At 45.3% G+C, this 57050-nt stretch carries 60 protein-coding genes and 1 other RNA gene (2 of these 61 cut by a window edge); 9 read left to right on the forward strand and 52 right to left on the reverse strand.

Going from position 1 to position 57050, the window contains the following annotated elements; translation table 11 throughout:
* From AB5062_RS08595 to AB5062_RS08760, 34 genes are all read right to left on the reverse strand, one after another.
* Positions 1–1180, reverse strand: partial view of a reverse transcriptase domain-containing protein gene (locus tag AB5062_RS08595; RefSeq protein WP_004325875.1) — the 5' portion only. Its footprint begins 116 nt before the window's first position; 1180 of the gene's 1296 nt are visible here — the first part of the coding sequence; it begins with the start codon at positions 1178–1180; its stop codon lies beyond the left edge, outside the window.
* Between the two features lie 432 nt (positions 1181–1612).
* Positions 1613–8401: a CotH kinase family protein gene (locus tag AB5062_RS08600; protein ID WP_368326871.1), complete on the reverse strand. Its 6789-nt coding sequence runs from the start codon at positions 8399–8401 to the stop codon at positions 1613–1615.
* A gap of 9 nt (positions 8402–8410) precedes the next feature.
* On the reverse strand, positions 8411–9577 hold the full coding sequence (locus tag AB5062_RS08605; RefSeq protein WP_004318207.1) for a hypothetical protein: 1167 nt from the start codon (positions 9575–9577) through the stop codon (positions 8411–8413).
* On the reverse strand, positions 9574–9783 hold the full coding sequence (locus tag AB5062_RS08610) for a hypothetical protein (RefSeq protein WP_004318206.1): 210 nt from the start codon (positions 9781–9783) through the stop codon (positions 9574–9576). The genes AB5062_RS08605 and AB5062_RS08610 overlap by 4 nt, the downstream gene beginning before the upstream one ends.
* Positions 9784–9826: 43 nt before the next feature.
* Complete coding sequence (locus tag AB5062_RS08615; protein ID WP_368326870.1) at positions 9827–11962, reverse strand: hypothetical protein; 2136 nt, start codon at positions 11960–11962, stop codon at positions 9827–9829.
* A gap of 9 nt (positions 11963–11971) precedes the next feature.
* Positions 11972–16273: a phage tail tape measure protein gene (locus tag AB5062_RS08620; RefSeq protein WP_368326869.1), complete on the reverse strand. Its 4302-nt coding sequence runs from the start codon at positions 16271–16273 to the stop codon at positions 11972–11974.
* 343 nt (positions 16274–16616) lie between these two features.
* Entirely contained in the window at positions 16617–16844 is a 228-nt protein-coding gene (locus AB5062_RS08625; RefSeq protein WP_004303369.1) for a helix-turn-helix transcriptional regulator, read from the reverse strand.
* 5 nt (positions 16845–16849) lie between these two features.
* A complete protein-coding gene (locus tag AB5062_RS08630; RefSeq protein WP_004318202.1) occupies positions 16850–17089 on the reverse strand; it encodes a DUF2442 domain-containing protein in 240 nt (79 codons plus the stop codon).
* A 6-nt stretch (positions 17090–17095) separates the two neighbouring features.
* Positions 17096–17401 carry a DUF4160 domain-containing protein gene (locus AB5062_RS08635; protein ID WP_004303371.1) on the reverse strand — a complete coding sequence of 102 codons (306 nt, stop codon included), beginning with the start codon at positions 17399–17401 and terminating at the stop codon, positions 17096–17098.
* Between the two features lie 33 nt (positions 17402–17434).
* Positions 17435–17845: a hypothetical protein gene (locus AB5062_RS08640; RefSeq protein ID WP_004325872.1), complete on the reverse strand. Its 411-nt coding sequence runs from the start codon at positions 17843–17845 to the stop codon at positions 17435–17437.
* Between the two features lie 4 nt (positions 17846–17849).
* Complete coding sequence (locus AB5062_RS08645; RefSeq protein ID WP_004318197.1) at positions 17850–18296, reverse strand: hypothetical protein; 447 nt, start codon at positions 18294–18296, stop codon at positions 17850–17852.
* Positions 18293–18727 carry a lysozyme gene (locus tag AB5062_RS08650; protein ID WP_004325871.1) on the reverse strand — a complete coding sequence of 145 codons (435 nt, stop codon included), beginning with the start codon at positions 18725–18727 and terminating at the stop codon, positions 18293–18295. The genes AB5062_RS08645 and AB5062_RS08650 overlap by 4 nt, the downstream gene beginning before the upstream one ends.
* Complete coding sequence (locus AB5062_RS08655; protein ID WP_368326868.1) at positions 18724–19536, reverse strand: hypothetical protein; 813 nt, start codon at positions 19534–19536, stop codon at positions 18724–18726. Before AB5062_RS08655 ends, AB5062_RS08650 begins: the two co-directional genes overlap by 4 nt.
* A gap of 9 nt (positions 19537–19545) precedes the next feature.
* Positions 19546–20496, reverse strand: coding sequence for a DUF6712 family protein (locus AB5062_RS08660; RefSeq protein WP_004325869.1), 951 nt, complete (start codon positions 20494–20496; stop codon positions 19546–19548).
* Positions 20480–21181 carry a hypothetical protein gene (locus tag AB5062_RS08665; RefSeq protein WP_004318193.1) on the reverse strand — a complete coding sequence of 234 codons (702 nt, stop codon included), beginning with the start codon at positions 21179–21181 and terminating at the stop codon, positions 20480–20482. Before AB5062_RS08665 ends, AB5062_RS08660 begins: the two co-directional genes overlap by 17 nt.
* The gene (locus AB5062_RS08670; RefSeq protein ID WP_004318192.1) at positions 21174–22538 is read right to left on the reverse strand and encodes a hypothetical protein; all 1365 of its coding nucleotides are present in this window, start codon (positions 22536–22538) and stop codon (positions 21174–21176) included. Before AB5062_RS08670 ends, AB5062_RS08665 begins: the two co-directional genes overlap by 8 nt.
* Before the next feature lie 4 nt (positions 22539–22542).
* A complete protein-coding gene (locus AB5062_RS08675) occupies positions 22543–22821 on the reverse strand; it encodes a hypothetical protein (RefSeq protein ID WP_004318191.1) in 279 nt (92 codons plus the stop codon).
* 76 nt (positions 22822–22897) lie between these two features.
* A complete protein-coding gene (locus tag AB5062_RS08680; RefSeq protein ID WP_032837731.1) occupies positions 22898–23323 on the reverse strand; it encodes a hypothetical protein in 426 nt (141 codons plus the stop codon).
* Positions 23324–23338: 15 nt separating this feature from the next.
* Positions 23339–23683 carry a hypothetical protein gene (locus AB5062_RS08685; protein ID WP_368326867.1) on the reverse strand — a complete coding sequence of 115 codons (345 nt, stop codon included), beginning with the start codon at positions 23681–23683 and terminating at the stop codon, positions 23339–23341.
* Positions 23684–23702: 19 nt separating this feature from the next.
* Complete coding sequence (locus tag AB5062_RS08690) at positions 23703–23930, reverse strand: hypothetical protein (protein WP_004318188.1); 228 nt, start codon at positions 23928–23930, stop codon at positions 23703–23705.
* Positions 23931–24086: 156 nt separating this feature from the next.
* Complete coding sequence (locus AB5062_RS08695) at positions 24087–24320, reverse strand: hypothetical protein (RefSeq protein WP_004318187.1); 234 nt, start codon at positions 24318–24320, stop codon at positions 24087–24089.
* Between the two features lie 13 nt (positions 24321–24333).
* The gene (locus AB5062_RS08700; protein WP_004325868.1) at positions 24334–24708 is read right to left on the reverse strand and encodes a hypothetical protein; all 375 of its coding nucleotides are present in this window, start codon (positions 24706–24708) and stop codon (positions 24334–24336) included.
* Positions 24705–25061: a hypothetical protein gene (locus tag AB5062_RS08705; RefSeq protein ID WP_368326866.1), complete on the reverse strand. Its 357-nt coding sequence runs from the start codon at positions 25059–25061 to the stop codon at positions 24705–24707. The genes AB5062_RS08700 and AB5062_RS08705 overlap by 4 nt, the downstream gene beginning before the upstream one ends.
* A complete protein-coding gene (locus tag AB5062_RS08710) occupies positions 25058–25408 on the reverse strand; it encodes a hypothetical protein (protein WP_004318184.1) in 351 nt (116 codons plus the stop codon). The genes AB5062_RS08705 and AB5062_RS08710 overlap by 4 nt, the downstream gene beginning before the upstream one ends.
* Entirely contained in the window at positions 25405–25656 is a 252-nt protein-coding gene (locus tag AB5062_RS08715) for a hypothetical protein (protein WP_004318183.1), read from the reverse strand. The genes AB5062_RS08710 and AB5062_RS08715 overlap by 4 nt, the downstream gene beginning before the upstream one ends.
* Before the next feature lie 376 nt (positions 25657–26032).
* Complete coding sequence (locus tag AB5062_RS08720; RefSeq protein ID WP_004303389.1) at positions 26033–26419, reverse strand: hypothetical protein; 387 nt, start codon at positions 26417–26419, stop codon at positions 26033–26035.
* Positions 26420–26875: 456 nt separating this feature from the next.
* Positions 26876–28597 (reverse strand): hypothetical protein, encoded by a 1722-nt coding sequence (locus AB5062_RS08725; RefSeq protein WP_151921654.1) that lies wholly within the window; start codon positions 28595–28597, stop codon positions 26876–26878.
* Positions 28557–29237 (reverse strand): hypothetical protein, encoded by a 681-nt coding sequence (locus AB5062_RS08730; protein WP_007478419.1) that lies wholly within the window; start codon positions 29235–29237, stop codon positions 28557–28559. Before AB5062_RS08730 ends, AB5062_RS08725 begins: the two co-directional genes overlap by 41 nt.
* Positions 29218–29562: a hypothetical protein gene (locus tag AB5062_RS08735; protein WP_004318180.1), complete on the reverse strand. Its 345-nt coding sequence runs from the start codon at positions 29560–29562 to the stop codon at positions 29218–29220. The genes AB5062_RS08730 and AB5062_RS08735 overlap by 20 nt, the downstream gene beginning before the upstream one ends.
* Entirely contained in the window at positions 29537–30211 is a 675-nt protein-coding gene (locus AB5062_RS08740; RefSeq protein WP_007478421.1) for a site-specific DNA-methyltransferase, read from the reverse strand. Before AB5062_RS08740 ends, AB5062_RS08735 begins: the two co-directional genes overlap by 26 nt.
* A 156-nt stretch (positions 30212–30367) precedes the next feature.
* On the reverse strand, positions 30368–31315 hold the full coding sequence (locus AB5062_RS08745) for a hypothetical protein (RefSeq protein WP_022042340.1): 948 nt from the start codon (positions 31313–31315) through the stop codon (positions 30368–30370).
* Between the two features lie 112 nt (positions 31316–31427).
* Positions 31428–31661, reverse strand: a complete 234-nt coding sequence (locus AB5062_RS08750) for a hypothetical protein (RefSeq protein ID WP_258910615.1) — start codon at positions 31659–31661, stop codon at positions 31428–31430.
* Between the two features lie 41 nt (positions 31662–31702).
* Positions 31703–31954, reverse strand: coding sequence for a hypothetical protein (locus AB5062_RS08755; protein WP_022042338.1), 252 nt, complete (start codon positions 31952–31954; stop codon positions 31703–31705).
* Between the two features lie 49 nt (positions 31955–32003).
* Positions 32004–32180 carry a hypothetical protein gene (locus AB5062_RS08760; protein ID WP_022042337.1) on the reverse strand — a complete coding sequence of 59 codons (177 nt, stop codon included), beginning with the start codon at positions 32178–32180 and terminating at the stop codon, positions 32004–32006.
* Positions 32181–32361: 181 nt separating this feature from the next.
* On the opposite strand from AB5062_RS08760, the gene AB5062_RS08765 reads away from it, so the two are divergent.
* On the forward strand, positions 32362–32613 hold the full coding sequence (locus AB5062_RS08765; RefSeq protein ID WP_022042336.1) for a helix-turn-helix domain-containing protein: 252 nt from the start codon (positions 32362–32364) through the stop codon (positions 32611–32613).
* 58 nt (positions 32614–32671) lie between these two features.
* Here AB5062_RS08765 and AB5062_RS08770 read toward each other — a convergent pair whose 3' ends face one another.
* The 12 genes from AB5062_RS08770 to AB5062_RS08825 all read right to left on the reverse strand — a co-directional run bounded on the left by AB5062_RS08770 (position 32672) and on the right by AB5062_RS08825 (position 43678).
* Entirely contained in the window at positions 32672–33478 is an 807-nt protein-coding gene (locus AB5062_RS08770; protein WP_258910616.1) for a hypothetical protein, read from the reverse strand.
* A gap of 59 nt (positions 33479–33537) precedes the next feature.
* Positions 33538–35745: a hypothetical protein gene (locus tag AB5062_RS08775; RefSeq protein ID WP_258910617.1), complete on the reverse strand. Its 2208-nt coding sequence runs from the start codon at positions 35743–35745 to the stop codon at positions 33538–33540.
* Positions 35746–35769: 24 nt separating this feature from the next.
* Positions 35770–36636 carry a S49 family peptidase gene (locus AB5062_RS08780; RefSeq protein ID WP_008775580.1) on the reverse strand — a complete coding sequence of 289 codons (867 nt, stop codon included), beginning with the start codon at positions 36634–36636 and terminating at the stop codon, positions 35770–35772.
* 61 nt (positions 36637–36697) lie between these two features.
* Positions 36698–37132 (reverse strand): hypothetical protein, encoded by a 435-nt coding sequence (locus tag AB5062_RS08785; protein ID WP_008775579.1) that lies wholly within the window; start codon positions 37130–37132, stop codon positions 36698–36700.
* A gap of 87 nt (positions 37133–37219) precedes the next feature.
* Positions 37220–37708, reverse strand: a complete 489-nt coding sequence (locus tag AB5062_RS08790; protein WP_004303399.1) for a hypothetical protein — start codon at positions 37706–37708, stop codon at positions 37220–37222.
* 594 nt (positions 37709–38302) lie between these two features.
* Entirely contained in the window at positions 38303–38617 is a 315-nt protein-coding gene (locus tag AB5062_RS08795; RefSeq protein WP_004303400.1) for a hypothetical protein, read from the reverse strand.
* Positions 38614–41517, reverse strand: a complete 2904-nt coding sequence (locus tag AB5062_RS08800) for a hypothetical protein (protein ID WP_004303401.1) — start codon at positions 41515–41517, stop codon at positions 38614–38616. The genes AB5062_RS08795 and AB5062_RS08800 overlap by 4 nt, the downstream gene beginning before the upstream one ends.
* A gap of 22 nt (positions 41518–41539) precedes the next feature.
* Positions 41540–41722, reverse strand: a complete 183-nt coding sequence (locus tag AB5062_RS08805; RefSeq protein ID WP_004303402.1) for a hypothetical protein — start codon at positions 41720–41722, stop codon at positions 41540–41542.
* A gap of 198 nt (positions 41723–41920) precedes the next feature.
* On the reverse strand, positions 41921–42187 hold the full coding sequence (locus AB5062_RS08810) for a hypothetical protein (protein ID WP_004303403.1): 267 nt from the start codon (positions 42185–42187) through the stop codon (positions 41921–41923).
* A gap of 293 nt (positions 42188–42480) precedes the next feature.
* Positions 42481–42759 (reverse strand): hypothetical protein, encoded by a 279-nt coding sequence (locus tag AB5062_RS08815; RefSeq protein ID WP_004303405.1) that lies wholly within the window; start codon positions 42757–42759, stop codon positions 42481–42483.
* 122 nt (positions 42760–42881) lie between these two features.
* The gene (locus tag AB5062_RS08820; protein WP_368326865.1) at positions 42882–43433 is read right to left on the reverse strand and encodes a hypothetical protein; all 552 of its coding nucleotides are present in this window, start codon (positions 43431–43433) and stop codon (positions 42882–42884) included.
* An 11-nt stretch (positions 43434–43444) separates the two neighbouring features.
* Positions 43445–43678, reverse strand: coding sequence for a hypothetical protein (locus AB5062_RS08825; protein ID WP_029425873.1), 234 nt, complete (start codon positions 43676–43678; stop codon positions 43445–43447).
* Between the two features lie 112 nt (positions 43679–43790).
* Here AB5062_RS08825 and AB5062_RS08830 point away from each other — a divergent pair, with 112 nt between their 5' ends.
* The 5 genes from AB5062_RS08830 (at position 43791) to AB5062_RS08850 (ending at position 46432) form a co-directional block, all read left to right on the forward strand.
* Positions 43791–44096, forward strand: a complete 306-nt coding sequence (locus AB5062_RS08830) for a helix-turn-helix domain-containing protein (protein ID WP_004325853.1) — start codon at positions 43791–43793, stop codon at positions 44094–44096.
* 277 nt (positions 44097–44373) lie between these two features.
* A complete protein-coding gene (locus AB5062_RS08835; protein ID WP_185157322.1) occupies positions 44374–44451 on the forward strand; it encodes a hypothetical protein in 78 nt (25 codons plus the stop codon).
* Positions 44417–44599: a hypothetical protein gene (locus tag AB5062_RS08840; protein ID WP_080705365.1), complete on the forward strand. Its 183-nt coding sequence runs from the start codon at positions 44417–44419 to the stop codon at positions 44597–44599. The genes AB5062_RS08835 and AB5062_RS08840 overlap by 35 nt, the downstream gene beginning before the upstream one ends.
* Positions 44593–44916: a hypothetical protein gene (locus AB5062_RS08845; protein WP_224205408.1), complete on the forward strand. Its 324-nt coding sequence runs from the start codon at positions 44593–44595 to the stop codon at positions 44914–44916. Before AB5062_RS08840 ends, AB5062_RS08845 begins: the two co-directional genes overlap by 7 nt.
* Positions 44917–45082: 166 nt before the next feature.
* Positions 45083–46432 carry a mechanosensitive ion channel family protein gene (locus tag AB5062_RS08850; RefSeq protein ID WP_032953229.1) on the forward strand — a complete coding sequence of 450 codons (1350 nt, stop codon included), beginning with the start codon at positions 45083–45085 and terminating at the stop codon, positions 46430–46432.
* A 532-nt stretch (positions 46433–46964) separates the two neighbouring features.
* Here AB5062_RS08850 and AB5062_RS08855 read toward each other — a convergent pair.
* Together AB5062_RS08855 and AB5062_RS08860 are read right to left on the reverse strand one after the other, a co-directional pair.
* Positions 46965–48617, reverse strand: coding sequence for an AMP-binding protein (locus tag AB5062_RS08855; protein WP_032934748.1), 1653 nt, complete (start codon positions 48615–48617; stop codon positions 46965–46967).
* A gap of 6 nt (positions 48618–48623) precedes the next feature.
* Entirely contained in the window at positions 48624–49199 is a 576-nt protein-coding gene (locus AB5062_RS08860; RefSeq protein WP_005843827.1) for a helix-turn-helix domain-containing protein, read from the reverse strand.
* 204 nt (positions 49200–49403) lie between these two features.
* Here AB5062_RS08860 and AB5062_RS08865 point away from each other — a divergent pair, with 204 nt between their 5' ends.
* On the forward strand, positions 49404–50006 hold the full coding sequence (locus AB5062_RS08865; protein WP_005843829.1) for a riboflavin synthase: 603 nt from the start codon (positions 49404–49406) through the stop codon (positions 50004–50006).
* Between the two features lie 132 nt (positions 50007–50138).
* Here AB5062_RS08865 and AB5062_RS08870 read toward each other — a convergent pair whose 3' ends face one another.
* From AB5062_RS08870 to AB5062_RS08885, 4 genes are all read right to left on the reverse strand, one after another.
* The gene (locus AB5062_RS08870) at positions 50139–51458 is read right to left on the reverse strand and encodes a YihY/virulence factor BrkB family protein (protein ID WP_032934749.1); all 1320 of its coding nucleotides are present in this window, start codon (positions 51456–51458) and stop codon (positions 50139–50141) included.
* A 35-nt stretch (positions 51459–51493) separates the two neighbouring features.
* Positions 51494–51863, reverse strand: an RNA gene (rnpB, locus tag AB5062_RS08875) — RNase P RNA component class A.
* Between the two features lie 272 nt (positions 51864–52135).
* A complete protein-coding gene (locus AB5062_RS08880; protein ID WP_005843833.1) occupies positions 52136–52423 on the reverse strand; it encodes a chaperone modulator CbpM in 288 nt (95 codons plus the stop codon).
* A gap of 15 nt (positions 52424–52438) precedes the next feature.
* Complete coding sequence (locus AB5062_RS08885; protein ID WP_005843835.1) at positions 52439–53410, reverse strand: DnaJ C-terminal domain-containing protein; 972 nt, start codon at positions 53408–53410, stop codon at positions 52439–52441.
* A 46-nt stretch (positions 53411–53456) separates the two neighbouring features.
* On the opposite strand from AB5062_RS08885, the gene AB5062_RS08890 reads away from it, so the two are divergent.
* Positions 53457–55460, forward strand: a complete 2004-nt coding sequence (locus AB5062_RS08890; protein WP_011965716.1) for a HAMP domain-containing sensor histidine kinase — start codon at positions 53457–53459, stop codon at positions 55458–55460.
* An 11-nt stretch (positions 55461–55471) separates the two neighbouring features.
* On the forward strand, positions 55472–57050 hold the 5' portion of the coding sequence (locus AB5062_RS08895) for a bifunctional UDP-sugar hydrolase/5'-nucleotidase (protein ID WP_005843228.1). 164 nt of this gene lie beyond the right edge of the window; 1579 of the gene's 1743 nt are visible here — the first part of the coding sequence; it begins with the start codon at positions 55472–55474; its stop codon lies off the right edge, out of view.

Here is a 57050-nt window from a genome sequence, read left to right on the forward strand (position 1 = left end):
GGCTGGTAAAATACTTTCTCTCCTTGCCGTCGAGTTCCAGCTTTATAACAGTCCGGTTTCCGTTTTTCGTCGGAACATCCTTTTCATAATCAAGTACGATCACATCCTTGTTCATCAGTTCGGGCGACTTGATCCTTGCCCCGGTAAATCGTTTCCGTCCGTCTTTAGGCTTGTACTTGTAGCCCAGATCTTTTAATTTTTTCATTTTCTTTCCTGTTAGTTTATAAAATAAGTTCTTGCAATCGGCATGTTTTGTAAGCCCGTAAAATGAGGCGGTCAGCTCCTGCCTGCGTTTCTTGCTTTTAACCTTGTGCATCTTGCGGGCGAACTTTTGTTTGTTACGCTTCCTTAACCGTACATGATCCGGGCGGGTTACATATCCCAGGAAGTCGATACCTTCGGTGATCGGGAAAACGGTATCATTGCTTTTAATCTCCAGGCGGGCTTTACGGGCCTGTTCATGAATGATATCCCTAACCTTCCAAAGGTATTTCTTACTACCGGAAAGCACCAGACCGTCGTCACAATACCGGTAATAGTGTGCTACTGCCTCCTGATCCTTTAACCGGTGATCCAGGTAAATGGATAGAAGCAAATTACAAAGCCCCTGTGATGATCTTAGCCCGATACTTACGCCTTTAGGCATCATGCGGATGCACTCTTCCAGGATTCCGATTAATATTTTATCCTTGAACATCTTTTTCACTGCATCCAGCAAAATGTCCTGGTCTACGCTTTCATAGAATTTCGTTATATCGAACTGGTACCCGAACAGGGTTCCTTCGGGATCATCCTTTATATCTTTAACGATATACTGTAAAAGGTCATGCGTTCCCCTGTTTTTAATGGATGCGGAAGTAGTCCGGATAAAACGTACTTTCAAATGCCGGTCCACCACATTCATAACAGCGTTAAGAACGATCCTGTCCTCCAGGGAAACCGATTGTACGGTCCTTACCTTCGGCCCGTCGTCTACGGTCATTTCCCGATATCCTCCGAGCTTGAACCGCCCACTCCTGATCCGCTGCCTGATCCTCTCTACTGCCTTCGGGACATCCGCCAGTATTCTACGCCCGGCAAAGCTGCGCTTTCGTCTTCTTTTGCGCAATACCGTTTTTATGGCGTCCTCTATATTGGAGTCCTCGACAATCTCTTCTATAATATTATCTTCTCTCCACATGATAATTAAATTAGCCTTCAATTCCCCGGGCCGGGCTTCTTCGAAAAAAATTCCTACCAAACCCCATTGCCCTGCGCTTTATTTTTCCCCTTTCCAGCCGTAAACGGCTGCTGTTGGCGAGGCTCATTCCTCTTGGCTCCACGCCGGGGACACGTCCCCACTGTTGTACGCCAATCTTTAAGGCTTATGCGCTTTTTCTTTATCCTAATTGTTTGCAAGCCGAACGCCGATGTTCGCATTCGTGTTCGATGAATCGTTATTCGCGTTCGCATACGAAACACCGCCTAACGCGTTCGCGTTGTTGTTCGACCGATACACCACACGAGTGTATATGAGGAAATCCGCCTTTGTACTTTCAGGAAGCACCGGCACCCGTCTTACTTCCGGACGCCTGCGCTACCCGCACAACGTTTTACGTTGCTATTTTTTATCTTAATCTGCCTGATTTATGGCTTTAAAGGCCGCGACGCTACCCGCCCAGCGTATGATGCCCCTGAAGGCAAGCCGAACGCCGATGAGCGCATACGTGACCGATGAATCGTAACTCGCGACCGCATACGAAACACCGCCCAACGCGCTCGCGTGGCTGTACGACCGATACACCACACGAGAAAGCCCGGTACCCACATAGAACCTGTCGAACCAATGAGAGGAAGTGGAACCGCCTTCCTTGGCCGCAATCAAATCCATATACCGGCCCCAAACCATGTGGGTAGGATAAATATCCGCATTATAAACAGTAATTCCCTGTACAACGCGTTCCGTTCCGTCCGGCATGGTAATAAACCACCTTCCGTCCGCCGCCGTCTTGTTTACTGTGACATACTGCAACCATTCCGCCTTGTTTCCCTGGAAATTCTCATATCCCAGCACATTGACGGACTGATAATTTACACCGTCCCGGTAAGCACCTTCCGCCTGTGGATTGGAACCGCCCTTTTCCTTATAATAAGAAACCGTATCACGCATCCCCAGCGCATTTGTAAGGCCTGTCACTTTCTGGTAATTGTTTGTTCCATATCCGCAAACTCCCTGCGAATCGGTATTACCGTATTTAAAGAAATGCAGATTACCCACATCCTTGTGCATCTCCCAGTCGAACAGCTGGAAACCTTTGCCCCTGTTCTGGGCGTATTTGACTGCCTGGCTCTGTGAAATAGTTCCTACACTTGAAACACCACTGACAGAACGCAGCACATCATCAATCAGATAGGCTTCATAAACACCGCCCAGGCATTCCGTATGCTCTACCCAGTCCGGCTCGATCGCTTCCACACTTTCCGATGTTGTGAGTAAAACGAAATCGAAGGCCGCCGAATTAAGGAAAGTAAAGGCCAGTTTCGTAGCCCCTACAGGAACGGCACAAAACAGATACATACCATTGATAAAACCGTTCGCATTTGAAACGCTGATCCGACTTACTATTTTCCCGGCATCATCTATAAATACAGCACCGTAAAGAGTAGAAGCAAAACCGGGAAAACGAACCTGCTTGTAATCCCGGACGTCCACCAGGGCGAACGATCCGGATTCGTATTCATTCTTCGCCTCTTCAATGGTTGTGTAATCCGTATTCTTACGAATCCCGATCCCTTCCGTCACATCCAGTTCCTCGCGGGTAAATCTTATACTGGTGTACCCTGCTGCTGCCGGCGCATCCTCATTACTTGAAATAAAACCGTAAAGGCACTGATTCAGCACGTCCGTTACTCCCTTGTACCAGTAATGAGGCTCATATATGTAAACTTCACCTTCCGATCCGGTTAATACTGCATCCGTGGCGTTCTCCACGCTGTCACTATCCGCGTATTTATTTCGGTTCTCATCATGAAGCGGGTAACAGGTCATTTCACCCTCCGCCGTCTTTTTAGCCAGAATACAACGTCTTTTCGACAACACTTCCAATATATGGGAAGACGGGGTAAATTCAGTATTATAGTCATATCCGGTAGAGTTATCCAGATTCGTAATCTTTTCCCCGTCTCCTACCGTCTGATCTATTTTTATACCGACAAACTGCGGCTGAATGATATTCAGTTCCGGGAAATGTGCACAGGTGGCGGCGTACTCTTCATCCGACATGGACTGGGTGAGCCGGTACGTACCTACCAGGCGGCACGTCTGCACGTTTCCCCCGTCTTCATCAACGCCGCCCATTGTCATAAGCCTGCGAAGCAAATTACCGTTCCCGTCCATATCTATACCGGTAATTCGTAGATAGCTGGTCGCACTGCATTGCTGTAATAACGTGTTCCAGTCGATCAGGCTACAGTTATCAATCACAAGGCGCGTGATATTTGCCGTACCTTCCAGCTGCAGCCCTGCATTGGTTAGTTTGTTCAGGTACCGGAGTTCGAGCGTCTGCAAAGTTCCGGGAAGGACGCAAACGGCCAGAGGCGCACCGCCGGCAAATGTCACACCGGTAAGGGATGTATCACCGGCCAGGAAGGTTTCAAGTTTGGTATTACTTGAAAGGTCCATACCGGTAAAGGAAGAAGATTTAAGTCCGGATATGTCGAGTTTTCGAAGATTACGGCAATTACCCACCAGAAGGGCGTTAAATGTCGTCTGTCCGGCCTCACAACTAACATTCAGTTCACGCAAGGCCGTGCAGTTGTTCAGGTTCAACGTGCCGACAATGGCGTGGGCTACATCCGTCAGATCAAGCCCGCGAATACGGCTTGCACCGTAGAAATATTGCGGATCGTTTACAATTAAATCCGTGTCCATTGTCAGTTCCACCACAGCCCCGGCCGTTTCTGCAAGTACCGCGCTTTGGTGCGGTGTTCCGGACGTGTACCCGTACCCGTAATAATACCGTTCGGAGGCCGTAATCCGAATTTTCCGGTTATCGCTGCCGAACTTGTATCCGAAATAAGCCGCGAAGCTGTCACGACGGTAAGTACCGGCCACATACTGACTATCCAAAAGGGCGAAACGGTTCTGAATGGTATAAGTACGGTGCGCATAACGGCTTCCCTGCAAGGCATACAGATAATTATAATAACTGGTTCCGCTGCCGGTTGTCACCCCTTCGGTAAGCGGAAGGATATATTTATATTCCGAATCCTTGTTATAAATCCGCTCGCACCAGTTGCCCATTTGTTCCTCGTTAAATACTTGCAGGACATATTCAAGGCTCATATTGCTACGCAAGGTTTCCGCCACTTCACGCAATTTGTCCGGACAAGACCGTACCAGTTCCCATAAAACGGAATCATGGCCGGCAAAAGCATAACTACCGATACTATCGTCAAAACTTTCGTGGGTAATGGTATATTCGTATTTCAGTACCGAATCATTACGCACACCGAACAGCGTGTCCATATCGTAAGGAAGGAAATACCAGATCAGAGAGTCCCAAGTCGCCAGCATCATGTTTTTTGCCCGGTTATCCACAGCCATAAAGTAATCGGTAATCAGATACCATGCAAACGGGCTGTCATTACCGAAATACTGGTTATATTCCGCCAGGAACTTGGCGGGATCATCCTTACATGAATCGATCCAGTTCCAAAGCCTTGTAACTGCCGCCTTGTCGTCCTCGTGTGCATCCGCCCAGGTAGTGTCCGCCTTGAAACGAAATTCCAGCGCATCATCAAAAGAAGACATGTCGGTAGTCCCGAACAGACAAAGGGCCTCGGAGTTGTTCAGGAACTCCAGACAGATACATTTGTTACGCTGCCCGTTCAGGGCCGCTTCGTCGTTGAATCCTTCAATTCCTTCAAAACCGTAAATGATCGCACTTTCCGACTTCTCATTATTGAAATTGTATTTTCCCAGATAAGTATTCGCACCGGTGCCGTCGTTGTCATAAAACAGGTCCATAGGGAAACCGTCCACGCCTATACGTACGTCATATTCCCCCTTATATGCAGCCTGCGGCGGTGTCAGCCACCCGCACCTCTTCCAAACGTCGTTCACAATACGCACCGCACCGGTATTATGTGTACCGGAAGAATCGGAAAAGTCCGCTTTCAAACAGAATATACTGATCGGCCGTGCTCCCGGTTTGAAACTGTATTCAAGGGACGGCACATCCACGCCGTTAACTTCCAGCGTGGTACCGTATTTTTCCAGGCGCAAGAAATAAAGACGGTAATTCTTACGCGGATAAGTGGTGGATGATGTACCCTGTATTCTTAGACCGACATTCCTTGCTACAAAATCGTACTCCTTACCCTGCGGGCTATAAAAATAGATATCGACCGGTACCTCGAATTTCTTGTTATTGGTGGCGTTGACAAGGTTCACATCGCCGACAATTCGCATAACCGCCTTTCCCTGGGCGCGTAACTTGTCTATGTCGATATCCGTACCGTTGTCCCCCGTAACATCATTCTTTTCAAATAACAGGACCATTTCGTCCGACGTAGTCCGGTCTACCATGTAATTGTTCAATTCTTCATCATCCGTAAGCGCACGGTTATAAATACGGAAATTCCTGATCTCCACATCCGCCGTATCACTGAACAAACGGATGTTCACCGGTTCCGCCTGCAGTAATCCTTCGGTAGCCCCATACTGCACCGCTCCGCAACGGATTCCGTTTACATAAAGTTCCAGCAACCGCTTACCGGCCTTGGCCCCGACAATAAAGGCCATTTTCAGGTTCATATCACTTGCAAACTTCGTACTTACTTCCGTACCGCCGGAAACACGCATAAGGGCCTGCTCCGTTGTCATCTGGAAACCGATATCGCCGGCCATACAGTCCAGTATCACCCCCTGCCGGTCCGTTACCGACGAACAAAGAATTTCCATTTCATAGGTAGCCCCGGTAGTGGTTGCATCCGTGGAGAACGGCCGGTACCCGATTTCAATCTTCGCGCCTCCCGTAAGTTTCAGGGCGTCACCCGTCCAGCCGTTGCTGCTCCAGTCGAAACCAGAAAATGTCGTATGTATGTCGCCATAATCCCAGGCTCCCGGATCGGATTCGCTGTTGCTCCGCCCGGCTGCCGAAAGTTTCAGTACAAGCCCGGCGGTAGTTTCCTGCAAGTCGATCCCGCTTTCCGTTACGTCGATATAAAACGGGTATTCCGTGGCCCCCGTCTTAAATTTCATAGTGATCTCGCCCTGCTCCGTAAAACGGTTGGTATATGTCTGCGTAGTACGGGCCACACTGACAGACTGCGTTTTCACCCCGTCCCGGTAAACGTCCATTTGAGCCGGCGTTGCGTCAGGATCATAAGCCACAAAGTCAAATTTTACCTGTTCGTACTGCCCCGCTTCCAAGCGCGGAACAAGATGGTCCTCCGTAAAAATACGGCCGTCCGGAAAACTCATCATCGTGCCGATGAACGGTGCCGATCCTCCGGATTTCAGAATATCAATATAGATACTTTCAGACTTTAACACGAGATCGGCGGAAGCCTCCATTTCGGCAACCATTTGAACGGTATTCCGGCCGGTCACAAGCGAAGAGGGGGACAAACTGAAACTGCCGTTTGTCGTTCCCGATCTTGTAATGGTGTGCGCGTTCTGTTGCCGGCCGTTCAGATAAAGCGTGACGACCTTTGTTCCGGAACCGCTCACGGCATAAGGGATATTAATCGTGTCGGCCAGGGTATAACCGCCTGCGGCTATGGCCCCGGCCAGATTGTAAGAGCTGGTAAGGGAAAGGCTGACAACCTTCACGGATGTAAACGCCTGTCGGGTCTGTTTCTTGCCGGTAGTCGGATCGGTTGTGGTTGCCACTACGTAAATATCGGTATTCCCAACAAGCAAGTAACTTGAAAGGTCCAGTTCGTAACTGCCTTTGGAAACATCGCTGACCGTCTGGGAATACATGGTAGTTGTTCCACGCCTGATCGTAACGGTGATATCCGCCTTTTGCCCGGTAGATTCCCCCTTTTCATCCCCCGTGGTGTATTGGTGATCGTATGTATAAGTAAGACGGGCGTTTCCGCCTTCCTTGATTATGGCGTTATCTACAGCCGCATTCAAGACAATTTTAGTAGCCACCGTTTCGCCGGAACCTCCACCGGAACCGGCCGGGATATCCACGGCGGTAATTTCCGCGCCGCTTTTGTTCTGGAAAGACAGACGGACGGATGTTTCATCCTCGCTTACCTCCGCATTTACGTTAAACAGCGTGGAAGCGTCCACCTCGTTAAAACGGGCGGTTACTACCTTGTTTTCTACCGGATTGGTGGAATCGGCGGACAAAGTCTCGTCCACTTCCAGGATATCCACGTTTACATTCACATTACCGGCCGCGTCCGGCGTCTGCTTCTCGCCGTTTACCGTTACGCTCTTTACCGTTCCTTTGCCGCCGAACTCTTCCCAGCTCGCCTCCTGGTCCCAGGCATCCAGGGCGGTTCCGGTAAACTGGTACGTCTCCCATTTGCCGAGCGATGTTTCAAAGGTGATGACACGCCCCCGGCCGCGCCACTTCTCCGGTACCGCGGCAATGGCGGAAGCCAGGGTATAGAAACCTTCCGTAAGCGGCACACTGCCGGTTACATTATAGGTATTCCCGCCGCCTGAACCGCCGCTGCCGAAATCCTCCCACTTTTCGACATTCTCAAAATCCGTGTCCGGATTGCCTTTAAATTGTTTCGTCACCCAGCCGTCGGCAGTGAGGAAAGAAAGGATCACGCCGTTTTTCCGGACATCGTCAATCTTCCCCGCCGTTTTCAATGCTGCAAACACCCCCGACAGATCACTATAAACGCTGCCGGCGTTCAAGAGGTTGTTTACATTGGTAAAGGTGGAAGACAGACGCCCGGCAGTTTCCTGCAACTCCTGTTTCATTTCGTCACGGTCTGCCTGCAACGTGCTTATGTCCTCGGAACAACTGCTAATATCCTGGGACAGACTTTTCAGCTTTCCCCAAAGGGAACCGTCTTCACTCTGTGAACCGTCTTCGCTGCCGATACGGGCGTTGATATCGGCCAGCAATGCGGCCAGCGAATCACTGTCTTTAAGCCCGTCCAGAAAAGCAAGAATTTCGTTAAAGTTGTCGATTGCCTGCGAAGCGTTGTTGCCGACAAGCCGGTCGATACGTAGAGAAACGGCGTCGATAGCCTTCTGCAAGGCTGCATCGGCGGCAATGCGGGCGGCTTCCTCCGCCTCGATTTCCTTACCCTGGGAAACCAGTTTCAGGTGTTCGTTCAAGAAGCCAAGAACCGCCGCCACCATTTGGTTGGTAACGCTTTCCGCGTCCTCCGCGGTTTCAATGACTATAATAAGATCATCGATATACTCCTGTGTTGCCATATAGATACATTAATTAAATTGTTTACTGAACTCTTTGGAATGAACCCGCGGTTTCCGGTAGCCGCTTTCCGTGATTTCTCCCGTCCAGTTGGACTCCTTCTCGGCAAACGTGAGCTTTAACGTCACGTTCTGCGGCGCGTCCGGACGGACACGGTAAGAAAACTCTTCCGCCGAAGGAATTACCTTGATCTCTTCCCGGCCGTAACCTGCCAGGTAGACATCATCGGAGGAAAGCAGGTCAAGAAGAAAGCGTATTTCCTGCGGGCGTTTGAATCCCGTCTTAACCGTTACGGCTTCCTGTATCTCCGTACGTATGCGATCCGAATAATAATCATCGGTAATTTCATCGTAACGCCGGAAAACAGCGTCTTCGTCTTCATCCATGCCGGGAGTTACGCTCGCCTCGCCTTCCAGGGAAAACACCTCGTAAACCCCGTAACTGTTCAGGAACCGGAGCCGGTAACGCTCGCGGACCGTCGGGCTTTGCTCGATCCCGATCCGGAGAGCGAACGTTTCACCGCTATACACGTCAAAAAGGTTGGCCAGTACCCCGTAATCGGTAAAGAATTTAAGTCTTACGGCCTCCAGGTTCAAGGCGTAGAAATTCCCTGCCGTGCCTGGTACTGCAAGGCTTTGTCCGGTAAGAAGTTCCGTTATTTTCAGCTCGTGCTCCGGATAGATGAAACAGAGCGGGTAAAGTTCCGTCTCGCGCATCGTTATACGCCAGTCATTGCTCCGGGTGGTAAAGAAGAAATTGCAGGATTCATTCAAGAACTTCAAAGAAAAGATGTTATTACCTTCTTCATGCAATTTCTTAAAAGCCCGTTTGGATATACCGCCACGCCAGGCAGTAACAACCAAAGTGGCCGTTTCTTCCTCCTCATTTTGAAGGGTGATCGTGACGACCGCCTTGTTATACCGTTTATCGGAAAGGCTTATCAACATCTCGGAACTGTCCGTTAACGGGGGAATATCAACAAAAAGCGTTTCCAGGACCTCCGCGATATTCACCTTGAAACTTCCATTACCGTTACCGGTAAATATGGAACGCATAAATTCAAAGTTCACGAAATACATTATATTGTAAGTCGCCATAGAAGTAGTTTCTACCGAAAGATAAACAGGGTTTCCGGTAAAGGCGTTTTCCGTCGGATCAATGTTTGCTGTCAAACTCATAATTCAAAGGTGTTAACGATGAATATTCCGTTAAACTCACTCTTATTTTCAAGTCCGGAAAGGAAACGATCACGCTGATCCGTGGGAGACGTCAGGAACTTGTAAAAGTCCGAGAGCCGCCCCGCATGGTTTTCCCTCCAAAGCTTATAAAGCTCCGTCACCTGTGAAGATGACGGGGCAAGGATGATATTATTCTGCTTTTCCATGCTGCAAAAGTTGGGTTTATCAAAGGAAGAATAAAGGACGGGATCAGCTAAGCACCCTCGATGCGACAAACCTTACCTGGTATTCGACTTCTTCCGTTTCGTAACAAAAATAGTTGGCCGCGCCGGAATGCTCGTTTACCTCGATTTCAACCTCTATCTTACATTTGTAAGTTTTTTCTATGATGTTATCCTGTGCGGTGGGCGGATTTTTTAATATATCCTCATCCGTTGACGGCGTAACATACCCGTCATATATCGTATTCGATACACGGCAACCGTACACAGCATACATCCAGTGATAACGGTAATAATCTTCCCAATATTCCACCCTTCCGGCCTGTACACTCTGCAAATTGGAAGAATATACGACCCACACGTAGGAAGCACCGCCCCACACGGGAATGCCCTGTTCATTATCCAGATTATAGGGACCGATCAGACGCAGGGAACGCAACGTAATGTTTACCGGTACCAGTTTACCCGCAGGAAGCGAATAGGAAAGGCCGTCCAGAAGCATGTACTGCCCCCGCAGGGCTACCGGGGTCAAGACATCCATTTTCATAAGCTGGTGAACCGGTAAAAGGGTGTTTGTGTCCACCTGGTTAAAAGAGTGCCTTAATACGGCGTCATACTTCTGCCAGAACTTGGCAAACAGACCGTCTTCAAACTGGAATAAAAGCGATATCGTATGTTTGCTGCCGTCTTTTAACGTAATTTCTCCGCCGTCCGGAGCGTATGGTAAAATAGAACCGAAGGAATAATCCGTACTTTCCGTAACGGCCTTTGTAAAAGCGAAAGCGAAGGAAAGCGGCGTCTCCTCCTTTTCCGAATCCTCTTCATCATCGGAAGAGGTTTTCAGGTAGGTATAACGGTGCACATACCCGGCCAGGTAATACGGGGAAAGAAGGCCGTTCGGGGCAAAATCCATAAACACGCATTCATCATCGCTCGCCAGCTCCTCGTCCTCTACGTTTTCCGTCTTCCGGTCCCAGTTAAAGAAACTGGATGATGATAACGTATGCTTCTTGTTGCCCGAATCCCATTTGTACCAGTTGCCGGTGGTCTTCTCGTAGTTCAGCCACACGGAGGCCTGGGAAGGATCGAAACGGCTTACACGGATAACCATTTTTTCGTTCCCCTTGATATAGTCCTCGTACCGTTCCACCGAAGGCGCGGCACCGGTAAAAGACGTTTTGGCCGATAACTTTATCTGACGGGCCGTTTCATAATTGATAAGGGGTTCCGCCGTCAGATTCCGGGACAGATCAACGGCAGGTTCATCTTCCATTATATCCCGGATCAGTCTTAAAGTGGCCGTTTTCGTATCGGAAGAGACATTATAAACCAGTCCGAAACGTACATACAGCGCGTTTAAAAAGTCCTCAATCGTACAATCCGGCATTAAATCGGCATAATTGAGGATACCCGTCACGCAACAGTCGGCGGCATTGTTCAGGATTACCAGGCTGGAAAGTTCCTTGTCCGTCTTAAAAGGATTTTCGGTTATAGTATAACCAAATTCTGAAAATATAAAGTCCAGGACACGGTGCACGTATAAGAAGGGGGCCACGCCGTACCCTTCCGGTAAACTCGTTTCGGTCGGGGTATCATTTATCAGTAGTGTTTCCGTCCTTGCCTGATAGCATAAGGCATATTCACCGTTTGAATCCAAAGTGATACGGTTTATGTATTGCGGGTAATACGTGCCGTCCTTGGAATCATTTTTGACTACTATTTGAAATATGGCAAAATCTTCATGGGAATCCGTGAAGAACCAGTTTATAGAGGACATAAGACCGCTAACGGTACCGCCGCTTATGCTGGGTAATGTGATCGAGTTCAGTTTCTTTGCTTTCCATGCGCTGTAGGCTTCCGAATTGTCAAAGCCGATGTTAAGGGTAATACCTTCTTTTTTACCGGCGGAAACAATATTTATCTTCCCGGTACGTTTATATGCTCCGTCCAATACCGTACATGCCTGATCTTCATTCATCGGCTTTATACCCATGTCGAGACGGTGAGCAAAACCGGTTATTTTAGCATTGTTGCCGGTACATGGAACCGTAACCGGTACGGTTTGCGATCCCCGGTCGTTCATGACAGGGGATTTTTCATCAATCTGTACGGTAAAGTCTCCCCCTAAATCCAGATAACCTTTGTTCGTCTTTATCTTTAGCATAATGATTACTTATTTTCCGCGTGTAAAGGTGTCGCGGGCGTTATCTATAGTTTCTTTGGCCTTCTCCAAATCCTGATAAACGATATAGGCCTTTATCAATTTGATAGCCTCACAGGAGGCGCGCAGCTCCTTTGCCGCTTCCAGGAACTCCCAGTAGGAAGAATCCCCTGCATAAGAGGTAACGTAACCGCCTTCCGCATATTCACCCGGATTCTGTGGCAACGGGTTCGCATTGGTACGCTGCCGCCTGATCGCTTCGATAGTGCTAACAGCGTCAATTACTTTAGGATTATTCATTTCCGGCTGTGGTACCACATATTCTCCCTTATGAACTACGCCGGCCACTTCATAGCGTCCGCCGGGACCGGTGTAACCGCCTTCCGAATATCCACCACCGGAAGAACCGGAAACAACACGTTCAGCCGTGGCAGTCTTGCTGCCGGTGGTGTTTTTCAAGGACATGTTTTTAATCCTGTCCCGTTCTGCTTTGGCCGATGCAAGCTGGGCCACACCGGTAGCCGCAAGCATTACTGCAGCAACGGTTCCGGCGATCGGTCCGAGGTCCGCGTACGCCTTCATAATCGAAACGGCCGTATCTGCTATGATCTGGGAACACTTGATAGCAAAGTTTACATCCGCGTACTTCTTTTGAATCTCCAGTTTCTTATTTTCCTTCTCTTCTTCCAGGGCGGCAGTATCTTCACCGTTGTTCTCGGCTTCCTGTATGAGAACATCGTATTTTGCTTCCACCTGGTCGATTTCGGCTTGTTGAATGGCTTCCACCATGGAAGAGGAAAGACCGGAATAATAATCAAAGTATTTTTTAGCGTTATTCATCTGCATTTGCAGCTTTTTACGCTGGTATGTCTTTTCATCTATTAATTCCTGATTGTGCAGATTCTTTAACAGGGCCAGTTCATTCTGGTATTCCTGTGCCCATGATACGCCGATCTGGGATTGAATCTGATATAAACTATTCTGATAATCAAATTCAAGCTGGCTAATTTCCTGCTGTTTCTGTTTCTCCAAACCAACGGTAGAAATCCCCGCCTGTCTCGCTATCTCAATTATGGCATTATAAGTCGTTTCTACATCCTGAACCTGCTTCCGGTGTGCCTCCTGCATACCGGTTATTCCTATCGGAACGGAAGTTATTTCACGTACTTTTTGAGCAATGGCCGCCTGGTCACGTAGTAGCTGCATTTCGGTTTCACGCACGGCGTCGGCGGCTTCCGTAACAGTATCTATACGTTTTTGTTTACTGGTGATCTCCAGGGCGTTTACATCATCCAGGTAAGTACGGTTTATCTCCAGGAGTTCTGCAGCGTGCTCCGCTTCAACTTTCAACATATAGGCGTCGGCGGCTTCCTGCGTGATACTTTGGTTTAATACCGCTTTTTCCATGGTGTCCTTCTGGACGTTGTAATAGGCGGTTTCAATCTTTAACCGTTCATCCCGTTTCTCCTGTACCAGTTTTATACGGGCGTCCTCCTGCTTACCGGTTTCCGTAAAAATGGCCGTCTGTGCTTCTGTTTCGAGCTTGTGGATTTCATCGAGTAACTTCTTCTTCTGGGCCGGCGTTTTTGCTTCCAGCTTCTGGAGTGCGTCGATACGTTCCCGGTAATAGCGAAGGTTTTCCGCTGTTCCTTCGAGAATGTATTGGGCTTCCGTCTTATTTTCCTTTTCCCGGTTCTTTTTGATTAGAAGCATACGTTTTTCGTGCTCGATCTCCAGAGGTTTTAATGTAGCGTCCGTTTCTGTATTTTTATACTCCCCGGCTTCCGCTTTCTTTTTGACCTTCCCCAGTTCGTTTAAACGTTTTATTTCGGTGTCGATACGTTCTATTTCCTTGTTTTTCTTGGCGATATTCGCTTCGCTGTCTTCCGCCCACTGTTCCTGAACCTTTTTCTTTTCGGCCTCCAGTTTCTTTATAAGGGATGTTTCAGTATTTATATTTTCTTTATTGGTTCCGGTTAATGAAGTGGCCGTCGCCTCTGTTTTTAAGATATCATTATTGATCTGGGCGATTGCTGATTCTATACCGGCCAAATCCTTCTGTGTTGTTTGTAGAGCTTTCAACTGGTTAGCCTCTTTTTCTGTACCAAATAAACGGCTTATTTTAGCGGTAAGACTGTTCCGGTTATATCCTGACAATGTATTTTGCTGGCGGGTGTCCCAATAAGCGTCGCTTTGCTCTGATTCCTGGCTTTCAAGATTCCTTTTTTTCTTGTACAATTCTTCCAGTTCCTCCTGGTAAGCTTTCAACTTGATTTGTTTTTCCAAGGAAACTAAATATTGATCTATGGCCTCCTTGTTGTTGTTTATGAGCCTGCCTTCTTCATTCAATTCCGCATTATAATCCGGTATCAGTTCTTTTAATTCCGCAAGCCTTTGTTTACGGGTGTAGTTGGAAAGGTTCTCATCATTGATAGCAGCTACAAGAGTTTTTATTTTTGCTTCCTGGCTGGAATATTCTTCATTCACTTTCTTTACGACTTCCTGGTGGGCCTTCATCGCCGCCGAAGCCTGTTCCGTCTTCTTTGCAAGCTGGTAGATAGCAACACCGGCTGCCACGAGTAACGCGAGCAGGGCCGTATATGGATTCTTCAAAAGTTCGATCCTCATTAACCGAAGGGCGGCGGTACATCTTTTAATATTCAGGTGCAGCAATGCCTGGGCCGCCGCATAAGCCAGAGTAGCCGCCCGGCTGATATAAAGCTGTACGGCGTGCGCTTTCTCTGCAACGACCGAAGCAAGGGTCGCCGTTTTAAAACGGGCGTGCCACATGGTAGCGATTTTCAGTCCTCCATAGTAAGAAACCAAATAAGCGGTAACGGTATAAGTGACAACACCCCATTTATTAAACATGTCGATCATACCGCCCACACCTTCCACCATAAGCGTAACAAGGTCTATTAAATCCCGAAGAATACCCTTTGATTCATAGAAACGTAAAACTACCCCTTCGATAGTTGAACTTAATGTATTGAGGGAACCTTGTACATTATCACCCATTTCTTCCGCCATGGCATTAAATCCCTCTTCGGCTCCTGTTACTGCATCACGGAGATTTAAAACGGTATCAGTACCATTTAAAAAGGTATTAAATGCGGCAACCGAACGTTTATCCGTTAAATCCAGTGCCTTATTAAGGTCTATTCCTTCACTGTTCAGCTTTTTCAGCCCCTTTACAAGGTCTTCTAAGTTATCTACAGGACCACCAAGGGCAAGTGCAAGTTTACCGCTACCGTCAGCCAAGTTAAGCAAAATATTACGTGTTGCCGTCGCTGCCGATGAAGCGTCGAAACCGCTGTTTGCCAAAGCCCCCAAAAGGGCGGTCGTTTCCTCGATCGTGAATCCGAAAGAATTAGCAACCGGCCCAACAATAGACATTGCCGTATTTAAGTACTCGAAGCTTAAAGCGGATGCGTTACATCCCATAGTCATAGTAGAAACAGCCCGTTCCGTATCTTCCGCATCAAGGTTGAAAATACGCAATGTTGCACCGGCAAGCGTAGCAGCCGAGGCAAGATCAGTGTCCACAGCCTTAGCGAATTTCAGCACGGAAGGCGTCATCGCTTTAATATCCTCTTTAAAAAATCCCAGCTTGGCAAGCTCTATCTGAAGTTCCGTTACCTGTGCGGCCGTATAAGAAGTAGTAGCACCCAGCCGGCGCGCTTCATCTGTTAAATCCTTGATACTCTTTTTCGTGGTTCCCAGAATAGCGGCCAAAGTACTGTTTTTCTTCTCGAACTCTATAATAGTACTGATCGCATCCCTTAGCCCGCCGACAATCTGTCCGGTTATCATTGCGCCGATAGTGACAAACACACCGGCCAGAACCGTTTTTATCTTATTCAGGGAAAGAAGGGAACCGCCGAAACCTTCCGCCTTTTTCGTGGCCTGCCCGTATGCTTTCTCAACTTCTTTCAGTTCCTTCTCCAGGGCGGCATATTTTTCCGGCTGCAAGGATTTCACCGTATCGCGAAGCTCTTTCCGCAAGGCGTTTGCCTTCCTTGCCAGCTGGTTGGCACTCATGGTGGTTTTATCCAGCCGTTTCTCACATTCGGCAATCTTCTTGTTATTCTCGCCGATCGTCTTATTATTTTCTTTCAGTTGCTCATCAAGCCTTTTCCATTGTTTACCGCCAGCTTTCCCGGTGGCGATTAAATCGGTCATAGCCTTTTTTATCTCCTTATTGCTATCCCGGAGCTCCTTGTTCTTTTCTGAAAGATTATGTATTTCCTTCTGCGCATCGGAGGCGTTCAGGGTTAACACCCATTCGATATAGTCAGGTTTTAATTTTGCCATAAGAGTAAATTTTATAAGGCAAAATTATCCTGGTGTAAAGTGGCGGAAAAGGACACAAAAAAAGCCCGTAGAACCATTCTACAGGCTTATTATACTAAGAAGAAAGTATTTTATCTCTTAAAGGTAAAATCCGAAGGATCAAAACATTCTTTATCCTTAATTGTTGCCCGATCTATCATCCAGCAAATGTACCAGGTTAGAGGAACCGATATAAGAGGCGTCACGATAAAGGAAAGAAAGGCAAAAGCAAGCCACCCGGATAAAGTAGCCGGTTTATGCTTACATCCTACGAAAAAAAATATTACCAGGAAAAAGCCGATCAAAAATAAAATATCTTCGTATGTCATACAATCATCGTTAGTTCTTTACCGATATCTTTAATAGTATTTACTATTAGGGCCTCCCGTTCTTGTGAGGGCTTTTTTATTCCACTTATATATTGAGACATAAGGCTTTGACTTATTCCCATACGTCGAGCCACCGCAGAAGCATTTAGTTCCGGGTGAGAAATAAAAATCCGATATAAGAAAGTTTCTTCCTTCTTATCTTGAATAGCTAAACAATCATTCATAGGGTCTAAAAATATGCAGCTATACCAATTTCATATAAAAACTCCGGTGCAAGGTCGGCACCATTGGCCCATTCAATAGTAGCACGGGTTAAACCATATTGAACAAATTTTTCCTTATCCAATAACTCCCCGAAAACCTCACCTGTAAGATAAGGTTCCAAATTTACGATCTTTTTACTCCCGTCGCTGAAAGTAACAAGAAGCTCGTAATTCCTAATATAATCCACATCTATAACCCGTAACATAAGCGTTTATTTTAATGGTTCAATTTTATCTATTTTTTCCCCTTTTTGGGCCTTTTCCCAAAGAGAAAGTATTTCTGCCTCGTGCAAGTTAATCCACTCATTTACTTTTGCAATAACTTTAGCTGGAGCCTGACCGTCTACAATCCGATCCAATACGCTAATAGAACATTCATAATCACCATAAGTAAAATGAATATGTGGCGGATTATGATCTTTCCAATAGAGGAATATAATAATACCGAAGAATCTACAAATTTCAGGCATAAACTTTGTTTTATTGGTTACTGAAACAAAGATAGGTAATAAAATCATTACCTACAAATATTTAGGTATTAATTTTATTACCTATTTTAGCGAACTGGCAAACATTTCTTTTATCCTTTCCCTTACATAATCCTGATATTCATATTTAATCTTCCCGAGTGTGTCATGATATAGAATCCCGTATATCTGCCGGTTATAAATCTGGTAATTACCGTGTTTCTTCATATCCAGGAAGCGGGTATATAATGGAAGGTTAGAATGTGCGATTACTCCTTCGCCGTCCGGAATGACCGAATAATTCGGGTTCTGTAGTGCGGCCATTAATGCACCGGATCGCCCTTGTATGATCTCCCCGGTTCCCTGTACTTTCCTACGCTCACGGCCTTTCTGGTAAATCCGTTTGGTAGCGATATCCAGTTGGGCTTGAAATATGTCCTGTATTCCACGCCCGATCCGGTCGGTAAAAAAATCCGTTTTAAAATTCTCGGCCATTCAGTTAGAATCTTGTTTTAAATGAGAAAGCCAGGCTCCACCCTGCAAACGTCCGGTAAAAGCCGGATTCCGGAAGAGTGGAAAGGCTGGTTAAATCCAGTTCCTTAGTGACAGGGCAACCGGTGGCAGAATCTTCTATCAGCATTTGTTTGATACGCTCCATAACCGGCTGCACCTCTTCGATAGTCTCATAAGCCCCTTTACGTTGGGGATCGTACTTGCTCATAAGGAAAATAACGCATAAATTATTTTCCCTCACATTGTCAGCCGAAAGGCTGGCACCCGTTCCCGACGGAATCAGAATAAAGAGCACCGGACATTCTTCTTTTGATAGCCCCTGTATCGTCTTACTCATTTCCTCGTCAATGGTAACGGGTAGCACCTTCTTTATTTCAGGAATACGTTTTTGTACGCCTTCCCAGTATTCACGGTAAACCTTTATATCTATCATATCGTCAATCCCTGATAACGTTTCGCCTCCCATTCACGGCGGGTAACAAGCCCCGGAAGAATCTTACCGCCCCCGTATATCCACTTTTTAAACTCTGCCGGTATGGATGGCTCATACGCATCCGCTCTGATCTTCTTATAAAGCGTTGATTTCTTGAATTTTCCGATACCTACATTAAAGCAAAAGCTTACTACCGCGTCAAACTGGTACTGTCCCAAATGAAGGGGAAGCGCGTTTACCTGGTTTTCTACCGCCCTGATATCCGATTCAAAGAAAGCGTCGGCCCGGGCCTCGGTGATAACATCTCCCGGTTTTACGCCGGTTGTGTGACCGTAACCGATCGTACATACTCCCGCGGCACATACATACGCTTTCAGGCGTAGCCCCTCAAATTGCTTAATCTTGTTTTTTGTTCCTGTTGTTGTTCTCATTTCTTGTTACGTTTTTGGTGTAAATACTCAAACTTACATTTATACAGATAAAGTAATACATCCCAAAAGGGTGTATCGTCCACCTCCTTCTTATTACCGAACACGCCGGAAGCCGCCACTTCAAAGACTATTCCGGTCCAGCCGGTTTTATCGTCCGCCTTCCGGTCCTCGGATGCCAACTTCTGAAATAATATCCGAAAGTCAATATCTTCACCACCAATATAAACCGGTCCGGAAAGAACCATTTCCCAAACAGCGGAAAAGAAGTTTACCGCATGAATGGCAAGCAAGGAAGGAACGGCCGGCATCTTCTCCGGGTCCTTGTACCGGTAAAGCTTTAATGTGATATCCTGGAAGATTTCATTTATAGCCGGTTCGTCTTTTTCTGTCACCGCCTGCTTGCTTTGCTGCAACAAATCCAGGCAATCACAAAAGTTACCGAAAGTAAGACCGTTCAGCATGTCACCGACACCATGCCAGCTCCCAAAATCCTGCATCAGGTTACGCCCGGTTTTCAGAATGGGCGTAACGATCCGCTCGCCCTCCTTACCGGTCGTATAAGAGAAAAAGCCGTCCAGCTTTTCCAGTTGGCCGTCCAGCTCCCGGATGATCTCACGCCGGTACATGGTGTAATCCGCTTTCATGCCCAGAAGGAAAGAAAGCCATTTTACGCGGAACTGTCCGGGGCTGATCGTACCGCGGTTCATCAGTACCGACAATATAAGAAACTGCCGGTACTGCTCACTGCTGACTTCATCCAGGCATGAAGGAACCTCCGCCGTCTTACTATTATATGTAAACTTCTCCATGTCCGGACATTAAAAGGTTATTCCTTTGGATTGTACGGTAACACCCGGTATATAGTAATCCACCGTTTCCGACTGCGCATCCAGTTCCCTGATGATATCCTGCAATACATCCAGGTAAGCCGCCGCGTCCTGCTCCAGACTGTTAGCAACCGATTGCCGGGCCTCTTTTTCCGCCCGCAATTTATCCCGTACGGTTGTGCTCTGCTGTACCTGTACGATTCCATTGGGTAGAACTTCCACCGGTAAACGTTCAACGGCCTTTTTTATGGTGAGAAGTGCAAGCGGGCGGCGTACATACTCCAGCAATTTCTCCGTTAAAACGGTATCGCCTTCAATCAGTTTATTATAACGGTTCCGGGTGATAACAGGTATTATCTGCCCGTCCTGGACTTCCCGGATCATAGGAATAAGCACCAGAAAAAGCCGGTGACTGCCGATATTGTAATATTCATCGAACGTTTCCTTATTCTGGATTAGAAGCCGGTTTATAGCCTTTTTCTTAATGCCGTTCATCCAGAAATCAAACTTTTCGCGGTCCATTAACTCCACCAACGCGTCTACGGCTTCATAAGCCAGGTTCCGGATATTCTCTTCATCCTTGAACTCCTGTAAGGCGGTCATACCCGTTTCATTCTCTCCAAGGTGTTTGCCACGTCCGGCCGTTCCGTGTTGTGCGTCTAAAGTGGGAATGACCTTTAACCAGGTAAACATTGCCACCGCCTGCTGCATCAGCCGCAAAGTTTCCGCCATGCCGTCCGGTTCCGTACCGTCCGCATGATCTTCACGGTAATACTTATCTACCGCGTCTATGGGTTCCGTTCCGATGATAGCCTGTAAATCCCGAATACCCAGCGGTAAGATAGGTTCCCACTTGGTAAAATCAAGATCATTATCGATCAATCCCAGAACACGGACTATTTCACCGGCACCGTCACCGCCTTTATTAAATAACTTCGTCATTTGCTCGGTCTCTTTTTAATGTATATGGTTTCCAATTATCAAAATCCTTTGTGAAATTGTTTATTTCATCGTAGAACTCCTTATAAAAGCGGGCCAGCCCGGTATCTATCGTTATACAGGTCTGCTCCGTGCGCGGATTGGTGTTCACATTGGCCGAGCTTTCTATTACAAAATCAAAAGCGTTACCAAAACCGGCCATTACTTTAGCATGATTACGGAAGATGCAGACACGTGATCCGAAACGTTCCGCCACCTTCTTTAGGTATAAATAAACATCCGCGTAGGAACCTTGAAAGATTTCACCTACATAAAAATCCGCGTGCCCTATGTCTTTTCTCTCCAGCCATTTCTCCACCTCCTTAACATCGGTAATTGCCATACACCAGGTAGAAATCAGAACATATTCCACCGGTTGTTGCTTCACGATCACACGAAGATAAGTAAGGCTGTCAACGTCCCCATGACTGATACAGTGATAAGACGCCCCTTTCTCAAAATGCCAGGGCAAACACTCTTCCAGGTGCAGCTCCGATTTTATCCGCCGGTCAAAATGAACGTTTTTCGTCCGGCGGGCCTTTATATGCTTATCCGGGGTGTTATCGGCCCGGTTCTCTTCCGGTTGCCGGTCGCTTACCGGTTCTTCCGGCACATCTTCCGGTTTCGGTGTAAAAAACAGACTACGCATTTTCTTTCATACGGTTAGAGGGTGAAACGTTCTGTTCCGCTTCCACTATGGTACGATAAAGCCCTACTTTCGTTGCGGTACCCGGAAAGTTGGCATTAATATACTGCTGTAACGGCTTACAAAGGATCATGTCCGGAATAGCCGTTTCAGAAGCGTTATACACTTTCAGGCTGTATAATTTCTCCGATCCGGAAGAAAGTTTGTTTTCTATAATCAGATTTGAAAGTACCGGATCAAGACCGAAGCCGGAAGTGGCGGCAGCGTCCGCCTTATTGGATATCTTAATCTGGGCGTCCACATAATCCTTTATCTTCTTATCCAGTGGTTCCACCGTCCAGCCCTCAAAGTTATTCGCTTCCGGATTCCAGAATTTGGTCGTGTGCATGTATTTTCCGGCGTTCTGCCTTCCGGTAATGTTGGAGGCGAATTTCTCCATAGCTTCGTCCTTGAAATCTTCCAGCATCTGGGCCGTGTATTTCTCGCCCGTACGCTCGCAAACCTGTTTTATACGTGCTTCCGCGCGGTCCCAGTAAGACTGCGGCGATTCGATATGCAGGGAAATGGCCGAAGCGTTTTCGTTATAGGCGATCAGGATAGCGGCCAGACCGCCGGCAAGCTCCAGCCAGTCAAGCGCACCCAAAAAACGCGGTGTACTCATAAAATCCTTGCAAAAGGAATAGATATTATAATATTTCACAGAAACCGGATATTTGAACGGGTGGGCCGGATCAAAGACCGGGTAACGGTAAGTATAGGCCGGATCAGGATAAGGAAAGTCGCCCACAAGTACTTCCTGCGGTTCATCCTCGCCGTCGGGAGGATATACCAGGCGGGCCTTCTGGTAGGGAATATGTTCCAGCCGTACCAAACGCCCGGGATTGCCTACACGCGGCGCACGGTTCCGGACAAACTTTATAAAAAAGCCCTGCATGTGTGTTAAGTCTACGAGTGAGCGGTGAAGAACCGTCGTGTAATCCCACGACTCCAGGTCGGCGGTTATTTCCGGATCGAGTTTCCAACGCCGGTAAAAACGGTTATTCTCTTCGTCGATCGCATCCTCATACAGCCGCGGGCCTTCTCCCCACTGTAAACCGGCTATTTTACCCATAATACCTTCACCGGCGTAGAATTTATCCAGTAAACGCATGACCTCGCCCGGCATGTCGTTATTGTCACCCATGGGAACGATAAAGGTACCGTTTACGCTGATCTTTCGCGAAAAGAAAGCCCCCCGCCGGTTTAACTGGATGCTGGAAGGTTCCCAACCTTTACCGCGGCCACCGATAGAAAAGGAGATCAAACCCTTGTCGGTGCCGGTATCTATAATTCCAAAGTTGCCACTTCGTCTTATTTCCATAATCTTAAATCGTTATTCTTTTCCCGTTGAACTCCATTACCAGACATTCCCAGCAATTCAGCGGCCGGCCCGTTGTGGTGTCCGTCAGGAATAGTTTATAGCTTGAATTTTCGATGCTTTCATCCGTCGCCTTTTTCCTCAAACGGGCGGCAGTAAGTATCACCATGTCGCCGCCGTCCCGCGTCTGACGGTTCCATTTCCGGAACTTGATAGAAAAGGTACCCCCGGAAATGGTAATCCGCTTCATCTGTTCTACCGCTACATAAAGGTTTATTTTTTCCATAGCCGGCGGATAAAGTTTTTAATACTGGCCCAGTTATCATGTACCAAGCAGAAGGATAGAAAGAAAAACATGAATTTTAGGAACGTCCATAGGCTACACCCGTTTGTAGTCTTTTCTTTTTCCTGGCTTTGTTGCTTAACGTCGGATTTACGGGTAACGGCTGTTTCCGTTTGACTGGTAGTTTCCTTATGATCCCGGAGGGAACTGCTTTGATTCTTTCCAGTTCTTTTTTCAGTTTTTCGGTTACTGAAATCAATTTCTTTAATTCTTCCGAGGCTGTCGTAGTCGATACGGATATGCGTACTATCTTCCCGGTAAACGTCAAGTACGTGCTCCTCATGGCTCGAATCTCTCCGCGCAAGTTCAATAACTCCGTCAGTAGTTGTTTGTTTTTCTTCTCCAGTTGCTTCTGTAACCGTTTTTCGTGTAACAGAGCGAGGAGAACGACAACCGTAAAAACAAGCTGCAAAACAAATAAGAATAAGTAGGTGTACGATTCCATGTCTCATAATTGATTTTAGTTATTAGTGTCGAAAGTGATAGATTTACGGTTCAGGCAATTTTTCACCCCGCAAAGAAGCGGTTTCATGATATCCATTACGCGGGCGTTCTGCCTGATATCCTTTTCCATTTCGTTACATTTCTGCTGGAGTTCCCGGTACTGGCTCTCTACATCGTCGATCCGCTGTTTCAATTCCTTACGGTCATTCTTCATATCCTCAATCAGTTCCTGGTAAACCTCCTGTACTGACTTCATGGCGTCAGCTTCCGCCTGTTTACGGGTATACCGGAGAGTGAATAACCAAGTCAGGCCACCCGTGCAAAGAGCTGTAATAATCGCTGTAATTATCGTTTCCGTCATATTAGTAGAGTTGAAAATGTTACATTATAGTCCGGACGATACATACATGCGTCAAATAACCCGCCACGATCCCGGCCAGGTCTGCCAGAATATCCTTCCAGTCCCATTTATTACAGGGGGACATTTCATCCCCGTATTCCTTACCCAGTGAAGCACCCAGGGCAAAGGGAACACCATAATCACCCAACAGGGCACATATAGCGTAATTAATTCCGAAATGCTTCCATTTGTCCGTTCCTATTTTCATAATTTGAATCATTGGTTACTGCAAAGGTGGGAAGAACGGAAACGGACGAAAAGGACATAAAAAAGAGTGCCGGGAACCACCCCGGCACAAACAAACCCTAACCTGGGACTTAAACCCAACGGCTGCCTTTTCAGCCGGTATGCTAAATTGTTAATATTAAGGATTAGACAACTTTTCGATGTCTTTTTTCATCATACGTAATAATTGAATCCTTCTTAACACCTCATTTGTTGGTGTACTTTCATCTCCTTTCTCTATTAGGAAATCGATTAGGTCCTCAATAACTTCGATGTAACAAGCGGAAACCGGTTCCGTCTTAGTTTGCCACTGTGTCAAAATCTCGGCACTTTCATCTGTTATATGTGCGCCGTTTACTTCTATATCTTTCATAACAAATCTTTCATTAAACGTTTTTAATCGGTGTAGTCTCTAAGGTAGTGAAATCAATTATTCCGGCCTGCCGGTATATCCCGAGGGCGACTTTCCTAAACCGTTCGTAATTACGTCTGTCAATGGGCGATAACTGCCACCTCTTCATGTCTTTCATCAAATCCGGTATATTATTGGCACTATTATACAGACAGTTGTTTTTACCGTACTCGTGATGAAGTGATACAGACTGAAAATCACCGGAGAAAACAACCAACCGCAAACGTTCAAGTTCAAGGAAAGCAAACTCATTGTTAACCTTCTCCACCTTATAGGCTCTTAATTCAATGGAAGGCGTGCCGTATTCACGTCTAACGAAAAATAGGATATCAGGATTATTTGTATTCATTTGGCACCTCCTTTTAAGTCTTCTAATTTAATATGTGAAATACTTGTTATACTTTCCAGTACCCCGTCGCATACACTTTTAACCCTTAATCCGCGGGAACCGTCTTTCTTGGGTAAATTCAGGTGATAATACGGGCGATTCCTCCAGAATGTAATCCGGAAAATCCAGCCACGAACTTTAAAAGTAGCATTGCTTATTTTATAATCAATCTGTATCAGATCACCCGGTTTAAATTTACTTTCTTGTAGAAATATCCCCTGTATTTCTTCCTGTTCCTTCTTTATTTCCTCAATTCTTTTATCATTGTTTTGTAATTGGGTAAGTAACACTTGCTGATATTCAGTATATATCATTCGGCACCTCCTTTCTTTTCTATCTGGGGACGCTCTGAAAACCTATATATTCTTTTAACCCGGTAAATGAAAAAATAGGCTACAGGCTTGTCACAGCCGTTATTATGTGTTTTAGTGTCCTGATCTATATGAATAAACCCGCTACCGGAAGATATTTTCAGCGGCATTGTTTTAGGGTATTTCTCGTTCAGCTCCTTTACCTTTGCTTCCAGTTCAGTTTTAAAAGCATCAAAGGAAATTTTATCAGGGCAAAGCGTATTACCAAACTGGTTTGCAAACTCTGCCATTTCAGCACATTTTCGGTTCTGTGGCTTATATTCGTTAAGCTCTATAAAATAAGATATCATTTTCGGCCTCCTTTCCTCGCTTTCTTGGCACGACACACACATATAACTGCACCAATGACAGCCGGTGGATAGATAAAAGTAAGACAGAAACAAGCGATAGCAGATAAGTAATAAGCCCCAGAAGTTGAACAAACAGTACATTCATGTTTCGGTTCCTGAAAATAACGATGTTGGATTGTGTTTACGTCCGTGCTACCAGTACGGAACGAAGGTACATAGCTTGTACCGGATTGAAATTCATTTTTCATAACGGTGTTAATTTTGACTATTTTACATGGGAAAGGCGGTTACCATTTCCCCTAATTCGTCAAAATTAACACCGCAAACCGTCCGAAGATCGGGTTATAAGTTTAGGGAAAGGCAACCGCCTTGTATTAAACAAGCACTTATCGGGCATAAAAAAAGCCCGTTATTTATTCGAGCCAATAACCGAGACTCACCGGACCGCACCAGCGGTGTTAACTTTGACAGGGGCAAATGTCGGTATTAAAATCTGAACAAAAAAAAAAAAACGTTAATAAAAGTTTATTAGGAAAGAAAGTTTCTCGACTCTACGATTCGTTACTTCGTAACAAAAAACGCCCACCTGATTAAGGGTGAGCGTTACACACTATAATTAATATTCTATTTGTCTTTTAAATTAATTCCCTCTTTTATCTGTTCATCAGAAGTTACCTTTTTACAAAGAATATAGTGATAAACAGGGTCTTTGCTCATTCCTTGTGTAGGTGTAACCGGATAAGCCAGTATTAGTTCCCAACCCAATTTAGCCAAATAGTTAACGGCGTCTATCATTGAATTAAAATTCATCTTTTCACCGTTTTCATCTACTAAAAAACGAGCATTTGGTGTTGCCCATTTTGCCTTCTGGCCGAAATCTACTTCTATTTTTACTTTTGTACCGGTTATATTTCCAGTACCCACGATTTCACAATAAGCCTTATACGGTTCTTGTGCAATGGCTGCCATTGTTAGTATGGCCAATACAATAACTAAAAAAAATCTTTTCATATCAGTAACTTAAAATTAGTGTGTACTTTAGTTTGTACCACCCCGTAAGTCCTGACGGTATATATGCAGTGTAATTTTGACGATTGCAAAAGTACTTAAATATATACATTTATAAAAAATATTACCCCAAAATCAATCAAAAATGAAAGGCAACCGCCCCAAAATACACGGTAATTCACCCAAAAATGGGCAAAAAATGAAACAAAAACACATAAAAAACGCACTTTTTCGCGTAAAATTTTGGTCTAAATGCAGATAAACGACTGAAAAACAGTCAAAAGCCGAAAAAAAATTCAAAAACTAAAAAAATGACACCTTCCGAAGACCGAGCCGCTCAGAAGTCGGAAAGCAGTTACCCTCCCCCTAAAAGGTGAAATATGACCTCTGGAGAGGGGTACCCGTAACCTGGTAACACAAAAAACGCCGGAAAAGCAATTTTCCAGCGTTACAAGGCAATTACCTTTTGTGCCTGTTCTCTATCCATTGATCCACAAACGAATCGGCCTGCAGCGTTCGCTTGCCTCGTACCAAAGCTATCCAGCCGGGGCGCATCAGTAAGTATTTGAAAGCGTCGGAGAAATTGGTGGATAACATCGGTAGTTTTTTCGGTGCCAGCTTTTCGGACTTCTTCACTTTGAACACTACCTTAGAATTACCCCGGTATTTGATTTCAGCCTTTGCCTTTTCTACAGAACTAACCATTTCTTTACAGTTCACCGCATCAACCAACAGGATAGGCAGGTTATTGTTGGTACCGCCCATAATCTCCTGCATAAAGTCGTATTCCGCATCCTGCCGGATAACTGCCTGTTTACGGCTCTTTAGGTTTACGATCCAGCCGGTACGGTTCCCGCTGCCGTCTTTTTCTATGGCGTCTTTGATCTTACCCGCGTAATCCTCCTTCTGTTTCTCAAAGTTATTACCTGCACGGTCATAGTACAAATCCAGCTCTTTATATTCGTGGTTCTGGAAGAAAGTGAGGAACTGGTCGGCAATCTCCCGGAACCAGCCCGGCGGTATCTCAAAAAAGTTCTTATGTACCCGGTAATAAGCACCGTCCGGCTGACCGATCACCAAAGAAAGCATATTACCGAAGTCCATACCGCCTTCAATCGTTTTATCATGGTGCAGGTACCGGAGTTCCCGCGAGCTGTAAGCGGCTTCTCCGGACATGGTACCGTTATAATACTTATGTCCTTCACCAAACAACACATAGAAACGTAAATCCCTGCGAAGACCGGGACGCATACCAACCACCGACTTCTTAAATTCGTGAAGCTCCAGCGTACCATTATACAACCGCTTTAAATAATCAATCGTAAGTATCTCAACATTAGCGAATGAAGAAGCGTTAAGAAAGAACGTTTGTCCTTTTCTCAACTTCAACAAAGCCCGGTCGTAATATTCAATATCCCGTTTCAAACGTTTCAGCTTCAAGGGGGAAGGCTTATTTTTTCTTTCTTCTTTTAATAGAGAAATTACCAGGTCATTACGCATACTTGCCGCCTGTACTATTTTTATGATCCGTTCCGGGTCCATTTGCTTGACATACCGGAAAAACCAGTCGTACTCGTTTTCGTCGATATCCGGCATATCGGTAGTAATGGTTATCCCCAGGAACAAATGGGAATGTCCGTAAGTGATCGCATCACCGCGAAGAATAGGCATAGCGCGGTTTACTTTCATTTCCTTGTCGTACTTCGCTTCATCATAAAACAGGTGTATTACAGACTTTCCGGCAAGCAGCGAAGGGTTATCCAGTGATCCCATGAAAATAACACATCCGTTCCAGAAGCTGTAAACATGCTTGTAATCATCCACGATAACCGAACATTTACGCCGCCAGGATTCAGGCGGGCGGGTATCTTTTACATAGTGTACCCCTTCGATAAGCCCCATAAGCTGCCAGCCCTTCTGAACGGCCGGCATTATATTATCTTCCAGGTTACTGTAAGTATTGGCAACAAAAGCGAACGCACCGCCGGGCATTTCTTCCACACAACGGGCGGAACGTCTGGCTTGTATAACGGTCGATTTGGCCGTACCGCGCCCGTCAATAGATACAAGAATAGTAGTATCGATCCAGTCCGTCAGAACCTGGATTATATGGCCGTATTTGATTTCTACATCATCGGCGTTACTCACCTTCGTTGTCTTCACCGAACTCTTTGATATCATACAACATACGTTTTTTCAGGTCAAAAGCTTTAATACGCGCATCCTCTTTTATATTCTCACGCACAATAACAGGAATTTCCGGTATCGCATCGATAAACTCTTCCAGTTCTTTACGGTCGATTTCAGGAACACCCAGATCCTTACGGCTGGTAGTATAAATAACCGTACTTTTCTGTGCAAGCAGTTCCTCCGGTATTTCGGCCTGTTGATCCTTGTAACATCCGCGAAGTTCCGCCGCCAATTTCAGCAGGTTCTTAGCCTCCTTCACATTTCCCATAAGAAAGACGGTATTCGCCCAGTTTTCGGCCTTTTCAGCATACAGATTAGCGAAAGCCTGCGGGCGTACGTTATCCTGCGTATAAAAGAAATTGAGACTGTCAGCGTACACCTGGCGGGCCATCCAGTCCGAAAGCCCGTAAGGTTCCGACTTCAAAAGGCGGATGATGCCGGCCTTTGTCACCAACTTACCATTTATACGCATACGGGCACGAAGTCCCCGTACCATTTCCATAAGGCTGTAATATTCCCTTTCATCGGGCGCGAGGGCTTCCAGCGTACCGGTAGAAAGAATCCTTTGAATCTGGTTGATATCCACCTTGTCAAAGTCTATTCGTGAGGGCTTAATTAAATTCGTCGTCATCCATTTGTTCGATTAAACGTTCGAAAGTATGTCTTTTCCGTACGGCCTCCAGCTGTTTTATAGCTTCCACGTTTCCACCTTCCGCCGCTTCATGGAGTTTTATTTCAGGGGCGGCACGTGCTACCAGAATCCCTTCCCGGATCAGGAAGTTAACGGAAGTTCCTACCGTTTCCGCATCCCGGACAAAAAGCCCGGCATCCTCCAGAGAAAGCCCCAGGGAAACAGCTATATCTTTCGGGGAATATCCTAAAGAAGACAAACGCCGTACATCCTCCTTTTGCTGCGCATCCAGGTAAATACTATCCACCACCGTTAAATCGTTCATACGCATCTTTTATTCGTTTCTGTGCCGTGAAATAATAAATTTCGTCCTGTTCCATTAATACAAAGTTCCGGCCGCTTTCAATGGCTGCCACGGCTGTAGTACCAGAACCGCCGAAAGTGTCCAGTATCAGATCGCCGGGCTTTGTACTGTCTTCAATCAGTTTACGGATCAACGCCACCGGTTTTTGTGTGGGATGAACCTTTTCACCTTCTATCTTTTTGGCACCGGACGAAAAAGATCGGATATTATCTATTACGTTTGTGGCACCGATAGAAACACCATTTCCACAATGAAACAAAATAAGCTCATGTATAAAAGCGTAATGATTACCCGGCCCCGACTGTTTGTTCCAAACGATCATGTTTGACGCGCCTAAATACAAGTCAAACAACGGATAATAAAAAGCATACCCGCGCCAGTCCGTAAAAAAATACACGCAAGCACTGGGTTTCTTCACCCGGTTAAACTCCAGGAACAAATCCCGGTAAAAGGGTTTACAGATAGACAAATCTTTAAAGCTGCCTTTCTGCCCGTTGTGTGTCATTCCCAGGAAATAAGGCGGATCGGTTATTATACAATCTACGGAATTGTCCGGAACACGTTTCAACGCCTCCAGGCAATCCTCGTTATATATTTGGTTTGTAATCATTAAAAAGTTGTTTAAGCCGGCTTTCTTCTTTTTCTATCCGGAGGGTTAATGTTTTGAGCTGGTGCCCCAGCTCCGAGCGGTCACAAGGATGAGAGAAACGACCCAGGTTCTTTGTGATCCGTTGCCGTTTCCCTGTCAGACTGGCAATAAGTTCAATTACTTTTTTTTTCGCGCCTCGATTTCTTCCTCTATGGCTTTCTGGGTAGTCTCCCACTTCTGGATCAATGCAAGGGCACTCGCTTTCTTCTTCTCATCATCCCCGGCCTGTTCCAGTTTCGCCTTATTTTTTGAAAGGTTGGCGCGGGCGTTATTCAGGGCCTTTTGTATGTCGATATCCGAAAGGTTCTCGACGCCCTTACGGACGGACAAACTTTTTACCTTCTCACATTTACCCAGAATCTTTCCGTTCTCCCGGTAATATTCCAGTTCGTCCCACATTTCGCGGTTAGCGATAAAGTTTTCCACAACCGCCTGCGCTTCCTGTGCTGTAGAAAGTGAATTGACATCATCCGGCGTAGCTTCCAGACGGGCGAAAGCTTCCTTATACTTCCCGTATGCGGTGAACATGTCGGAAACAAGTATTTTCAGAATGTCGGGGCAATCCGGAGAGTTCAGGAAGGTAAATTTCTCGCGGAAACGTATCATTTTGGTTACGGTTTCCGGAGCTGCCTTGTATCGTTTCTCCGCCTGATCCAGTTCCTCTTCCAGTTCTTCCACACGGTCGGCATTTTCATCCATGGAAAGAACCTTATCTCGGAAATCGGACGAAACGAGTTCTTCCACGCTGACATCGAAAGATTCGGCAAGTTCCAGCAGCAAATCATCGCTGTATTTTACCGGCGTTTTAGATGTTTCATCCCTGGCGGGTTCCATTTTTACCGCGGTCGGCTGTTTGGAGTTGCGCCGGATTGTCTTAAATTCACGTTCGGAAAGCCCGGCCAGCTTCCGTAGTTCCTCTAAAAGAATGGCCTTCATCGTTTCCGTTTCTCCCTGCCGGCGAAATGACTTCTTTAACATACGGTTGATACCGTATTTCTCGTATAGTTCCACGCCCTGGATAAAGTTACGCGGACCGGCCAGATAGGTAATAATCTCCTGTTTCATACTATATAAAAATTTGATGATACAAAGAAAAAGAAGGTAATTACCTCAAAAAAGGACAAAGAGCGGCTACAAACCTGCAGTCGCTCTTCGTCATTGTATTTATCCCAGCCTTTTATACTCCTGATAAAATTTCAATATCCTTTTTCATCATCCGTAAAGTTCTGATTCGTCCTACAATCTTTTCCAGAGAAAGGGGATCACTCTCTTCATCTGTCAAATCGTCGATTGTTTCCTCTATTACCTGTATGTAACAGGCAGAAACCGGCTCCGCCTTAACTTGCCACTGTTTCAATATTTCGGCGGTCTGGTCTGTGATATGTGCGCCGTTTACTTCTATATCCTTCATACTTTATATCATTTATGCAGGGCTTTCGCCCTGCCAGTTTATTACAAATCAAACATTATACTATATTGTGTTTTTAACTTATCAAAGGCATTATCTGTAACTACTATCGTTTTTTCGTTTACTTTTTTGATTCCTCTACCTTTTATAGTTATAGGTTTGTTCAACCAAAGCGTATATTTGTCATCAATCGCAACTACCAATATATCAGCCTGTTTTTTCTGAACATCCAAAGATGTTTCTTTATATTCACCTTTTTTAATCGCGTCTTTTGTCATTACTATTGTTGCTTTCATGTCTTATTATTGTTTATGCAGGGCTTTCGCCCTGCTAGTTGATGTTATATTATTTAATACCGCAAAGTTTTGAAATTTTCAATAATTCTTTATCGCTCATAAATATGAGATCGAAGAAGATACCTTCATCAAAAGGCTTATTTTGTAATAAAGCGGCTGATTTCATTTCACCCATGATTCGAGCTATCAAATTACCTTTTACCTTATCACTCATTTTTGTTTTCATAATCTTTATATTTTTAATTGTTATTACTTTATTTCCTTTTTTGATATTACAAAGGTAATGTTTTATATATTACAAAACAAGAAAATAGTAATATTTTATCGTTACATTAACATTAATTAGTAATATATTTAGCATTACAAATTAATAATATTGTAATTTTGCAACATTAAAAATTAAGATTATGGATAATATTGAAACATTACTGAAAGAAAAAGGGCTAACCAAAACGGCTTTTTCGGATTTATTAGGCGTTAAAAAACAAAACCTAAATGGATTAATGAAAAATCCAACCTTAGAAACAATACGAAAATTTGCCTCTGTTTTAGAAGTTGAACCTTGGCAACTATTCGCATCCAGCCAGGAAGTACAGGAAACAAAGAATACGATAACCTGCCCCCATTGTGGCAAACCTATCGAATTAGAAGTCAAATAAAAAATCCCGGAGCTGTGAAAAGTTCCGGGATTCTTTTTTATTTATGAAAGCCGTTTATTTATGCCTCATAACGGCTTTGTTCAATCCATTTCATAGCCTCCGAACCGTCGTTAAACGCCCGCAACGTCAATTGGGAACCTTCGGAAGCGGTAAACGTCTTACCACCTTTCAGAAGGAAATTACCGCCCGTCTCCACTGTTGGCGCAACACCCGAACATCCCATAAGGGTAATTACCGATCCATGACTTCCACCGGTAACACCGGCTATTTTGGCCGCACCTGCGGAAAGCTGGTACTGCCCGTCCGTCTGGTAATCTATATCTGTGGCTCCGGCTTCCACTACGACCACCGGTTCTTCCAGGGTGTCGGTACCCCGGTAAATGGCGATATCATCCCCCTTGCTGATCTGGGTGAAAGTAAGTTCGTTCGTATTCGATTCATTGGAACCGGTATAAGAAACGGATAACTTACACGGGTTACAGGGCGTTCCGATCAGATCGGCAGGCTTTCCGCTACAATAACGGAGCACAACGATACATTTCTTAGACAGCCAGTTTGTCTTAAACTCGCGAATTTCCTGTTCGTTACCGGGATGATTGAACTTAATGGAAGGCGTATAGCCTTCGGCGTCCGTTTCTCCGTCACTGTTGGAACTGATTTCAGCTGTACCGGGTGTCAGGTAAATACCAATCGCGTAACGTCCCGCCTTCATTACGATATCATCCTCGATAACCACACCGGCATCGTTTCTCTGCGGGAAGGAAAGAATATCGTCAACGTCGTAAATTACGAGCTGATCCTTGGGCTGAATGCCGTTACCGGGATTACCGGCCGGCCTTCTTACGCTTGCTTTTACGTATGTCATAACTTAATGATTTATAAGGTTATAAAATGGAAGGGATAAAGTACCCCTTCCGCTGAAATTTAGCCTCTTGCCACTTCGTAGAATTTACCGTCGGCGGCTTTTGCCAGCTTGATAAACTTGCCTTCGGAAAGCGTCATAGCTTCGGTTAAAACAAAGTTTCCGCCGGCTGCAATGGTGGAAGCATATTCAGAACCGCTTCCGTAGATCGTGTAAACGACACCGGCTTCCGCATCGGTAAAGTTAGTGATTGCCGTTACCTTTGTATTCTCACCGGTTACGAATACTTCACCGTCAAGCAAGGAAGGTGCCGTTTCATCCGGCGCAAACTGCAACGCATCGGAAGAAGCGTTTTCGCGGCCGATCTCGATAAATTTACCGTCGGCACGTTTCATCAGTTTAATAACATCCCCCTTGCCGGGCTGCCAGGCCTCGGAAATAAGTTCAAAGTTTCCGCTTTTCTCGATCTTGACACCTTTATCCACGCTTCCGCATTTCAGGGAAATAACCGTACCTACCGGCGCATCTTCAATATCGGTAATAGCAAATTCGGCTGTATTGGCTACGGTAACAATGGAGGTATGAAGCTTGGCCGACGGGTTCTTGTCCTTGTCAGCATCCACAAAGTAAGACGCCGGGCGGTCATACTCATTACAGAAGATCATCTGGCGCGTATAGTCCATATCTTCTTTCTTGGTGTACTTGAAGCCCACGGCAATAGCCCAGATACTTTCACGCCAGTTACTCCATACTTTCAGGCTCCAGTCTTCCTGTTCCAGGTTGAAAGCCGTCATTTCACCCGGTTTGTCCTCGTAGGTTTTAATGTTGCCTTCAAACGTCCAGAAGATACGGTGGTGGTTGTCAGCATTGGGAACCGGGATAATCTTCACCGCCGGATATTCCTTCACATACATGATATTAGCCTTGTAATCCTGGTTCTGCCCGTAATGCAGTTCATTGTATTTATGATACAATACAATAAAGTGCGAAGGCATATAAAGTGCCAGGTTACCGCTGTCACGAAGAACCGCCGGGATCATGGAAGTACCCTTGTACACCTTTTCACCGATGTTTGCTTCGGTAAGTTCTCCCAGCTCGAACGGCTTGATCTGGTAAACGAACTTTCCGTTATTGATATCGGTATGTCCGTTCACCTTCTTGTTCAGGAACTCATACAGACCGTCAGCTGCAGCAAGTGCTTTGCCCGGTTCGTTCAGATTCGGGTCCTTACGGATTCCGTTAATACGGCGTTGTTCGCGCTCGTTATGCAACTTCTTGGCGGTTTCGGCCAGGATGTACTCGATAAAAGACCATTTGATAGGGTTTGAACCTTCCTTGTTCAAAGTGCCGATCCAGGTTTTCTCCAGGGCTTTTAAATTTTTGAAACGGTGTGCAAACATCACGTTGAACATGCGCAAGGTTTCATCGTCGAATTCGTAGGAACCTTTAGTCACCTTATCGAAGTCGGATTCCTCATTGCCGGCCTGTGAGAACTCACCCAGCCAGATATTAACCAGCGTAGCCAAATCCTGATAACCGGATTCAAGCGGGAAAATACTTTCAATGGAAGGAAGTTCCATTAAAAAAGACTGCAAACGCTGTTGCCAGGGAATACGGTAAAAAGCTCCGAGGTCTTCCTTCAAACGGCTGTAGTCAAGGGAACTGGCTTTCGGAAGAGCGATCATTTCAAAACCGGCAGCCTCCATTAACGCAGCTTTGGCGCGAAGGTTATACGGGCGGTCCAGCGAGAACATTTCACCCTGCAAGCCCCCCAGCTGTTTTTCATCCCGGAGATTGAAAGCCCCTTTACCGTCCGCCTGGGCGTTGTGCTGCTTCCCTTTGCCCGGATCATCTTCCGCAGCGGCTGAAAGTTGGGCGATAATACCGGATAGCTTCGTTATCTCGGCATCCTTCTTGGCAATCAGCGAGGTGTTGTTCCGGTTTTCGTCACGCTGTTGCGTCTGCAAAGCTTCAAGCTGTTCCTGTGCCTGTGCCAGACGGGCCGCAGTATCACCCAACAAACCGCGAAGAAAAGCGGTAGTGGTAGGTTCTTCGTTTCCCTCTCCCTCATTCCCGGTTCCGGCTTCGTCTTGGAAGTCGTTCTCGAGGGACGCTTTAAACGCCGTGAGGAACTTATCAGAAAAACCGTAATTTTTCAGTTTAGCCATTTCCTCGGCCGTGATAGAGTTCTTATCCTCTACCTTGCTCCATTCCGACAGGCCCAACACACCCAGAATGACAGCGGATAAACTCTTAAAATCCAATTTCATATATACAAAATTTTAAAGTTAATACTATATGTTATACATCTCGTTTACTTTTCTGACGGTGGCCTGTGCCAGTACCCACTTTACCGCGTCTTCCAGCGTACCGAACTGGTCGATATAGCCGTTTGCCACGGCCACGTCGCCAGTGAATATCTGTCCCCGGAAAAGGGGAAGTTCCGGATCATAGGCAATACCCAGATTCCGACTGATCGCATCGCAGAAAATACGGTGCATGACGGCCAGACGCTGCTTTATAGGCTCTTCGTTGTTCTCCTTTTCAATCACGCGGGTTTCATAGTTTTTCAGATCGGCACTATCCGGATAGATTTCCCGGTAATCAATGCCCTGTTTCCTGAAATATTCCTTAAAGGATTGGTAAGTAAGCATGATACCGACGGAACCGACTTCACACATAGGGGAAGCGATAAAGGTTCTACCGGCGGCGGTGCCCAGCCAGAAATGGGCACTACCCATGGTACCGGCCACGTAGGTGGCTATAGGTTTGGAAGATTCGGCAATCATTTTAGCCGCCAGGTCCACATGTGCGACCATACCGCCTGGACCGTTGATCCACAGGACCGCGCCGCAAATCTTAGGATTATCGGAAATATCACGGAGCTGCTTTTCCAGGCGGTAAGTCTCCCAGGAATACAAGGTGCCTTCCAGGATAATGACGGCCACGCTGTCAGCCGGCAGGGTGTCATCATCCAGTTCCCACCGGTTGGCAAGGTAAGGCGTAGTAGCGTAGGCGGTTATTTTATTATTGTCGAGCCGTTTTTCGATCGCATCCAGGTTGCCGGCTGCAACACACGGCACAAGTAAGGAAAGCAACCGGTAATAATCATTATCAGCGATTGCCCAAGGTGCTGTAAAAATCTCCTGTATTTTGTCCACGTTCTCTTTTTTACGACAAAGAAAACGCCTATATCATAGGTAGAGAAGGACTGAAAGGAACCTACAGGAACGCATCAACGCCCGGACCCGTACCGGACAGGGTGCAGTTATACAGGCCCCCGCCGATCTCAAAAGAAAAGGTAAGCGGGTAATCGGGAGAACCGGAAACACGGGTGTTACCCGTTTCGTCAGTATAGAGGGCGACAAAAGGCGTCGCTTTCAGATTTTCCAGGTAAAGCGTCTTATTTTGCGACACGTCGGCAAGCTTGAAGGTATGTTTTTTAGTATAGACGTCTTCATTTTTGCTGTCACCCGGTTTTAAGGTTCCCGGTACGATCATAAGAATATCAGGTTTTCCGATAGAGCGGATAACGACTTTCGAACGCACGACGCCAAAATGGATAATGTTGTAAACGGGAACCAGTTGCAGGCTATGGGCGGCGGATATTAACTTTCTTGACATAATTACAGATATAAAGTATTGATAATCAAACATTCAGCATTTTTCGGACGTTTTTCAGCCAAAAACCGGACAAAAAAGGACAAACAGATACAGTTGGTAGGTAAAAAATAACTTGCTTTTTTACACTTTTTTTCGGTTATAGGCCCTTTTCTTCTTGCGCCTGAAACTGTCCCGCCACCGCTGGTAGTTTTTCAGCAGTCCGTCTTCCTGAATGGAAGAGATATCATACTTTTTCAGGAAGGTAAAAACGGTTTCCTTAAACTCGATTCCGTGCAGGTGCTTGTTTTCGTCCATGAGTTCGTGCAGCTCGGCCCACATCAGGGCACGCAGACGCTTTTCAAGAATGGCGGTACCGCGTACGGAAATGTAATTGAACTGTTCCGGAGACTTGCCGCCGGCAAAATTGGCCTCCCGGCGGTCAGGCAGCATAAACTCCAGGTTGCCGCGGTCAGCCGGACAATTTACCGGCCGTTTCTCCATGAGATCGTAAACGGTCACATAGATATCGGACGAAGAAGGAAAACGGACGGTACCGACCGTTTCGTCGTAATATTTGCCCCGGACATACTCGGCCAGGTAGGATTCGATCTGTATTCGGGTGGTAATCATAGCAATAACATTCCTTTTTAAAGGCAAAGATATTCCTTTATCGGCTGTTGGTCTGCCATTTACGGGAAAATGTAGGCTTTCAGCCGTCATTTTGATAAATATACTCCGGGAGAATAATTATAATATGCCTTTTCCAGCCACCACACACCCGACATTTTCTCTGCCAGGCTGTGCTGATATAATTCGGTACTAAATTTTTGTAATTTCGTAACCGGGCAACCGACAAAGGTAAAATCCTGTATCTTAGCAACTTAGTAACGTTACTAATTTCCGTTACAAAAAAATGGCAGGAAAACAGTTTGTAACCGGGCTTACCGGTAGAAGATAAAAAGGCCGGTGTTACAAACCGGAAAAATTCGTAACCGTTTTGTAACTGCAACTTCGTAACCTTTATTTCCTATTTATTTATTTGATTTTCAGACTTTTTTCTTTCAAGCAAACAAAGGTTACAAGGTTACTAAAATTTTGTATGAAATAGAGGTGGGGTATGGGGAGGGAAGCCGGGCGGGACGCATCTGTTTCCATACGAAAAGAGGGACCGACACATTCGTATCTGGTCCCTCTTTTCGTATTTTATACCGGCTCCGATCCGTCTTATACGCGATGTTTGCACCTGCTTAAAATCCATTTCTTTACGTCCGGGGGTATATAGCGGTGCACGACGGCCGTATAGTCTTCGTTAAATTCATACTCCAGGTAGTTGTCGCCTTCCAGGATAAAAACACAGGCCGTTTTGATGATCCATTCGAGCTGCTCGCCCGAATAGCGTTCCAGTGCCAGGACGGTACCGGGTTTCATACGCTCCAGATAGCGGTAGACCTGTTCGGCGAATTTTCGGAACCTCTCGCCGCTGTTCCAGAGCGCGGTAAACTCGGACATGCTGTTTAATTTCAAATGCGCGTTATTCATTCATCCGGTCGTTCATCAGGTACAAACATGAGTGTCGGATCGGCCGGTTCCGTTCCACCACCGGCAGCCGTTTCCGCCGTGCCGCATGAACGCAGATAGATCATGTCGGCGGCCTTGCCGTCGTTATCTTTGCGTACGATACGCCCCTGGGAGTTGCAAAGGTCCTTCGGGTTGAGTTCGTCAATGTAAGGGCAAAGGGCCACAAAGCCTTTGAGGGCCTTTGTAAAACGCTGCATCGTGATTTTATTCACACCGGAAAAGCTTTTGTAATCAGCAAAAGCCTTTTCACGGACGATAAAGCTGTCCAGGTGTTCGCTGTCCGGAGAGAAATAAGAGTTCGCCCAATCCTCAAAGTTATTGCCCATATCGGCCTTGTATTTACGCCTGATAATGTTTTCCATGGGCGGAAGCAGTTTTATAGATTCCTCGCAAAGGGAAAGGTAAAAACGGCAGCACTGCAAGAAGAAATTTATATCGGCGTTCCACTCGTTCTCGCTGTAAGTCTTGGAAAACAAATCCTTACCGAAATCGTCCCGGATAGAACGCGTTTCCCGGTAGTCGTTATCTTCCGTACGCTGGTGGTAGTAGTCGGAGAATACCAGGTACAGCAAACGGGCTTCCGTAGACGGATCAAAATCAATAGGAACGTAATTAGTTGTAAATCCCAGCTTGGCCGATTCCTCGAAAGGTATAGTAAACGACTGGTTGTTCTTCGGGTTCACGGTCATATCTGACGTGATGATATCGTAAAACAGGCCCGTATTAAGATACCGGTCGCAATCATCCACCAGGATAAAGTCGGTATGCTGGTTTACCTGGTCGAACACATGCGGGTTATCCATTAACTTGGGATTACGGCCGGAAAGCTTGACGGTCTTCATAAAGTAGGAAAGGGCTTTGAACATGAATGATTTGCCCGAACGCCCGTTACATTCACCGTCTTCACCGATCTTGTTATCCATGGCCTGCGGTGCCCAGGCACGCGAAGGGGATTTATAACGGTGCAACATATAACCGATAGTAAAGATCTTGTTGATAAGGTTCCTTTTCTGTTCGGCCACTTCTTCCGCCGTGAGGCCTTCCCCCTCGATATCGAATTTATGTTTTTCCCGGTAGGATTCCGCTTCCCCCACGCTCTTGTCATCGAAATTATATTCCAGTTCCTTACGCCAGTAAACGCGGCTCGAATTGATTACATAACCAAAAAAGTTAGACGGTACGGCATTGATCCGGATATCAAACACATCGTTCCCCTCTATGTCTTTTTTACGGGAAATAGTAAACATGTCTTCCATAAGACGGACTTTGTGTTTCAGGACGTTTTCTTCCCAAACGTAGTGGGACAATGTGCTGCCGTTGGCCGGATGTTCCTTTATACCGGTACCGCTTACCTCCATGCTGCAACCGGGAAAGAAGAACATCTGCGTATTATGGGTATAATTGGTAAAATCCAGTTCGATCTCCTGCAAGTTGTCCAGGGCCGTATCTGACAGTTTGGGGCTGTTCAGAATAAGATTCCTTATATCGCGGGATAAAAAGCTCTCTTGGGCCCACTCACGGATAAACTTCCGGATATCCTTTGCCTTTATCAGTTTTACGATATTGCCGGTAATACGGATGTATTTCGTTGAACTGGAATTTTCATCATGAAGCGAATAGAAACCGTTAAGACGTAAAAAGTAGTGAAGGCAGTCCGCGTCTATATTGTGATCCCATTGCCGGGATTTCTCGTTAAACTTGGAATACCAGAATTTGGCGGGCATGGCAAGCGTCATAAGGTTACGGAAATCTTCGTTCTTGCTTCTTAATTCCATGAAGTCCCGGAAGTCCTTACGCGGTTTGCCCCGCTGGTCCCGGTAAGTGGTAAGCCAGGCCGGTAGCCAGATCGTGTGGATATCAATAAAGCGTAATGCAAGTTCCGTACCCTTCACCCTGCCCGTCGTGTCGATATCGGGTATGTTATACAGGACTTCAACGTATTTCATGATCTCCTTGTAATCCTGTTCGGAAAGTTTATACGTCTCCGAATTAAACCAGATCGGGGAAAAGCCCAACGATTTAACGCACAGGGCGTCGCGCTCTCCGGAACATATAAACGCCTCCTGCAGCTTCTGCTCCTTATAGGGCTTTTCCGCATTGGCCGGATTCTTTTTAAAGGCGGCTTCCTCCCTGGAATTAAATTCCCGGTATAAGGCTTTCAGTTCGGAAAGGCCGTTTATATAGTCTTTCGGCTTGACACCTTCCGGAGTGTAGGAAAAACGCCATTGCTTGTCCGGATTCAAAGGCTCGTATATTTTATAGAACTTCACTTCGGGCGTGTCGCCTTCGGCCGGTTTTACCAGACATTCGCGCATAAAGATAGGGTATGTCGCAGTCGCGTATTTATAGGTTACCTCGCGATTTTTTACATACCCTATATATTTGGCCGAATACCAGTGCAGGGCCTCGGCGTTCTCCTGGGTGACACGGGGGCCGAGTATGCGTAACTGATCCGGGGTGAGATGATCGGCAAGCTCGAAAAGTTTAGTACCGTCTTTCTGATCCTGGGAGGCCGGAACCTTACGGATGTCCGGCTTGTTTACGTTACGGTTGAGTTCATCGGTTACGTTGTACATGGATGCAAGTTTAAGGATAGCCTCGTTAAACCGGAGGCCTTCCTCATACATGCAGATATCGACGGGGCTTTGAGCCGTTCCGGTATCGCCGAAATCCGTTACCTTATAAACCTGCTGGGAACCTTCCTTTCCGAATAACTTGATACAGGCCGACGCGTCGTCTTCTGACGGCCGGCGTTTGAAATGGCGGTTGGTTCCGACACAATCCCGGGCTTGCGGATAATAATGTAGAATTATATCCAGCCCGTTGTTGGTTACTTTGTAGATGTCTTCTGCCTTTATCATCGTTATAAAGTTACATGGTTACTTATTCTTCGTTGTCTTCTTTCCGTCCCGGGCACATCTCCGTCCAAGGTTGATACAGGAAAACGAATAATAACAGCCAAAGAAAAGCGGTTTTACCCGTATAATAAATGACAAAGGCAATCAGTCCCATAAAGGCAACCACGATAATAGCGTGGGCGATGTATTTTAAATTTTTATCTTTCATTGTTCAAACATGTTATACTGAATTGAAAAACCGAATTTGCTTAATCTCCTTTCCTGGAGAAGGGAACGTTTGTCATGTGAAGGCATAATGGCCACCAGGTGCTTTGTATCGAACCGGTAACCTTTCTTCCGCATCTGATAACGTAGGTTTCTTAGGCGTCTGTCTTCTTTCATGGCATTTCGTTAAGATCGTCTTAGTTTACAGAAGACTCGGCACACTATCGCAAAGGATAGCGTTTAAATCCTCCTGTATGGTTTCCTGCTGCTCCCTGTTCAAATGTACCAGGAAATAACCTTTTCCGCCGGAAAGATTCTTAATCTCCGCCAGATTATACTTCCTGTCTACCGCATCCACGAACGCAGGGGATTCCATGGGGCGGAAACTACTGAATATTTTATAAGTTCCACTGCTGCCTTCTATTCGTAGCGTGGTTAATTCATCGGGGGTGGTAATTGTTGATTTCATTACTTATTTATTTTTAATTATTCGACTTGTTCCTCACCTTCACGTATTAGGGTAAAAGGTAGTTTGGTACCACAATTCACACAATAAGCTGTTTTACTCTTGTTTAAGGAAACTCCATCGGAATATTCCCCACCGGAATATGTACCGTCAGAATTATGCACACTCGTGTAACTCATTCTAAACAGATCACTATACTGATAACCGTAAAAACCATTGCAATAAGGGCAAGGAAGCGGTTGTGCTTCAGTTACTTTTATGGAGATTTTTTTGCTCATTTCTGTTCTTGATTTGAATTATTTTTCACCACTTATTTTTAATTTTACCAATTCACCAATAGGATAGGTCGTATGTTTCGGTCTGTTTATTTTCACTTTATGAGAAGAAAGAAACAACGGAACAGATTCTATTCGATAGAAAGTGTAGTAAGCTTCTTTAGGAGCTGTTTTTTCATATTTCTTTAAATATTCTTCTGCTTTATTTCTCGTATCAAATGCGGCAAGGATAGAAAACCAAACGCCGTCTTCTTCGTATTTTCCGGATTCCCTTTTAGTTACTATGTAAATTTTGCTCATTGTTGTTTATAGCTGTGCCGGAGGATAGCATCGAACTACCAATAACGCCCGCTTTCGCCCTTCGGGGTTATCTCCACACTCCGGCGGTTATTATATGGAGCGGCAAAAACCGCCCCGGTTATTTATTCACTTTTCTCTTCCGGAAGAAAAACAAAGTCCGCCCAAATATCAAGGAATTGTCGACCGCAATACGTTGCCAGTTCCGACGTTTTGAAGGCAAGCCGAACGCCGATGTACGCAAACGTGCCCGATGAATCGACATTCGCGACCGCACACGAAACACCGCCCAACGCGCCCGCGTAGTTGACCGACCGATACACCACACGAGACTTTTCTTCCTCGTCTAACTTGTTGTATTCTTCCCTTGTATAAAGAATAAACCAAGGATAATAACGGCATTCATCCTCTGTAAATTGAGGTTCCCAGCCTTCATTTAAAGCCTTGACAATGATACGGAGTTTCAGGAAAGCCAGAACGTCAGGTTCAAGACCGAGGGATATTTTATCTCGGTTCCATGCTTCTGCATCGATGCCAATTTCACGGCAGGCGTCCTCAAACGTCTTAATACGTTTTCTTACGTCTTTTTCTGGTTCATCAATAAGAGTTAAGATTCCATTTCTCCAGACAGCTGTTTTACCTTCCGGAATTTCAATTTCTAATTTCTTTGATTTCATTTTTCTTTTATTTATTGGTTTTCACTATGGAAGATTTTTACGCCTGTGACTTCCTCGATCTTATCCTTGGCAAGTTCGGGAATACGACAACGACTACCCCGCCAATTACGAAAGGTATGTAATGGCACTTTACATGCTTCTGCCAATTTAAGGGACATTTCAGAAGATTCTTTTACCGGCAAATTCAAAAGGTACATTCTTAGTTTCTCGCCGTCATCATTCCTTTTTAATTTTTTTTTCGTCATACCTTTGTGATAAATATACTCATTATTATTAACTTTACATAGCAAAGGTATAATTATTTTCACCACAAGTGAATAAGAATTACGTTAATAAAAGTTATAACAAAGATATAATATGGCTAATTTCTTGTTAATAAGAGAATTATGTGAGTTAAAGAAAATCACTATACGAGAACTTGCATCACGTATAGGAAAAGAAGATAGTAGCATACAGGCTATTGTCAGGAATGGAACAACGAATACAAAAACCATTGAGGCAATAGCAAAGGTTCTGGAAGTTCCTGTAGGTGTATTCTTTGATAATATTCCCATACCTGGAATAAAATCAAATGAACTTGATAAGGATGCAAAAATAGCTGATTTAGAAAGGATAATTGAGGAGAAGGAACGTCTAATACAAGTCTTATTAAGTAAGAAATAACCTGTAATAGATAAGAAATGTAGGCATATTGTAGGCTATACAATTATACAAGCAATTAATAATCAAGCGATTAATAAACGTTACTTGAATCACATAAAAAAAGCTGTATCTTCTGAGGGTACAGCTTTTTTTATGGAAATATTTAAAAAGGATTTATCTATAAGCGGGGCTATGGAAAAGATCTTGTCCATATCTATAAACCTTTCCCGTTGGATAGTTAAGGGTTTTCTTCCTGTTTGTTCTATCTCCGCAAGCCTTTGGAGTTAACTCCATAGCCTTGGGAGATAACTCCAAAGCTTATGGAGATAACTCCAAAGGCTATGGAGATAGAATACATCCGTATAAAAAGGTTTAATCTGGAAAGAGAAAAGGTTTATGCAACAGGAACAGATGCAATACATTGTTGTTTAATTCCGCTGGCGGGCTATTACTTTTTCTCAGTTTCTCCGCCCTTTGGGCTTCATGGCAGCGGAAAGATTGAACCGGTTAAAAAGTCATGTTAACCCTTTTTGTACGCGTAACTTCCATGTATGCAGGCGAGGGGATGGATAACCATTATTTTACTGAGGTGCATGATATTTATGTAAAGGATTTGAAATGCAAAAAGGTGAATGTAGCTGCATTGGTGCTTCAAGGCACAGAGGAGAAGCCTATTTATAACGTGACTTTTGATAACGTGGATGTGGATAAAGCAGGGATAGGTCTTGGTTTCTCGAATACGAAGACAATTGGGGTTTCTAATTGTAATTGGGAGGTTATGTTGGGGTGCCGTCTACAGCCAGTGCGAAAGATGGTATATTCGATAAATAGATTTGTTTGACTTCTTGGTTTACTTCGCCGATTCCTTGAAAGATTCTTGTTACGCTGGAATGACAGAGTAAAAGGAAAGCAGGAAACCGTTTCCGGACAGGCTGGGGGAGGATTTTTCATCCCTCAGCTAAACAAATGTTTTTATAGATGGTTCTATAAGTAAAAAGACGATAATTATGAGTACAAACGAATTTGCCCGAATTTTATTGACTTGGATTAAGAGTTTTCTATCATGGATAGGCATCCCGCGCGATAGGTTGAATGAACTGGATGAGATTATTTTCTTGATCCTGATTGTGGTTATTGCTTTTGCTGTAGGAGCTGTTTTTCATTATTTATCTGTGCGTTTCACACGGAAGGTGTTGAAATATAAAAATATCAGTTTTTTAAGTTCGCTGATAGAATACAATGCCTTGCGGAAAATGTCTGCGGTCATTCCGCCGCTTATTATATCCGCTTTGTTGCCGTTTGTGTTCGATTATCGTTCTACTTGGTTTACTGTCAGTGAAAAAATCACTTGGATTTATTTCTTTATCGCTTTGTTGTTTTCGGTCAATGCCGTGTTAAACTCGGTAGGTAATGTGCTGATGAACAAGGAGCAGTTACAGAATCGTCCGATGAAAGGTTTCATACAGATCTTTCAAGTGATTTTTTCGTGTGTTGCCATCATTGTCATCATTTCCATATTGATTAATAAGTCGCCTCTCAACCTGATTACCGGACTGGGTGCTTTTGCTGCCGTACTGATGTTGATTTTCAAAGATACCATCCTTGGCTTTGTGGCGGGGGTACTGCTTTCCGAGAATGATATGGTGCATATCGGCGATTGGATTGAGATGCCGCAGAATAATGTGAATGGGGTGGTGATGGATATCACTCTGAACATTGTGAAGGTTCAGAATTTCGATAATACTATTGTCACTATACCTCCTTATTCATTAGTCTCCGGTTCATTTATCAATTGGCGTGGGATGACTGAATCGGGCGGGCGGCGTATTATGCGCGAGTATGCATTGAAACTGGATTACATACAACCCTGTACTCCTGAATTTTTGGAGAAAATGAAGAAGTTTGATGCTGATTTGGCCGACTTTATCACAGAAAAGCAGAAACAGGCGGCTGAAGGAAAAGTAGCGAATACTGACAATCCGGCCGGATTGGTAAATGGAACCATCGATACGAATGTAGGGCTGCTTCGTGCTTATATGACTCTCTATCTGAAGCGCCATCCTTTTATCAGTAAGGACCTGTTGCTGATGGTGCGCACGTTGGCTCCTACGGAGAATGGTCTGCCCGTACAAATTTATTGTTTCTCGTCCAATAAGAACTGGCCTAGTTATGAATCTATCCAGGCGGAAATCATGGAACATTTTGTTTCTGTTCTTCCCGAGTTTGGATTGTATCCGTTCCAGAATCCTACTGCCAGAGATTATGTAATCAGTGGTTTGATAGAGTCTGGCAAGGACCTTTCTACTGTAGGCGGAATTCCTTGGCATTCGGTCTTGCCAAAGGAAGAAAAGGTATAGTTAGGGATTTAAACATTTATTAATGACTTGCGGTTGAACAATTCTTGTTGCCGCCGTGTTATATAAATGTGTTTTTCATAGTATTAGATTAAAGGTTGAAGATTGCAATCGGCTTGAGAGAAGTAGTTGCATCTGAAGTAGAAGCGTCTACTATAAAAAATATAGAAAGGTTGTTCCTTACGGGACAGCCTTTTTGTTTTGTTAAAAGGAACCATTCACTTTAACTTGAAATGTTAAAGGAGTTGTTGCTTTTATTAAACAATACTATAATTTCTTCTTAACGCTTCCTTAAATTTGCAGATAGCAGGAAAGTGTGTATATTTGCATGTGTGTTTTTCATAGTATTAGATTTAAGGTTAACAAAAGGTTGGAGCAAGGCGTTGCTCCTTTTTTTATGGAGTAACGTGAGGAGTACATCTGCTGTCCGGTTCCGATATCCGATACAGAACCACAGAGAAGAATCCGTGCAATGTATTCCTCTCCGTGACTGTGTAACTTAATTCTGCATTTTTAATGCAAGAGGCAGGCTGAATTAAATAATCTCGATGCCTTGCTTCCGGCATAACTCCAATCCCACATCCTTTAACTTGAATTTCTGTATCTTTCCGCTGCCCGTCATGGGGAACTCATCAACAAAGAAGATATATTTAGGAATTTTGTAACGGGCTATCTTGCCGTCGCAAAAGTCACGTATATCAAATTCGTTCATTTCCACCCCTTCGTGCAAGATAATGAATGCGCCTACCGCTTCTCCGTATTTCTTGGAGGGGATACCGGCTACCTGTACATCTTTTATTCCTTCCATCTGATACAGGAACTCTTCTATTTCCCGTGGATAGATATTCTCTCCGCCACGGATAATCATGTCTTTTATCCGTCCTGTGATACGATAATTACCTTCTTCGTCTTTCACTCCCAGATCTCCTGAGTGGAGAAAGCCGTTCCGGTCTATCACTTCAGCGGTTGCTTCGGGGTTTTTGTAATACCCCTTCATGGTGTTATACCCTTTGTTGCACATCTCGCCTTGTACGCCTATGGGACATTCCTCGCCAGTTTCCGGATCGATCACTTTTACTTCCGTAAACTCGAAATCACGGCCCACCGTGTTGCAGCGTACATCAAACGAATCGTCGATGCGGGAGGCTGTCATGCCGGGAGAAGCTTCTGTAAGCCCGTATACACTGGTGACCTTCATAAACATTTTCTCTTCCACACGTTTCATCAGTTCCACCGGACAGAGTGAGCCTGCCATAATGCCGGTGCGCAGACTGGACATATCGAACATATCAAACATGGGATGGTTCAGCTCGGCAATGAACATGGTAGGAACCCCGTACAAGGCCGTGCAGCGTTCCTTGTGGACGGAGGCAAGTACCAGCAGCGGGTCAAAACGTTCCACCATCACCTGCGTGCATCCGTGTGTAAGGCAGTTCATGGTGGCTAATACCACTCCGAAGCAATGGAACAGGGGTACACAGACACATAGTTTGTCATCGGAAGTGAATTTCATGTGCTCGCCAGTCAGGAAACCGTTGTTGCTGATGTTGTAATGGGTGAGCATGACTCCTTTGGGGAAACCGGTCGTGCCCGAAGTGTACTGCATGTTCACCGTGTCGTGGCAGTTCACCTTCGCTTTCGCTTCCAGCAGCTCGTCATCGTCTATGTTGCATCCCAGAAGCAGAATTTCGGCGGTGTTGTACATACCCCGGTATTTTTCGGGGCCGATGTAAATCACGTTCTTCATGCAGGGGAAGCGTTTGCTCTTCAGATATCCGCGCTGGCTGGTCTTTAGTTCGGGCAGCATGGCGTAGACCATATTTACATAGTCGTCATTGCCACGGTCTCCGTTTACGATACACAGCGTGTGCATATCCGAATTCTGGCAGAGGTATTCCAGTTCTGCCTGTTTGTAGTTGGTATTTACTGTTACGGCCACGGCGCCGATTTTGGCGCAAGCGTACAGAAAGGTCAGCCAGTCGGGCACATTACCCGCCCAGATTCCTACATGGGTTCCCCGTTTCACGCCGATGGCGAGCAGTCCTTTGGCCATGTGGTCTACACGCTCGTTAAATTGTTTCCAGGTGAAGCGCAGATTGCGGTCGGAATATACGATATATTCTTTATCGGGAGTGGTGAGGGCCCAATGTTCAAGCCAGTCACCCAAGGTTCTCGTGCTTAATTCCATCATAAATCAAATAGGAGTATAGATAACAGCCAATATTTTGGCGGCTTGTCCTTGATATCCGTGTACGTGGTGCGGAACGATAGAATCATAATAAATACTGTCTCCGGCTTTAATCAGATGGCATTTTTTACCATGGCATACTTCGACGGCGCCTTCCATGACATAGATAAACTCTTCACCTTCATGCGAGGAGAGTGAGAAGTGGCTTTCCTCCGTCGGTTCCACGTCTACGATGAATGGTTCCATATGCCTGTCCGCTTTTGATTTTGACAGTGAGTGGTAGCGCATATGTGTACGCAGGTCCATTGCATTGTTCGAGAAACTGATGGTATCCTCACTCTCTTGTTTCCGGCAGATTACTGCTCCTTGTTCTTCCTGGTCGTCCAGAAAAGTGCCCAGACGTACCCCTAACGCGCGGGCTATCTTGATGAGGGGAGCCAATGAAGGAAGATCTACATTATTCTCTATTCGTTCTATTTGTTCTTCGGCAAGGCCAGAGCGTACGGCCAGTTCGGCCACACTGATTTCTTTTGTTTCACGTAGTGATTTTATTTTTTCACCAACAATCTTTGTGCTGTCCATGGTTTGTTTTTAATAAGTTTGCAAAGTATAAAGTGCAAATATATAATAAAAAAGAATTGGGCACTCTGTTTTTGTTCTGAATATGTAAAAAAGGCAGGTTAGCGACGAATTGCCGGTCATTTGTCATTAACCGTCGGTAAGTTTCGAATATTTGTGTTTTTTGTTCTATCTTTGTTCTCGAAACTTAATTAAAGACTAAAACTTATGTTCTCAGGGATTGTAGAAGAATATGCGGAGGTGGTGCGTATTGTAAAGGAGCAGGAAAATCTGCACCTCACCTTGAAATGTTCGTTTGTGGACGAACTGAAAATAGACCAAAGTATCTCTCATAACGGCGTGTGCCTGACTGTAGTCAGTTTACAGGATGGAACGTACACGGTTACCGCCATGAAAGAAACGATAGAGCGTTCCAACATCGGCTTGCTGAAAGTGGGAGATAAAGTGAATGTGGAACGCAGCATGATGATGAACGGGCGGCTGGACGGTCATATTGTGCAAGGACATGTGGATCAGACTGCCGAATGTATGGATATAAAGGATGCTGAAGGAAGCTGGTATTTTACTTTCAGATATGCGTTTGACAAGGAAATGGCAAAGCGCGGCTACATCACGGTGGACAAAGGCTCGGTTACGGTGAATGGTGTGAGTCTGACCGTTTGTAACCCTACGGAGGATACTTTTCAGGTTGCCATCATTCCTTATACTTACGAACATACCAATTTCCATACTTTTAAAGTGGGAAGCATTGTGAATATAGAGTTTGATATCATCGGCAAATATTTAAGCCGCATGATGCAGTTCTCCTGATTCTTTTACCGCAGGTTGCACAGATGATTGTTGAAGATGAAAGAAACTTCTTTGTGGAAATCCGGAATTATCCGCATCGGCTTTTGAGCAAAAAAGAATCTGTGCAATCTGTGGTAAAATCGAATATCAGAATTATAAATCTTTCAGCAATATCTTGCTGGTGCTTTTATAATATTCTTCACGGGCATTTGCCAGCGCCTCCCAAGAACTGCTGTATCGCTTTTTGTCTATTTTGAAGGCTTCCGTTCCGGCTATGTCCAGTCTGTTCAGCAGCATAGCCACGTTCATCCGGTTGATATCTACTGACGGCAAATAGCCTATGCTTTCATCGTCACCGTCCATAGCAGTTTCATAAATCATGTGCATGTCCTGTAGTTCATACAGGATTTTCTTGGTGAGCCTTATCGGGATTTTATGTTCGTCGCTGAGTGTCTCGGCGGTATAAGGAGCCTCTTCCGTCTCAAAGCGCTTGCATATCAGAGACATGATGAGGATACACAGAAAGTCGTGATAACGGCGGCTGATATTTGCCGTTTCTTTGCTGAAACTGTAGTTGCGAAGATTCTGTGCCACATAGCAAAGTTCTGCGCCATACAGGCAGATTCCCCATGAAATTTGCGCCCATAACAAGAACATAGGAATGGCGGCGAAGCTACCATAGATTGCATTGTACCTTGATACCCATATCTGACTGCCGATATACAAGTATTGAAAAGCCTGAAAGGCTGTGCCTGCGATGATACCCGGAATGATGGCATACTTCAGTTTCACTTTAGTATTGGGCATAAAGACGAACAGTCCCGTAAACATGGCCCAAGTCAGGATGAAAGGGATCAGGCGTACCAGAAATTTCATCAGGGGTGCCAGTAATACGAAGTCCTCCATGTTTTTCACCATGGTGGACATAAAGATGGTAAGACCGCTGGAAAGTACGATAAGTAGGGGCAGTAAGAGCAGGATGGAGAAATAATCCGTCATTTTGCGATACAGTGTACGGGGCTTCTTCACTTGCCATATATAATTGAAGGTACGTTCTATGTTATAGGTCAGGCTCAGAATGGTCCAGAACAACATCACCAGACCCACTCCGATAAAAATTCCGCTTTTGGCGTGCACCAGATAGGAGTCAATCAGGCCAAGAATGGTTTCGGCAGCCGCACTCTGTCCTTCAAGACCGCTACGGAATTGGGTTTCCAGCAGGTTGGAGAAGCCGAAACCGCGTGCGATGGCGAATAAAATGGCCAGAATGGGAATAATAGAAAGCAGGGTGCTGTATGTCAGTGCGGATGCTTTATTCAAAATACGTCCCTGAGTGAATTCACGAACAGAAAGAGTAGCGATTTTTATTGCATTATAGAGTATTCCTCGGGATTTGCTAACCTCGTCTTCTGTCACCCGCCATATATCATCTTTGAGAAACGATTGCAGACCTTTCAGTTTTTCCTTGTTCATGGTACTCATAAGCTCTTCATTAGGATATATGAAAAAAAAGCAGCCGGCCTGTAAGCCGGGTTCTGTTCTTCGCCTTGCGGCGAAGTGCCTGCCATTTATCTACGCCTGTTGTCACCAACAGGCTCTAGCGGTCTACCCTCCGACGTGGGGCGAGCAACCCTCATAATGTCGGTTTACATGACCTTACAACTCCTAAGACGTACAGCCCGTCATGTCACCATGCGGCTGGTAGGCTCTTACCCCACCTTCTCACCCTTACCCCGTTTCCCGTAGGAATTGTGGCGGTTGTTTTCTTCTACGTTACTCCACCTTCGCAGATGGCTTTCTGTTAGGAAGTAGGATGCTCTGCGTTGCCCGGACTTTCCTCTTTCGCCTTACGGCGTCAGCGGCAGACCGGCCGGCTGCTTTTAAGTCTACAAAGATAGTGATTTTAGGTTAAACGTAGGATAATAAAGCGGAAAAAAGTAAGAAAATAAATGGAAAAACGAAGAAAGAGCGGAACAGCCCATTACTTTTTCTTGGTATATATAATAATGAGAAGAGAATCGGTGATGATCGGTTCGGCACTCCTGCTTATCGTATAGAAACAACGGTAAAAACAGAAATATAAAAGTAAATGAACAGTGCCGGAAAGAGAAGTGGGTGCAGTTTTCGCTTTCCCTCTCCGGACACGGATTTTAGCGGTAGAATTCCAGTTCGTTTCTTAATGAACGCACTTCCTGTTGCAGAAGTTCTATACGTTCCAGCATGTGGTGAATGGCGTCGATTCCTGCAATATTGATGGACAAGTCATAATATAAATGCGTGTAACGCTCCAGTTCCGCTAGTTGGGATGTGGGGAGGTAGCGTTCCTCGTCAATCACCCGGACTTCGATCAGTCCGTCTTCTTCCAGTTCCATAATGAACGACGGGTCCACATGGCAACGGTCGCAAAAATCGTTGATAATAATTAAATCGGTCTGCATAATCCTTCTCTTTTTTTAATTGCTACTATCTTTTAATTGGCGGAACAGCTCTTTCTGATGTTCGGTCAGGTTGCTAGGAATGGTGACATTATAAGTTACTATCAGATCGCCAAATTTGCCTTCTTCCTTGTAAACAGGAAAGCCTTTGCCTTTCAAACGGACTTTGGTTCCGTTCTGGGTTTCAGGTTTTACTTTCAGTTTTACCTTGCCGTTCAGTGTGTCCACGGTTTCTTCACCACCCAGTACGGCGGTGTAGAGGCTAAGCGGAGCATGGATATATAAATCATTTCCCAGACGTTTGAATACAGGATCGTCTGGAATGACAAAGGTGATGTACAGATCGCCTGCAGGACCACCGTTTACCCCCGGTGCACCATGACCACGCAATTTGATAGTCTGTCCGTTGGCTATACCTGCCGGAACAGTGATACGTATGTTCTTTCCGTTTACATTAAGCACTTGTTTGTGTGTTTCGGCGGCTTCACGCAATGAAAGTTGTAATTCAGCATTATAGTCCTGTCCACGGAATCCGGCGCTTCGTCCGCCGTTTGCACCGCCACGATGCCCGAACAGTTCTTCAAAGAAATCAGAGAAACCACCTGCGCTGCCACCGAAATGTGCACCGGTGAATTCTTCTCCTCCATTGCCGGAATACCAGTAACTGCCGTTACCGTCCGTACCGAATCCGCTTCCGGCTCCGCCAAACCCTCCGAATCCACCAGCACCTCCATATTGTTGCTTTTGTTTTTCAAATTCGTCGGCATGTTTCCAGTGTTCCCCGTATTCGTCGTATTTCTTACGTTTTTCCGGGTCACTCAGTACTTCGTTGGCTTCATTTATCTCCTGAAACTTATCTTTGGCTCCAGGATCATTCGGATTCAAGTCAGGATGGTATTTGCGGGCCAGCTTACGGAAAGCCTTCTTGATATCATCTTGGGTGGCGCTTTTGTCCACTCCCAATACTTTGTAATAGTCTATGTAAGCCATATTATATATTTGTTAAATTTCATCTGCTTTAAGAGAAACAAAATACATGCCAATTGGTTGTGTTCTGTTTTTATTTTATTATCTTTGCAGCGAATTTTTAGAAATTATTCTAAAGGAAATGAGGGGATTGGCAATCATATTCAGGTTTTTTATGCTATTAGTCCTGCTGCTTCCTGTGGTTGCTCTGTGTCCTGTGAAGGCGGAAACGACCTCGGAAGGGCCTATCCTTATTGTCACTTCTTATAATCCCGAAACGCGTAGTATTTCTGACAACCTGTCTGCTTTTATGGATGAATACAGACAGCGTGGCGGCAAGTATACTCCGATCATAGAGAGTATGAACTGCAAGAATTTGTCCGAGGCCTATCTGTGGAAATCGCGTATGGCCTCCATCCTTGGTAAGTATAAGGGGAAAAACCGTCCGTCACTGGTTATATTGTTGGGGCAGGAGGCATGGTCGGCTTATATCTCACAAGACACAGAGATAGCTAAAAAGACTCCGTCTATCTGTGGCATGGTCAGTGTCAACGGACTGGTATTGCCCGATGATAGTATCGACACGCGGGTATGGGAACCTGAAAGTAAGAATATTTATACGGATTTCAGTGATTATAATATTGTTGCCGGTTATGTATATGAATATGATGTCGATAAAAACATAAAGCTGATGCGTCGTTTTTATCCTGATATGCGCCGTGTGGCATTTATATCGGATAATACCTATGGCGGGTTGTCTATGCAAGCCTTGGTTAAAAAGGAGATGAAGAAGTACCCCGATTTAGAAACAATTTGGCTGGACGGCCGTACAGAAACCTTTATGGAAGTGAGTGAAAGGATGCGCAGGTTGCCTCAAAATACGTGTGTGTTATTGGGAACATGGCGTGTAGACTGTACGGAGAGTTATGTTATTGGTAATACGACTTATATGCTGCGCGATGCGAATCCCACCCTGCCTGTGTTTACTATTGCATCTGTGGGGCTGGGACATTGGGCATTGGGAGGATATACTCCCGAGTACCATGCGGTAGGAAAGAATATAGGCGCGGTTACTTATGATTTTTTGGATAAAGGGGATAGAGAAGGGGTGGACTTGTTGACTATTCCCGGAAACTATACTTTTGATATAAAGCGTTTGCATGAATTCAAATTGGATTCATTGAATCTTCCTCAGGGAGCGGTGTTGGTGAACAAGACTCCTTCGTTTTATGAGCAGTATAAATATTGGGTCATAGGGGTTGTTTCGGCGTTCATGTTCCTGATAGCCTGTTTCTTGATAGCCATATATTATATTATCCGTATCAACCACTTGAAACATAATCTGGAAGTATCCGGCGAGGAACTGCTGGTAGCCAAGGAGAAAGCGGAGGAATCCAACAGGTTGAAGACGGCTTTTCTGGCCAATATGAGTCACGAAATACGCACTCCCTTGAATGCCATTGTGGGATTTTCCAGCGTGTTGGTCAGTGATGATTCCTCTCCTGCCGAGAAAGAGCAGTATTGTGATATCATTCAGAAGAATTCCGATTTGTTGTTGCACCTCATAAATGATATTCTGGACATCTCGCGCATGGAATCCGGAAGGATAAAATTCGTATGGGAAGAATGTGATGTGGTAGAGTTGTGTCAGACGGCTTTGTCTACAGTGGAGTATGGACGCAAGACCAGTGCTTTGTTTCTGTTTGAAACTCCTGTGCCTTCGCTGGTTGTCAAGACGGATGCCCAGCGTCTGAAGCAGGTGTTGATTAATTTGCTGTCCAATGCCGCAAAATTTACTCCGTCCGGTTCTATCAAACTGACGGTTGCCATAGACAAACAGCATCAGCAGTTGGAATTGTCAGTGTCGGATACCGGTTGCGGTATTCCGCCCGATAAGAGTGAAAAGGTATTTGAACGTTTCGAGAAATTGAATGAATATTCCCAAGGTACGGGGCTGGGATTGGCCATTAGCAGGCTGATAATCGAGAATCTGGGAGGTAAGATATGGGTGGACAAGGATTATACCGAAGGCGCCCGGTTTGTATTCACGCATCCTTTGACTAAAAAAGAATAAAGAATAGAGAAATGAAATATAGAATATGTATCAGTGCCCTGCTGTTGTGGGCAGGTATGCAGTTGTCTGCATCCAATAATCAGGAAGAAGTGGTTATCAAGATTATAGAAACCAGTGATGTGCACGGGAATTTCTTTCCGTATAACTTTATCGAACGGAAAGAATGGAGTGGAAGTCTTGCCCGTGTTCATTCCTTTGTGAAAGAACAGCGTGAGAAATATGGGGATAATTGCCTGTTGATGGATAATGGGGATATCCTGCAAGGTCAGCCTACAGCTTACTATTATAATTTCATGGATACCGTGTCTACTCATGTTGCGGCGGATATGATGAATTATATGGGATATGTGGTAGGTAATATGGGTAACCATGATGTAGAGACTGGGCATGCGGTGTACGACCGTTGGATAAAACAGTGCGATTTTCCGGTACTGGGGGCTAATATAATAGACAATGCCACTGGAAAACCTTATCTGAAACCCTACGAGGTGTTGGAGCGCGACGGAGTGAGGATAGCGGTTCTGGGTATGATTACTCCGGCCATTCCTTCATGGTTGCCGGAGAAATTATGGAGTGGTCTGCATTTTGAGGAAATGGAGCCCTGCGCACGCAAATGGGTGAAGATTATAAAGGAAAAAGAGAATCCTGATGTCATTGTGGGATTGTTTCATGCCGGAAAGTCGGGCAACGTGTTGGGACAGGTGGTGGAAGATGCCTCTATGGATGTAGCCAAACGGGTTCCGGGCTTTGATGTGGTGCTGATGGGGCACGACCATACTAGGGAATGTGTAAAGGTGCAGAATGTGGCAGGAGACAGTGTGCTGGTCATTGACCCGGCAAACAATGCCAATGTAGTTTCGGATGTGACCCTGACCGTAACAAAGAAAGATGGGAAAGTAGTGGAGAAGTCGGTGGAAGGTAGATTGGCGGATATGAACAAGTATCCTGTCAGCCGGGAGTTTATGGATAAGTTTGCCCCTCAATACAAGGCTGTAAATGACTTTGTATCCCGTAAAATCGGTACAATTTCACGTACCATCACAGCGAAGGATGCTTATTTCGGTTCTTCTCCTTTCATAGACCTGATTCATCAGTTGCAATTGGAAATTTCGGGTGCTGAAGTGTCTTTCTGTGCTCCGTTGTCCTTCCGGGCAGAGATTAAAGAAGGAGACATCTATGTGAGTGATATGTTCAATTTGTACAAGTACGAGAACATGCTGTATGTGATGGAACTTTCGGGCAAGGAAATTAAAGGTTTCCTGGAAATGGCATACGCCATCTGGACTAATCAGATGAAGAGTTCCGAGGACCACCTGATGCTTTTCAAGGAGCCGGTGGAGAAGGGGAAGCGTGCTAATTTCAAGAATTTCAGCTTTAACTTTGACTCTGCCGCAGGCATTAATTATACGGTGGACGTGACCAAGCCGGCAGGAGAGAAAATCACGATTCAGAGCATGTCGGACGGGACTCCTTTCAGTATGGATAAGGTTTATAAAGTGGCTTTGAATTCTTACCGTGGGAACGGTGGCGGAGATTTACTGACTCTTGGAGCTGGAATTTCCAAGGAAGATTTGGCAAAACGTATTATTT

The sequence above is a fragment of the Phocaeicola sp. RTP21359st1_B8_RTP21360_211022 genome, from assembly GCF_040911965.1.
In the GTDB taxonomy this organism is placed as follows: Bacteria; Bacteroidota; Bacteroidia; order Bacteroidales; family Bacteroidaceae; genus Phocaeicola; species Phocaeicola vulgatus.

Excerpts from the sequence above, each read along its gene's own strand:
- AB5062_RS08680 (WP_032837731.1), bottom strand. The coding sequence starts at position 23,323 with ATGGAATCGTACACCTACTTATTCTTATTTGTTTTGCAGCTTGTTTTT.
- AB5062_RS08730 (WP_007478419.1), bottom strand. The coding sequence starts at position 29,237 with ATGACGACGAATTTAATTAAGCCCTCACGAATAGACTTTGACAAGGTG.
- AB5062_RS08845 (WP_224205408.1), top strand. The coding sequence starts at position 44,593 with ATGTTAACCCTTTTTGTACGCGTAACTTCCATGTATGCAGGCGAGGGG.
- AB5062_RS08740 (WP_007478421.1), bottom strand. The coding sequence starts at position 30,211 with ATGATTACAAACCAAATATATAACGAGGATTGCCTGGAGGCGTTGAAA.
- AB5062_RS08775 (WP_258910617.1), bottom strand. The coding sequence starts at position 35,745 with ATGAAATTGGATTTTAAGAGTTTATCCGCTGTCATTCTGGGTGTGTTG.
- AB5062_RS08700 (WP_004325868.1), bottom strand. The coding sequence starts at position 24,708 with ATGAATACAAATAATCCTGATATCCTATTTTTCGTTAGACGTGAATAC.
- AB5062_RS08710 (WP_004318184.1), bottom strand. The coding sequence starts at position 25,408 with ATGATATCTTATTTTATAGAGCTTAACGAATATAAGCCACAGAACCGA.
- AB5062_RS08770 (WP_258910616.1), bottom strand. The coding sequence starts at position 33,478 with ATGACATACGTAAAAGCAAGCGTAAGAAGGCCGGCCGGTAATCCCGGT.
- AB5062_RS08800 (WP_004303401.1), bottom strand. The coding sequence starts at position 41,517 with ATGATAAAGGCAGAAGACATCTACAAAGTAACCAACAACGGGCTGGAT.
- AB5062_RS08650 (WP_004325871.1), bottom strand. The coding sequence starts at position 18,727 with ATGAGAACAACAACAGGAACAAAAAACAAGATTAAGCAATTTGAGGGG.
- AB5062_RS08735 (WP_004318180.1), bottom strand. The coding sequence starts at position 29,562 with ATGAACGATTTAACGGTGGTGGATAGTATTTACCTGGATGCGCAGCAA.
- AB5062_RS08765 (WP_022042336.1), top strand. The coding sequence starts at position 32,362 with ATGGATAATATTGAAACATTACTGAAAGAAAAAGGGCTAACCAAAACG.
- AB5062_RS08855 (WP_032934748.1), bottom strand. The coding sequence starts at position 48,617 with ATGGAATTAAGCACGAGAACCTTGGGTGACTGGCTTGAACATTGGGCC.
- AB5062_RS08705 (WP_368326866.1), bottom strand. The coding sequence starts at position 25,061 with ATGATATATACTGAATATCAGCAAGTGTTACTTACCCAATTACAAAAC.
- AB5062_RS08645 (WP_004318197.1), bottom strand. The coding sequence starts at position 18,296 with ATGATAGATATAAAGGTTTACCGTGAATACTGGGAAGGCGTACAAAAA.
- AB5062_RS08600 (WP_368326871.1), bottom strand. The coding sequence starts at position 8,401 with ATGGCAACACAGGAGTATATCGATGATCTTATTATAGTCATTGAAACC.
- AB5062_RS08815 (WP_004303405.1), bottom strand. The coding sequence starts at position 42,759 with ATGAGCAAAATTTACATAGTAACTAAAAGGGAATCCGGAAAATACGAA.
- AB5062_RS08620 (WP_368326869.1), bottom strand. The coding sequence starts at position 16,273 with ATGGCAAAATTAAAACCTGACTATATCGAATGGGTGTTAACCCTGAAC.
- AB5062_RS08625 (WP_004303369.1), bottom strand. The coding sequence starts at position 16,844 with ATGAATGATTGTTTAGCTATTCAAGATAAGAAGGAAGAAACTTTCTTA.
- AB5062_RS08795 (WP_004303400.1), bottom strand. The coding sequence starts at position 38,617 with ATGAATAACGCGCATTTGAAATTAAACAGCATGTCCGAGTTTACCGCG.
- AB5062_RS08825 (WP_029425873.1), bottom strand. The coding sequence starts at position 43,678 with ATGACGAAAAAAAAATTAAAAAGGAATGATGACGGCGAGAAACTAAGA.
- AB5062_RS08865 (WP_005843829.1), top strand. The coding sequence starts at position 49,404 with ATGTTCTCAGGGATTGTAGAAGAATATGCGGAGGTGGTGCGTATTGTA.
- AB5062_RS08685 (WP_368326867.1), bottom strand. The coding sequence starts at position 23,683 with ATGACGGAAACGATAATTACAGCGATTATTACAGCTCTTTGCACGGGT.
- AB5062_RS08675 (WP_004318191.1), bottom strand. The coding sequence starts at position 22,821 with ATGGAAAAAATAAACCTTTATGTAGCGGTAGAACAGATGAAGCGGATT.
- AB5062_RS08610 (WP_004318206.1), bottom strand. The coding sequence starts at position 9,783 with ATGGAAAAGCAGAATAATATCATCCTTGCCCCGTCATCTTCACAGGTG.
- AB5062_RS08750 (WP_258910615.1), bottom strand. The coding sequence starts at position 31,661 with ATGAAGGATATAGAAGTAAACGGCGCACATATCACAGACCAGACCGCC.
- AB5062_RS08880 (WP_005843833.1), bottom strand. The coding sequence starts at position 52,423 with ATGCAGACCGATTTAATTATTATCAACGATTTTTGCGACCGTTGCCAT.
- AB5062_RS08725 (WP_151921654.1), bottom strand. The coding sequence starts at position 28,597 with ATGATATCAAAGAGTTCGGTGAAGACAACGAAGGTGAGTAACGCCGAT.
- AB5062_RS08615 (WP_368326870.1), bottom strand. The coding sequence starts at position 11,962 with ATGCTAAAGATAAAGACGAACAAAGGTTATCTGGATTTAGGGGGAGAC.
- AB5062_RS08640 (WP_004325872.1), bottom strand. The coding sequence starts at position 17,845 with ATGGCCGAGAATTTTAAAACGGATTTTTTTACCGACCGGATCGGGCGT.
- AB5062_RS08695 (WP_004318187.1), bottom strand. The coding sequence starts at position 24,320 with ATGAAAGATATAGAAGTAAACGGCGCACATATAACAGATGAAAGTGCC.
- AB5062_RS08630 (WP_004318202.1), bottom strand. The coding sequence starts at position 17,089 with ATGTTACGGGTTATAGATGTGGATTATATTAGGAATTACGAGCTTCTT.
- AB5062_RS08810 (WP_004303403.1), bottom strand. The coding sequence starts at position 42,187 with ATGAAATCAACAATTACCACCCCCGATGAATTAACCACGCTACGAATA.
- AB5062_RS08885 (WP_005843835.1), bottom strand. The coding sequence starts at position 53,410 with ATGGCTTACATAGACTATTACAAAGTATTGGGAGTGGACAAAAGCGCC.
- AB5062_RS08660 (WP_004325869.1), bottom strand. The coding sequence starts at position 20,496 with ATGACGAAGTTATTTAATAAAGGCGGTGACGGTGCCGGTGAAATAGTC.
- AB5062_RS08860 (WP_005843827.1), bottom strand. The coding sequence starts at position 49,199 with ATGGACAGCACAAAGATTGTTGGTGAAAAAATAAAATCACTACGTGAA.
- AB5062_RS08755 (WP_022042338.1), bottom strand. The coding sequence starts at position 31,954 with ATGAAAGCAACAATAGTAATGACAAAAGACGCGATTAAAAAAGGTGAA.
- AB5062_RS08870 (WP_032934749.1), bottom strand. The coding sequence starts at position 51,458 with ATGAACAAGGAAAAACTGAAAGGTCTGCAATCGTTTCTCAAAGATGAT.
- AB5062_RS08635 (WP_004303371.1), bottom strand. The coding sequence starts at position 17,401 with ATGATTTTATTACCTATCTTTGTTTCAGTAACCAATAAAACAAAGTTT.
- AB5062_RS08850 (WP_032953229.1), top strand. The coding sequence starts at position 45,083 with ATGAGTACAAACGAATTTGCCCGAATTTTATTGACTTGGATTAAGAGT.
- AB5062_RS08830 (WP_004325853.1), top strand. The coding sequence starts at position 43,791 with ATGGCTAATTTCTTGTTAATAAGAGAATTATGTGAGTTAAAGAAAATC.
- AB5062_RS08805 (WP_004303402.1), bottom strand. The coding sequence starts at position 41,722 with ATGAAAGATAAAAATTTAAAATACATCGCCCACGCTATTATCGTGGTT.
- AB5062_RS08785 (WP_008775579.1), bottom strand. The coding sequence starts at position 37,132 with ATGTTTGATTATCAATACTTTATATCTGTAATTATGTCAAGAAAGTTA.
- AB5062_RS08665 (WP_004318193.1), bottom strand. The coding sequence starts at position 21,181 with ATGCGTAGTCTGTTTTTTACACCGAAACCGGAAGATGTGCCGGAAGAA.
- AB5062_RS08760 (WP_022042337.1), bottom strand. The coding sequence starts at position 32,180 with ATGAAAACAAAAATGAGTGATAAGGTAAAAGGTAATTTGATAGCTCGA.
- AB5062_RS08890 (WP_011965716.1), top strand. The coding sequence starts at position 53,457 with ATGCCAATTGGTTGTGTTCTGTTTTTATTTTATTATCTTTGCAGCGAA.
- AB5062_RS08715 (WP_004318183.1), bottom strand. The coding sequence starts at position 25,656 with ATGAAAAATGAATTTCAATCCGGTACAAGCTATGTACCTTCGTTCCGT.
- AB5062_RS08720 (WP_004303389.1), bottom strand. The coding sequence starts at position 26,419 with ATGAAAAGATTTTTTTTAGTTATTGTATTGGCCATACTAACAATGGCA.
- AB5062_RS08790 (WP_004303399.1), bottom strand. The coding sequence starts at position 37,708 with ATGATTACCACCCGAATACAGATCGAATCCTACCTGGCCGAGTATGTC.
- AB5062_RS08670 (WP_004318192.1), bottom strand. The coding sequence starts at position 22,538 with ATGGAAATAAGACGAAGTGGCAACTTTGGAATTATAGATACCGGCACC.
- AB5062_RS08690 (WP_004318188.1), bottom strand. The coding sequence starts at position 23,930 with ATGAAAATAGGAACGGACAAATGGAAGCATTTCGGAATTAATTACGCT.
- AB5062_RS08840 (WP_080705365.1), top strand. The coding sequence starts at position 44,417 with ATGGAGATAGAATACATCCGTATAAAAAGGTTTAATCTGGAAAGAGAA.
- AB5062_RS08745 (WP_022042340.1), bottom strand. The coding sequence starts at position 31,315 with ATGAAACAGGAGATTATTACCTATCTGGCCGGTCCGCGTAACTTTATC.
- AB5062_RS08655 (WP_368326868.1), bottom strand. The coding sequence starts at position 19,536 with ATGGAGAAGTTTACATATAATAGTAAGACGGCGGAGGTTCCTTCATGC.
- AB5062_RS08605 (WP_004318207.1), bottom strand. The coding sequence starts at position 9,577 with ATGAGTTTGACAGCAAACATTGATCCGACGGAAAACGCCTTTACCGGA.
- AB5062_RS08820 (WP_368326865.1), bottom strand. The coding sequence starts at position 43,433 with ATGAAATCAAAGAAATTAGAAATTGAAATTCCGGAAGGTAAAACAGCT.